This window comes from Nocardia yamanashiensis, from assembly GCF_021183565.1.
In the GTDB taxonomy this organism is placed as follows: Bacteria; Actinomycetota; Actinomycetes; order Mycobacteriales; family Mycobacteriaceae; genus Nocardia; species Nocardia yamanashiensis.
Window position 1 is genome coordinate 1936793 of record NZ_CP089226.1, and the last position, 57203, is coordinate 1993995.

Annotated in this window: 57 protein-coding genes, 1 pseudogene and 1 riboswitch (2 of these 59 running past the window's edge); of the genes and pseudogenes, 24 read left to right on the forward strand and 34 right to left on the reverse strand. The window is 68.2% G+C overall.

Annotated features, from left to right (window positions below; translation table 11 throughout):
• The 4 genes from scpA to LTV02_RS09290 all read left to right on the forward strand — a co-directional run.
• Positions 1-465 carry the 3' portion of a methylmalonyl-CoA mutase gene (gene scpA, locus LTV02_RS09275; RefSeq protein ID WP_233039586.1) on the forward strand. It extends 1794 nt beyond the left edge of the window, so only the last 465 of its 2259 coding nucleotides appear in the window; the start codon falls outside the window, past its left edge; its stop codon occupies positions 463-465.
• A complete protein-coding gene (gene meaB / locus LTV02_RS09280; RefSeq protein WP_233039587.1) occupies positions 462-1556 on the forward strand; it encodes a methylmalonyl Co-A mutase-associated GTPase MeaB in 1095 nt (364 codons plus the stop codon). Before scpA ends, meaB begins: the two co-directional genes overlap by 4 nt.
• A gap of 57 nt (positions 1557-1613) precedes the next feature.
• On the forward strand, positions 1614-2147 hold the full coding sequence (locus LTV02_RS09285) for a GNAT family N-acetyltransferase (RefSeq protein ID WP_233039588.1): 534 nt from the start codon (positions 1614-1616) through the stop codon (positions 2145-2147).
• A 162-nt stretch (positions 2148-2309) separates the two neighbouring features.
• Positions 2310-2807, forward strand: a complete 498-nt coding sequence (locus tag LTV02_RS09290; RefSeq protein WP_233039589.1) for a hypothetical protein — start codon at positions 2310-2312, stop codon at positions 2805-2807.
• A gap of 4 nt (positions 2808-2811) precedes the next feature.
• Here LTV02_RS09290 and LTV02_RS09295 read toward each other — a convergent pair whose 3' ends face one another.
• The 4 genes from LTV02_RS09295 to LTV02_RS09310 form a co-directional block, all read right to left on the reverse strand.
• Positions 2812-3465, reverse strand: a complete 654-nt coding sequence (locus tag LTV02_RS09295) for a response regulator (RefSeq protein WP_233039590.1) — start codon at positions 3463-3465, stop codon at positions 2812-2814.
• 81 nt (positions 3466-3546) lie between these two features.
• Entirely contained in the window at positions 3547-4464 is a 918-nt protein-coding gene (locus tag LTV02_RS09300; protein WP_233039591.1) for an amidohydrolase family protein, read from the reverse strand.
• Positions 4461-5495 carry a nucleoside hydrolase gene (locus tag LTV02_RS09305; protein ID WP_233041537.1) on the reverse strand — a complete coding sequence of 345 codons (1035 nt, stop codon included), beginning with the start codon at positions 5493-5495 and terminating at the stop codon, positions 4461-4463. The genes LTV02_RS09300 and LTV02_RS09305 overlap by 4 nt, the downstream gene beginning before the upstream one ends.
• A gap of 39 nt (positions 5496-5534) precedes the next feature.
• A complete protein-coding gene (locus LTV02_RS09310) occupies positions 5535-6746 on the reverse strand; it encodes an FAD-dependent monooxygenase (protein ID WP_233039592.1) in 1212 nt (403 codons plus the stop codon).
• Between the two features lie 105 nt (positions 6747-6851).
• Between LTV02_RS09310 and LTV02_RS09315 the strand changes: the two genes are divergently transcribed.
• A complete protein-coding gene (locus tag LTV02_RS09315) occupies positions 6852-7424 on the forward strand; it encodes a TetR/AcrR family transcriptional regulator (RefSeq protein WP_233039593.1) in 573 nt (190 codons plus the stop codon).
• A gap of 8 nt (positions 7425-7432) precedes the next feature.
• Here LTV02_RS09315 and LTV02_RS09320 read toward each other — a convergent pair whose 3' ends face one another.
• Together LTV02_RS09320 and LTV02_RS09325 are read right to left on the reverse strand one after the other, a co-directional pair.
• Positions 7433-8992 carry an MFS transporter gene (locus LTV02_RS09320; protein ID WP_408639395.1) on the reverse strand — a complete coding sequence of 520 codons (1560 nt, stop codon included), beginning with the start codon at positions 8990-8992 and terminating at the stop codon, positions 7433-7435.
• Between the two features lie 166 nt (positions 8993-9158).
• Positions 9159-10628 carry a CoA transferase gene (locus LTV02_RS09325; protein ID WP_233041538.1) on the reverse strand — a complete coding sequence of 490 codons (1470 nt, stop codon included), beginning with the start codon at positions 10626-10628 and terminating at the stop codon, positions 9159-9161.
• Between the two features lie 163 nt (positions 10629-10791).
• Here LTV02_RS09325 and LTV02_RS09330 point away from each other — a divergent pair.
• Positions 10792-11415, forward strand: a pseudogene (locus tag LTV02_RS09330) (thioesterase II family protein); the annotation flags it as partial.
• 29 nt (positions 11416-11444) lie between these two features.
• Here LTV02_RS09330 and LTV02_RS09335 read toward each other — a convergent pair.
• Both LTV02_RS09335 and LTV02_RS09340 read right to left on the reverse strand, forming a co-directional pair.
• Positions 11445-11825, reverse strand: coding sequence for a DUF2784 domain-containing protein (locus LTV02_RS09335; RefSeq protein WP_233039595.1), 381 nt, complete (start codon positions 11823-11825; stop codon positions 11445-11447).
• A 10-nt stretch (positions 11826-11835) separates the two neighbouring features.
• Positions 11836-12186, reverse strand: a complete 351-nt coding sequence (locus LTV02_RS09340) for a hypothetical protein (protein WP_233039596.1) — start codon at positions 12184-12186, stop codon at positions 11836-11838.
• A 142-nt stretch (positions 12187-12328) separates the two neighbouring features.
• Here LTV02_RS09340 and LTV02_RS09345 point away from each other — a divergent pair, with 142 nt between their 5' ends.
• Positions 12329-13672, forward strand: coding sequence for a helix-turn-helix domain-containing protein (locus tag LTV02_RS09345; RefSeq protein ID WP_233039597.1), 1344 nt, complete (start codon positions 12329-12331; stop codon positions 13670-13672).
• Complete coding sequence (locus LTV02_RS09350) at positions 13669-14250, forward strand: GNAT family N-acetyltransferase (RefSeq protein WP_233039598.1); 582 nt, start codon at positions 13669-13671, stop codon at positions 14248-14250. The genes LTV02_RS09345 and LTV02_RS09350 overlap by 4 nt, the downstream gene beginning before the upstream one ends.
• On the opposite strand, the gene LTV02_RS09355 is transcribed toward LTV02_RS09350, so the two are convergent.
• The 4 genes from LTV02_RS09355 to LTV02_RS09370 all read right to left on the reverse strand — a co-directional run bounded on the left by LTV02_RS09355 (position 14241) and on the right by LTV02_RS09370 (position 18645).
• Positions 14241-15014: an O-methyltransferase gene (locus LTV02_RS09355; RefSeq protein WP_233039599.1), complete on the reverse strand. Its 774-nt coding sequence runs from the start codon at positions 15012-15014 to the stop codon at positions 14241-14243. The genes LTV02_RS09350 and LTV02_RS09355 overlap by 10 nt on opposite strands.
• Positions 15015-15347: 333 nt before the next feature.
• Positions 15348-16808, reverse strand: a complete 1461-nt coding sequence (locus LTV02_RS09360; protein WP_233039600.1) for an SDR family NAD(P)-dependent oxidoreductase — start codon at positions 16806-16808, stop codon at positions 15348-15350.
• A gap of 92 nt (positions 16809-16900) precedes the next feature.
• Entirely contained in the window at positions 16901-18433 is a 1533-nt protein-coding gene (locus tag LTV02_RS09365; RefSeq protein ID WP_233039601.1) for a hypothetical protein, read from the reverse strand.
• Positions 18430-18645, reverse strand: a complete 216-nt coding sequence (locus LTV02_RS09370) for a hypothetical protein (RefSeq protein WP_233039602.1) — start codon at positions 18643-18645, stop codon at positions 18430-18432. The genes LTV02_RS09365 and LTV02_RS09370 overlap by 4 nt, the downstream gene beginning before the upstream one ends.
• Before the next feature lie 235 nt (positions 18646-18880).
• Between LTV02_RS09370 and LTV02_RS09375 the strand changes: the two genes are divergently transcribed.
• From LTV02_RS09375 to LTV02_RS09385, 3 genes are all read left to right on the forward strand, one after another.
• Positions 18881-19573: a TetR/AcrR family transcriptional regulator gene (locus tag LTV02_RS09375; RefSeq protein ID WP_233039603.1), complete on the forward strand. Its 693-nt coding sequence runs from the start codon at positions 18881-18883 to the stop codon at positions 19571-19573.
• A gap of 88 nt (positions 19574-19661) precedes the next feature.
• Complete coding sequence (locus tag LTV02_RS09380; protein WP_067708199.1) at positions 19662-20807, forward strand: acyl-CoA dehydrogenase family protein; 1146 nt, start codon at positions 19662-19664, stop codon at positions 20805-20807.
• Positions 20791-21459 (forward strand): TetR/AcrR family transcriptional regulator, encoded by a 669-nt coding sequence (locus LTV02_RS09385; protein WP_233039604.1) that lies wholly within the window; start codon positions 20791-20793, stop codon positions 21457-21459. Before LTV02_RS09380 ends, LTV02_RS09385 begins: the two co-directional genes overlap by 17 nt.
• A gap of 34 nt (positions 21460-21493) precedes the next feature.
• Here the strand turns inward: LTV02_RS09385 and LTV02_RS09390 are convergent, their stop codons facing one another.
• A complete protein-coding gene (locus LTV02_RS09390) occupies positions 21494-22414 on the reverse strand; it encodes a LysR family transcriptional regulator (protein WP_233039605.1) in 921 nt (306 codons plus the stop codon).
• Between the two features lie 215 nt (positions 22415-22629).
• Here LTV02_RS09390 and LTV02_RS09395 point away from each other — a divergent pair, with 215 nt between their 5' ends.
• The 3 genes from LTV02_RS09395 (at position 22630) to LTV02_RS09405 (ending at position 24928) form a co-directional block, all read left to right on the forward strand.
• Positions 22630-22803, forward strand: a complete 174-nt coding sequence (locus tag LTV02_RS09395) for a hypothetical protein (protein WP_233039606.1) — start codon at positions 22630-22632, stop codon at positions 22801-22803.
• 38 nt (positions 22804-22841) lie between these two features.
• Complete coding sequence (locus LTV02_RS09400) at positions 22842-23525, forward strand: SDR family oxidoreductase (RefSeq protein ID WP_233039607.1); 684 nt, start codon at positions 22842-22844, stop codon at positions 23523-23525.
• 224 nt (positions 23526-23749) lie between these two features.
• A complete protein-coding gene (locus tag LTV02_RS09405) occupies positions 23750-24928 on the forward strand; it encodes an MFS transporter (RefSeq protein WP_233039608.1) in 1179 nt (392 codons plus the stop codon).
• Here the strand turns inward: LTV02_RS09405 and LTV02_RS09410 are convergent.
• Entirely contained in the window at positions 24888-25934 is a 1047-nt protein-coding gene (locus LTV02_RS09410) for a saccharopine dehydrogenase family protein (RefSeq protein ID WP_233039609.1), read from the reverse strand. The genes LTV02_RS09405 and LTV02_RS09410 overlap by 41 nt on opposite strands.
• A 147-nt stretch (positions 25935-26081) precedes the next feature.
• Between LTV02_RS09410 and LTV02_RS09415 the strand changes: the two genes are divergently transcribed.
• Positions 26082-26966 carry an AraC family transcriptional regulator gene (locus LTV02_RS09415; protein ID WP_233039610.1) on the forward strand — a complete coding sequence of 295 codons (885 nt, stop codon included), beginning with the start codon at positions 26082-26084 and terminating at the stop codon, positions 26964-26966.
• Between the two features lie 23 nt (positions 26967-26989).
• Here the strand turns inward: LTV02_RS09415 and LTV02_RS09420 are convergent, their stop codons facing one another.
• Complete coding sequence (locus tag LTV02_RS09420; protein ID WP_233039611.1) at positions 26990-28579, reverse strand: DUF4139 domain-containing protein; 1590 nt, start codon at positions 28577-28579, stop codon at positions 26990-26992.
• Between the two features lie 75 nt (positions 28580-28654).
• On the opposite strand from LTV02_RS09420, the gene LTV02_RS09425 reads away from it, so the two are divergent.
• A complete protein-coding gene (locus tag LTV02_RS09425; RefSeq protein WP_233039612.1) occupies positions 28655-29506 on the forward strand; it encodes an LLM class F420-dependent oxidoreductase in 852 nt (283 codons plus the stop codon).
• Positions 29507-29551: 45 nt separating this feature from the next.
• Complete coding sequence (locus tag LTV02_RS09430; RefSeq protein ID WP_233039613.1) at positions 29552-30580, forward strand: hypothetical protein; 1029 nt, start codon at positions 29552-29554, stop codon at positions 30578-30580.
• A 24-nt stretch (positions 30581-30604) separates the two neighbouring features.
• On the opposite strand, the gene LTV02_RS09435 is transcribed toward LTV02_RS09430, so the two are convergent.
• The 6 genes from LTV02_RS09435 to LTV02_RS09460 all read right to left on the reverse strand — a co-directional run bounded on the left by LTV02_RS09435 (position 30605) and on the right by LTV02_RS09460 (position 35147).
• Complete coding sequence (locus tag LTV02_RS09435; protein ID WP_233039614.1) at positions 30605-31021, reverse strand: VOC family protein; 417 nt, start codon at positions 31019-31021, stop codon at positions 30605-30607.
• Positions 31022-31131: 110 nt separating this feature from the next.
• Entirely contained in the window at positions 31132-32187 is a 1056-nt protein-coding gene (locus tag LTV02_RS09440) for a DNA polymerase domain-containing protein (protein WP_233039615.1), read from the reverse strand.
• An 8-nt stretch (positions 32188-32195) separates the two neighbouring features.
• Positions 32196-33299, reverse strand: a complete 1104-nt coding sequence (locus LTV02_RS09445) for an ATP-dependent DNA ligase (RefSeq protein ID WP_233039616.1) — start codon at positions 33297-33299, stop codon at positions 32196-32198.
• A 52-nt stretch (positions 33300-33351) separates the two neighbouring features.
• Positions 33352-33744 carry a cold-shock protein gene (locus LTV02_RS09450; RefSeq protein ID WP_067708273.1) on the reverse strand — a complete coding sequence of 131 codons (393 nt, stop codon included), beginning with the start codon at positions 33742-33744 and terminating at the stop codon, positions 33352-33354.
• Between the two features lie 40 nt (positions 33745-33784).
• On the reverse strand, positions 33785-34885 hold the full coding sequence (locus tag LTV02_RS09455) for an SPFH domain-containing protein (protein WP_067708275.1): 1101 nt from the start codon (positions 34883-34885) through the stop codon (positions 33785-33787).
• 43 nt (positions 34886-34928) lie between these two features.
• Positions 34929-35147, reverse strand: coding sequence for a hypothetical protein (locus LTV02_RS09460; RefSeq protein WP_233039617.1), 219 nt, complete (start codon positions 35145-35147; stop codon positions 34929-34931).
• Between the two features lie 243 nt (positions 35148-35390).
• On the opposite strand from LTV02_RS09460, the gene LTV02_RS09465 reads away from it, so the two are divergent.
• On the forward strand, positions 35391-36920 hold the full coding sequence (locus LTV02_RS09465; protein ID WP_233039618.1) for a DHA2 family efflux MFS transporter permease subunit: 1530 nt from the start codon (positions 35391-35393) through the stop codon (positions 36918-36920).
• A 146-nt stretch (positions 36921-37066) separates the two neighbouring features.
• Positions 37067-38416 (forward strand): 2OG-Fe(II) oxygenase, encoded by a 1350-nt coding sequence (locus tag LTV02_RS09470; protein WP_233039619.1) that lies wholly within the window; start codon positions 37067-37069, stop codon positions 38414-38416.
• Between the two features lie 44 nt (positions 38417-38460).
• Here LTV02_RS09470 and LTV02_RS09475 read toward each other — a convergent pair whose 3' ends face one another.
• From LTV02_RS09475 to LTV02_RS09505, 6 genes are all read right to left on the reverse strand, one after another.
• Complete coding sequence (locus LTV02_RS09475; protein WP_233039620.1) at positions 38461-39051, reverse strand: DUF4291 domain-containing protein; 591 nt, start codon at positions 39049-39051, stop codon at positions 38461-38463.
• A 59-nt stretch (positions 39052-39110) separates the two neighbouring features.
• Positions 39111-40778 (reverse strand): type IV secretory system conjugative DNA transfer family protein, encoded by a 1668-nt coding sequence (locus tag LTV02_RS09480; RefSeq protein ID WP_269821618.1) that lies wholly within the window; start codon positions 40776-40778, stop codon positions 39111-39113.
• Positions 40779-41060: 282 nt separating this feature from the next.
• Positions 41061-41630: an AAA family ATPase gene (locus LTV02_RS09490; RefSeq protein ID WP_233039621.1), complete on the reverse strand. Its 570-nt coding sequence runs from the start codon at positions 41628-41630 to the stop codon at positions 41061-41063.
• Between the two features lie 170 nt (positions 41631-41800).
• On the reverse strand, positions 41801-42238 hold the full coding sequence (locus tag LTV02_RS09495) for a DoxX family protein (RefSeq protein ID WP_233039622.1): 438 nt from the start codon (positions 42236-42238) through the stop codon (positions 41801-41803).
• A gap of 105 nt (positions 42239-42343) precedes the next feature.
• Positions 42344-43285: a MerR family DNA-binding transcriptional regulator gene (locus LTV02_RS09500; protein WP_233039623.1), complete on the reverse strand. Its 942-nt coding sequence runs from the start codon at positions 43283-43285 to the stop codon at positions 42344-42346.
• Positions 43286-43319: 34 nt separating this feature from the next.
• The gene (locus LTV02_RS09505; RefSeq protein WP_233039624.1) at positions 43320-44213 is read right to left on the reverse strand and encodes a DUF2268 domain-containing protein; all 894 of its coding nucleotides are present in this window, start codon (positions 44211-44213) and stop codon (positions 43320-43322) included.
• A 114-nt stretch (positions 44214-44327) separates the two neighbouring features.
• Positions 44328-44506: riboswitch (M-box (ykoK) riboswitch) on the forward strand.
• Positions 44507-44708: 202 nt separating this feature from the next.
• On the opposite strand from LTV02_RS09505, the gene LTV02_RS09510 reads away from it, so the two are divergent.
• The 5 genes from LTV02_RS09510 (at position 44709) to LTV02_RS09530 (ending at position 50082) form a co-directional block, all read left to right on the forward strand.
• The gene (locus LTV02_RS09510; protein ID WP_233039625.1) at positions 44709-45416 is read left to right on the forward strand and encodes an MgtC/SapB family protein; all 708 of its coding nucleotides are present in this window, start codon (positions 44709-44711) and stop codon (positions 45414-45416) included.
• A complete protein-coding gene (locus LTV02_RS09515; protein ID WP_233039626.1) occupies positions 45413-47146 on the forward strand; it encodes an ABC transporter permease in 1734 nt (577 codons plus the stop codon). The genes LTV02_RS09510 and LTV02_RS09515 overlap by 4 nt, the downstream gene beginning before the upstream one ends.
• A gap of 17 nt (positions 47147-47163) precedes the next feature.
• Entirely contained in the window at positions 47164-48489 is a 1326-nt protein-coding gene (locus LTV02_RS09520) for an ABC transporter ATP-binding protein (RefSeq protein WP_233039627.1), read from the forward strand.
• 131 nt (positions 48490-48620) lie between these two features.
• Positions 48621-49520: a hypothetical protein gene (locus tag LTV02_RS09525; RefSeq protein ID WP_233039629.1), complete on the forward strand. Its 900-nt coding sequence runs from the start codon at positions 48621-48623 to the stop codon at positions 49518-49520.
• Between the two features lie 19 nt (positions 49521-49539).
• Positions 49540-50082, forward strand: a complete 543-nt coding sequence (locus LTV02_RS09530) for a DUF402 domain-containing protein (protein WP_233039630.1) — start codon at positions 49540-49542, stop codon at positions 50080-50082.
• Here LTV02_RS09530 and LTV02_RS09535 read toward each other — a convergent pair.
• From LTV02_RS09535 to LTV02_RS09565, 7 genes are all read right to left on the reverse strand, one after another.
• The gene (locus tag LTV02_RS09535) at positions 50069-50287 is read right to left on the reverse strand and encodes a DUF6374 family protein (RefSeq protein WP_233039631.1); all 219 of its coding nucleotides are present in this window, start codon (positions 50285-50287) and stop codon (positions 50069-50071) included. The two genes, LTV02_RS09530 and LTV02_RS09535, sit on opposite strands and share 14 nt — an antisense overlap.
• A 130-nt stretch (positions 50288-50417) precedes the next feature.
• Complete coding sequence (locus LTV02_RS09540; protein ID WP_233039632.1) at positions 50418-51347, reverse strand: oxygenase MpaB family protein; 930 nt, start codon at positions 51345-51347, stop codon at positions 50418-50420.
• A 125-nt stretch (positions 51348-51472) separates the two neighbouring features.
• The gene (locus LTV02_RS09545; RefSeq protein WP_067708876.1) at positions 51473-52099 is read right to left on the reverse strand and encodes a TetR/AcrR family transcriptional regulator; all 627 of its coding nucleotides are present in this window, start codon (positions 52097-52099) and stop codon (positions 51473-51475) included.
• Between the two features lie 77 nt (positions 52100-52176).
• Positions 52177-54039 (reverse strand): Na+/H+ antiporter, encoded by a 1863-nt coding sequence (locus LTV02_RS09550; RefSeq protein WP_332909569.1) that lies wholly within the window; start codon positions 54037-54039, stop codon positions 52177-52179.
• A gap of 72 nt (positions 54040-54111) precedes the next feature.
• Positions 54112-55440, reverse strand: a complete 1329-nt coding sequence (locus LTV02_RS09555; RefSeq protein ID WP_233039634.1) for a pyridoxal-phosphate dependent enzyme — start codon at positions 55438-55440, stop codon at positions 54112-54114.
• The gene (locus LTV02_RS09560; protein WP_233039635.1) at positions 55440-56870 is read right to left on the reverse strand and encodes a type III PLP-dependent enzyme domain-containing protein; all 1431 of its coding nucleotides are present in this window, start codon (positions 56868-56870) and stop codon (positions 55440-55442) included. The genes LTV02_RS09555 and LTV02_RS09560 overlap by 1 nt, the downstream gene beginning before the upstream one ends.
• On the reverse strand, positions 56867-57203 hold the 3' portion of the coding sequence (locus LTV02_RS09565) for a heavy-metal-associated domain-containing protein (protein WP_233039636.1). It continues 920 nt past the right edge of the window; 337 of the gene's 1257 nt are visible here — the last part of the coding sequence; the start codon falls outside the window, past its right edge; the stop codon is at positions 56867-56869. Before LTV02_RS09565 ends, LTV02_RS09560 begins: the two co-directional genes overlap by 4 nt.

Sequence of the window (57203 nt, forward strand, 5' to 3'; positions counted from 1 at the left end):
GCCATCGAGCTGGTCGAGGAATTCGGCGAGGCCGAAGGCCGCCGCCCCCGCATCCTGGTCGCCAAGATGGGCCAGGACGGGCACGACCGCGGACAGAAGGTCATCGCGACCGCCTTCGCCGACCTCGGCATGGACGTCGATGTGGGCCCGCTGTTCCAGACCCCCGAAGAGGTGGCCCAGCAGGCGGCGGACAACGACGTGCACATCGTCGGCGTCTCCTCGCTCGCGGCCGGTCACCTCACGCTGGTGCCCGCCCTGCGGCAGGCACTGGCCGATGTCGGGCGCCCCGACATCATGGTCATCGTCGGCGGCGTGATTCCGCCCGGTGACTTCGACGAGCTGTACGAGGCCGGCGCCGCGGCGATCTTCCCGCCCGGCACCGTCATCGCCGACGCCGCCATCGATCTCATCAAGAAGCTGGCCGGATCCCTCGGCCACGAGATCGGCACCGGCACGGACGCATGAGCGAGGCCGCTTGGGGGAGTGGTGAACACGGCGGGGGACCCCGCCTGGGCACCACTTCCGGGACCGGTGCGGCCGGCTCCCGCAGCGTCGCGGCGGGCGCGCGCCGCACCGTCGATGTCGATGCGCTGGCCGAGCAGGTGCGCTCCGGTCAGCGCGCCGGACTGGCGCGGGCCATCACCCTGGTCGAGTCGACGCGGGCCGACCATCGGGAACTGGCGCAGCAGCTGCTGCTGAAGCTGGGGCCCGAGTCCGGTGCGGTGACCTCCAATCGTGTTGGCATCACCGGTGTTCCGGGTGTCGGCAAATCGACGTTCATCGATGCGCTCGGCATGTACCTGATCGGGCAGGGGCATCGGGTCGCGGTGCTGGCGGTGGATCCGTCCTCCACCCGCACCGGCGGTTCCATCCTCGGCGACAAGACCCGCATGGCCCGGTTGTCGGTGGAACGCGACGCGTTCATCCGTCCCTCGCCCACCGCGGGCACGCTGGGCGGTGTGGCCAAGGCGACCCGCGAGACCATCGCGCTGCTGGAAGCCGCCGGTTACGACGTGATCCTGGTGGAGACCGTCGGCGTCGGCCAATCCGAGGTCACCGTCGCGAACATGGTCGACGTGTTCTGCTTCCTCACCCTCGCCCGCACCGGCGATCAGCTCCAGGGCATCAAGAAGGGCGTGCTGGAACTGGCCGACCTGGTCGCGGTCAACAAGGCCGACGGCAAGCACGAACTCGAGGCCAAGGCCGCCGCCCGGGAACTGCAGGGCGCCATGCGGCTCATCCATCCGCGCGAATCCCTGTGGCGGCCACCGGTTCTCACCATGAGCGGGTTGAACGGGCAGGGGCTGGACACCTTCTGGGATACGGTGCTGACCCACCGGCGCATCCTGACCGAAGCGGGCGAATTCCTGGAGAAGCGCCGCCGTCAGCAGGTCGATTGGACCTGGACCATGGTCCACGACAATCTGCTGCGCCGGCTGGCCGACAATCCGAATGTGAAATCCCTGCGTGGCGAGGTGGAGCAGCGGGTCCGCGACGGCTCGCTGACCCCGGCCCTGGCCGCCGAGGAAATCCTGCGCGCCTTCGACACGCACTGACCGGCGCTGCCGGACCGGTCGGCGGGCCGCCGTCGCCGGTCTGGCAGGCTCGTACCCGTGGACACCATCGAGATCCGGCCGGGAGCGCCCGCCGACGCGGAAGCCGTTGCGGTACTGCATATCCAGAGCTGGCGTACGGCCTACGCGGGCATCATGCCGCAGTCGTTTCTCGACAGCCTGCACCCGGACATCCGGCGTGACGTGTGGCGCGAGCGGCTCGTCACCGCCGATCCGGCGACCGCGCTGTTCGTCGCGGAATCCGGTGGCGAACTGCTGGGGTTCACCTATCTGGCGCGCCAATCCGACGGCCGCGTCCTGCTGGACAACCTGCACGTCCGCCCCGATCTCAAACGCGGCGGCATCGGCGGCCGGCTGCTGCGGCGCGCCCTGCACTGGACGGCCACGGAGTTCCCGGGCCACCCCATGTACCTGGAAGTGCTGAAGGACAACCATCCGGCGATCGCCTTCTACGAGCGTCACGGCGGCGTACGCGCCGTCGAACGCATCGGCCACTGGCCCCAAGGTTTCGATCTGGCCGAATTCGAATACGTCTGGCCCGCTACGCCCCCGAACAGCGAGTACCCTGAATAATCCACGTCCCGCAATAGGCCAGCAACCCACTGACCCGGTAGTCCAAGGAGATGGTGGCGATGGGGTGGGAACTGAATTGGATGCTGAACCTGCTCACCTATCTGAGCAGCATCGGCTCACTACCGCCCATGTCCCTGCGCAGATTCTAGGCATACTCGAGGGGTGAGCACCCGAATCGCGCGCCTGAGAGCCCTCATCGACCACCCCGGGACCGGCGCCGCGGAACGCGCTGCCGCCCAGCGCATGCTCGATCGGATGCTGGGTAGCGCGGATTCCGGCCGGAGCAGCGGCGACCGTGTCTACGGCGCCCGGCACGACCGCGTGGGCCGGCACGCCGATCTGGATGCCGTGGCCGAAATGATCCGCGCCGATATCGCTTTGGCCCGCACTTTCACCGATGACGACAGCGGTGAAGCGGTCGAGGAATACAGCGCCCTGCGCGCGGCTCCACCGGAAGTCGTTTTCACGGTGGATGTTCCGTTCGACGGCACCATCACCGTCACCATGAGCGAGCTGCCGCCCGGCTGGGAGCCGGAATCGATCCGGGCGGTCGCCACCGAACTGGCGGAGATCATGAACGCCTACAACCACAATGGCGAGGACACCGGACCGCGCTTCTTCGCCCGCGTGCTCGTCGGCATTTCGACGGTGCGGTGGTGAGCCCTCAGCCGCGCGGGGAAGACGGTGTGCCCGAACGCAATCGGGACGCCAGCACGGCGGCCTGGGTGCGTCGTTCCATTCCGAGCTTGGCGAGCAATCGGGAGACGTAGTTCTTGACGGTCTTCTCCGCCAGGAACATGCGCTCGGCGATCTGCCGGTTGGTCAGGCCCTCGCCGAGCAGGTCCAGGAGTTTGCGTTCCTGATCGGTGAGCATGGCCAGGGGACCGTCGGGTTCGGTGCTGCGTCGCAGGCGTTCCATGAGCGCGGCGGCGGCGCGATTGTCCAGCAGGGAGCGACCGGAGCCGATCTCCTTGATGGCCTTGGCCAGTTCCATGCCCTTGATGTCCTTGACCACGTACCCGCTCGCCCCGGCCAGGATGGCGTCCATCATGGCCTGCTCGTCGGTGAACGAGGTCAGGATCAGGCAGCGTAGGTCGTCGAGCCGGGACAGCAGTTCCCGGCACAGTTCGATTCCGTTGCCGTCGGGCAGGCGCACGTCCAGGACCGCCACGTCGGGGCGCAGCGCCGGAATCCGGGCCAGGGCCTGCGCCACATCGCCGGCCTCGCCGACCACGGTGAGTTCCGGGTCACCCTCGAGCAGATCGATCAGGCCACGACGGACGATCTCGTGATCATCGACGAGGAACACCTTGATCATTTGCCGCCGTCCGATCTGCCGTCCCGAACTGATCCCACCAACATAGCCCGCGGCGCCCGGCCCGGGGATGGACCAAAGTCCCTAATCAGACGACACCGGGGAGGTTTTCCCGGGGTGTGGTGATGGTTGGCCGAGGCCGAATACGCGCGCGGCATTGTCGTGGCAGACCCGCCGCAGCCAGTCGTCGCCGAGGTTCAAGCGCTCGAGCGCGTGCAGGGCGTGACCGTAGGGGTAGGGGATGTTCGGGAAGTCGCTGCCGAACAGGATGCGGTCGCCGAAATCGCGCAGGCGCGGGTACTCCGAAGCCGGGAAGGGATCGGCCGATTCGAAGAAGTCGGTGAAGTTCATGGTGGTGTCGAGCAGGACCGCGTCGTGCTCGGCCGCGATATCGAGGAACTCGGTGTACTCGGGCGCACCCAGATGCGCGATGATCAGCCGCAGGCGCGGAAAACGCCGCAGCAGCGCGCGAATCGGCCCGGGACCGGTGAATTTGCCCGGGGTGGGCCCGGATCCGCAATGGATGACGACCGGTACTCCCGCCTCCTGGATCAGACCCCAGACCTCGTCGAGCAGCGGATCGCCGGGATCGAACTGCCCGACCTGCACGTGCACCTTGAACACCCGAGTCCCGCCGTCCAGCGCCGCGCGCACGTACTCGCCCGCGCCCGGCTCGGGATAGAACGTCGCGGTGTGCAGGCAATCGGGGGTGCGGGCCGCGAAATCCGCCGTCCAGCTGTTGAGCCAGGCCGCCATATCCGGTTTGTGCGGATAGACCATCGAGGTGAAGGCGCGAACCCCGAACCCGCGCAACGTCTTCAGCCGCACCTGCTCCTCGTCGCGATACTCGATCGGCCATGCGCGCCCGATCAGCGGCCCCGCCGAATCGAAGTAGTCCCACACCTTGCGCATGACCGGTTCGGGCATGAAATGCGTATGGATGTCGATGATTCCGGGCAGGCCGAGCCGCGTGCGCAGCCCGGCCACGTAGTCGTCGTTCACGCCTGCTCCTCCGGCGGGTACACCGCGCGCGCGAAATCGCCCACCCGGCTGATCAAGCGGTCGAAGAACTCCTCCGGATCGGTCCCGATCACGATGTCCGCGTTGGGTTCCCGCTCCCACATGCCCGCCCAGTCCGCGACCGTGGTGGCCCGGGTGATGGTCCCCGCAAGCTCTACGTCCACCGTCGCCGGTCTGGTGCGCGCCAAGGCCGTATCCAAGGCCACCGCCGCCGCGAACGGATCATGCATATGCGCCAGATAGCCCTGGTCGTAGAGCTGATGGAAGTCGAAGTAGAACCGCACCGCATCGGTGAAATACCGGATGATCGGATTGCTCGCCGCCGAACGCACTTCCGGCCCATCGCTTTCCGACACCAGCTCCACCGGCGTGCTCCCGGCCCGCTCGGCCAGCAGCGCCACGTGCTTGGGCCGCATCTCGATGGTCTCGGTGATGTCGAGCGCGCACACCAGCGGCCGCCGATCCGCCGGCGCCGCGCTGAACGCGTCGAACACCTCCTTGGCGGCCTCCGGATCCACGTGCACGTTCCACTCGTTGGTGGGCGTGGTGTTGCCGGGATGGTTGAACGCCCCGCCCATGATCACCAGCCGGCGCAGCATCCGGGGCAGTTCGGGTTCGATCCGCAGCGCCAGCGCCAGATTGGTGAGCGGCCCGGTGCACAGCCCGATGATCTCCCCGGGATGGGCCCGGACCAGCTCCACCCACATTTGCGCGGCCGAGCGCGAGGACAGTTCCCGTTGCGAGGGCGGCAGTTCCGCATACCCCACACCTTGGGGTCCGTGCGTGTCCTCGGTGGTTCGCAGGGGAATGGCCAGCGGTTCCGCCGCCCCGAGCGCCACTTCGATCTCCCCGGCCCGGCACACGTCCAGCCAGGCCAGATTGTTCGCGGCCACCCGGTCCGCTGCCACATTGCCCGCGGTGGCGGCGATTCCGACGATCTCGGCCTCGGGGGAGGCGAGCAGATAGAGCAGGGCCAGCGAGTCGTCGATGCCGGTGTCGACGTCCATGATCATCTTCTGCCGCACGTGTCGAGCCTAGCCGCCGCCGGGAACTCAGTAGGTGGGCAGCTCGTAGTCCTCGGTCTGGTCGAGCATCTTCATCATGACCGGGCGCATGATCCGGGTGGTCATGAGCTTGCCCATGGTCGTCGCGGCCTTGAGCCCCAGTTCGGAGTTGGGCAGCATCATCTTGATGCCACCGCCCGGCAGCTCCTTGGCCTTGGCCAGGAATGGGGTCACGACCTGTTCGTAGCGGGTCAGCGCGGCCGCGAGATCGCCCGGGCCGGCAGCGATCTCACCGGCGAGCACATAGGCGCCGACCAGCGCCATGGCGGTGCCCATGCCGGTCATCGGGGAGCCGCAGAACCCGGCATCGCCCAGCAGCACCACGCGCCCGGCCGAGAGGGTCGGCATATCGATGCGCACCAGCTCGTCGAAGTAGAAGTCGGGCGTGGTGAGCATGCCGTCGAGGATCTCCGGCGCGATCCAGCCCGCGGTGGCCAGCATGTCCCGGATGAGCTGCCGTTGCGCGGCCGCGTCCCGGCGCAGTGCCGGATCCTGTTCGGTCCGCAGCGTGATGATGGCCTTGGAGGTCGCCGGATCGGCATCGGCGCGCACCCCGACCGAGGCCTTCGGCACCGGGTGGATGGTCATCCAGCGCGGGTCGGTCCCGGCCGGGGTCGGGATGGTGTAGAAGGACATGTATCCGCCCAGGTAGGTGGCGAACTGCTCCTCCGGCCCGAAAGCCAGCCTGCGCGTACCGGAGTGGACGCCGTCCGCGGCGATCACCAGATCGAAGCGCTCGCTCGTGCCGGAGGCGAAGGTGACATCCACGCCGGTCTCGTCCTGGGCGAGGTCTTCGATCCACTCGCCGTAGCGGTAGTCGAGTTCACCGCCCGCCGCGGCGACCGCGGTCAGCAGCACCTGGTTCAGGTCGCCGCGCGAGATCTCGATATCGGAGACCGGGCCCTTGCCGCCGAACATGTCGGCGCCCATCCGGTAGATCTCCTTGCCCGCGCGGTCGACCAGGATCATGGCCTCCTCGTCGAGCTGGTACTTGCGAATGCCTTCCATCAGGCCCATCTGCTCGGCCACCCGGCGGCTGGGTCCGCGCAGATCCACCGCCTGCCCGCCCGGCCGGGGAGCGTCGGCGCGCTCGACCACGGTGGTCGCGATACCGGCCCGCAGCAGTTGCAGCGCAACGGAATTCCCGGCGATGCCGCCGCCGGCGACGAGGATGCGGAGGTTGGTGGCGGTGGTGCTCATTGCTGACTCCCGAAGTAGTGGAGAACGTCTGTCTAAGACATATGTCTAACAGACTCTCGCACGCCTGTCTAGAACAAATGTCTAAGACGCTGGTAGGGTGGGGTTATGGGAAACCGAGAAGACCTCTTGATGGGAGCGCGCCGGGCGATTCTGGACCGCGGACTGGCCAAGGTCACCGCGCGCGATATCGCCAAGGAAGCCGGCGTCAGCCTCGCCGCCATCGGCTATCACTTCGGCTCCAAGGACAAGCTCGTCATGGAAGCCCTCACCGAGGGCGTCGGCACCGGGATCGGGGACGGCATCGACGCCGCCATCGCCGACGCGGGCGAGGGGCAGAGCCTCTGGGCGGCCCTCGGCGCTACCTGGAACGGGCTCACCGACGTGATCGAGCGCAATCGCGAAGAGCTGCAACTGAGCTTCGAGAACACCGTGCAGATCTCACGCGATCCCGAAGCCCAGCTCTACCTGGCCGAAGCGACCGGCAAGGCGGTCGCCGACATCGCCCAGCAGTTGCGCAGCGTGCACCCCGACCTGTCGGCCGGGCAGGCACGGGCGGTGGCCAAGCTGCTGTTCATGCTGTTCAGCGGGGCGGTCAATCAGCGGCTCGGCGCGCCCGCCGCGGATCACCTCGACGGTGACGAGCTCACCATCGCCATCGAGGCGCTGCGCGGCCGCTGACCCCGGCGCTACCCGGGCGGAATGTGACGCAGCCGCGCCATGGCGATGAACGCTAGCAGCAGCGCCGCTCCCGCCGCGATGGCCGAGGTCAGATGCATGCCGGTGAGGAAGGCCTGTTTGGCCGCCTCGGCCACGGCGGAGCCCAGTTTGCCGGGCAGGGTATCGGCGACTTCCATTGCCGCGCCCAGGGTGTCGCGCGCGGCGTGCGCGTCCGGATCGCGCAGCCCGTAGGGCAGGGTCTCGCCGAGATTGCTGCGGTAGATGGCGATGCTGATGCTGCCGAGGATCGAGATCCCCAGCGCGCCACCGAATTCCGCGCCCGTTTCGGACAGCCCCGAGGCCGCGCCCGCCTGTTCCGGCGGCGCGGTGCCCACGATCAGCTCGGTGGTGATGCCGAAAACCGGTGCGAGACCGAAGGACACCAGCAGCGATGCCGCGATGACCAGGCCCACCCCGCCGTTCACGCTGATCCGGGTGAGCAGCAGCAGCCCCACCGAGGCCATCGCCATGCCCCCGCCGATCATGTACGCGGGCCGCACGATCTTGCCGATGCGCGGGCCCAGCTGGGAGCCGATCATGAACCCCAGGCCCGCGGGGATGGTGCAGATTCCGGCGCGCAACGGCGACATGCCCAGCACCAGCTGGAAATACTGGCCGACGAACAGGAAATAGCCGAACGCAACGAAGATCGCGACCATATTGATGGTCAGCGCGGTGCGGAAGCTGGCCAGCCGGAACAGCCGCAGATCCAGCATGGGTTCGGTCGCGGTGAGCTGGCGGCGCACGAAGACGAAACCGATGAGCAGCCCGGCGGTCAGCGCGGACACCGCGGGCGCGCCCGGCCCGTCCTGCGCGGCCTTCTTCATGCCGAACACCACCAGCAGGACGGCGCTGGTGCACAGCAGCGCGCTGACCAGATCCAGTTGCCCGGCATGCGGATCGCGGAACTCGGGCAGTACCCGCGGCGCAAGCACGATGAGCAGCAACATGACCGGCACGGCGAGCAGGAAAACCGCTCCCCACCAGAAGTGTTCGAGCATGAACCCGCCCGCGAGCGGGCCGATCGAGCCGCCGACCGAATAGGACCCGACCCAGACGCCGACGGCCACCGAGCGCTGTTCGGCATCGCGGAACATGGTGAAGATCAGGGAGAGGGTGGAGGGGGCGAGCGTGGCGCCGGCGATGCCGAGCAGGGCGCGGCAGCCGATGAGCACGGGGGCGGAGGGGGCGAACGCGGCGATCACCGACACCACGGCGAAGGCGGCCGCGCCCACCATGAGTAGTCGTCTTCGCCCGATGCGGTCGCCGATGGTGCCCATGGTGAGCAGCAATCCGGCGACCAGGAATCCGTAAACGTCGATGATCCAGAGCAATTGGGAACTGGTGGGGCGGAGTTCGGCGCTGATCTGTGGGACGGCCAGGTGCAGGACGGTGAGATCCATCGAATACACCAGGCATGCCAGTGCGAGCACCGCCAATCCGGTCCACTCCCGGCGACCCACTGTGACCGTGCCGGAATCCGCCGCGGTTAGCAGGGGAGCAGGTGTGTCCACGATGACGACCTCCATACGCATGCCGGCAAGTGTGTCGGTATTAACGATGTCGGTTTCAGCATCTCATCTATTAACGGCACAAAAGCCCACTGTACGAGGGGAATTCAGATTTATCCGAGGTGTTCTTGCGGGTGTGCGTGCAGGTGATCGTGAAGCTTCCCGCACATTTGGTACCGACCGGTCAGGCTGTCCAAGCTGCCGGATTCGCACCGTATTTCGGCGCCGGAAACGGATAATCCGGATAGGCTGGCAAGGCCGGGCCCGCGGTGGTGATCCCGTCGTGAGTTACCGCGTAGCGAGCGTCCGGCAGGGCCGCCGGCGGATGCTCCGGAGTCCGGCCCGGCGCGGCGAGCAGCCAGGAGGCGGTGCGCGCCAAAGCGACTCGCACATCCCGCCCGATGCCGTCGTGTCCACGAGCCACGAGTGCGTCGAGCACCCCGGCCGCCAGCAAATACCCACTGGCGTGATCGAGGGCCTGCGCCGGCAGCGCGCCGACCGAGGCCTCGCTCCGCGAATCGCCTTGCGCGCCTTCGATGAGCGAGATCCCCGACGCGGCCTGCACGATGCTGTCGAACCCGCGCCGATCACCCCACGGACCGTGTTCGCCCCAGGCGCATACACGTCCGTATACAATTCCGGGATCAATTTGCCCGGCGTCTACTCCGGCTCGTAACAAAGCGCCCGGTCGGTAACCTGAGATGAGCACATCCGCATTCTCGAGCAGATCTCGAAATAACGGCCATTCGGTCCGAATATCAAGTAAGGTCGTCCTTTTCCCCTGGCAAGTATCCCGATATTGCCATTCGATCTCCGGCAGCCCCGGCGGATCGATTCGCACCACCTCCGCCCCCAGCAGCGCCAGCGCCCGCGTCGCCACCGGCCCCGCGATCACCCGCGTCATATCCACCACCCGCACCCCGCGCAGCGGTTGCAATGAGGTTGGGGCGAACCAGGTTTCGAGCGTGGCCTGGCTGCGCCGGTTCGCCCCTGGCCCGGGCGAGCTGCCACCGGCGGTGATGTCACCGCCGCCGAGGTTCTGCGCGCCGTGTGAACTCATTTCGTCACCGGAGCCCGCCGGCCGGCGTGGATTCGTGGTGTCGGCAGCTGATCGTGAGACATCGGGGAACGAGCCGCCGCCGGTGCGCCGATCTTCGCGAGGCTCGATTGCGACCAGCGGTCCCGCGGCGGCCGCGCGGCCCTGTGGGCTCGCCGCCCATTCGTGTTCGGTGCGTACCCGGACCGCGATCGCGCCGTGTTCGTGAGCGCGGTCCTCGATGTCGGACGCGGACAGGGCCGCAACGTGTTTCGTGAACTCCTCGCGTGAGGTGCCGGAGGGGAGGCCGAGGGCGGCGAGCAGGCGGGTGCGATGGTGCGGGTAGTTGGCGTGGGTGCGGATCCAGCCGTCGGCGGTGGTGAAGAAGCCGGACAGGGGAGCGAAGACATCGGGTGCGGCGCCGTTCTCCCGGAAGAGCCGTTCGCTGGCGAAGGCCGCGGCGATGCGGCCCGGATCGGGCACTGCGTCCAGAGGTTCGAGTCCGGCCGCCATCCGAAACCGGTCGGTTGCCCTGCTGTATGCGGTCACCGACCCGCCGGCGAGCGCCCACACCGGTAGCGTCGCAGCCAGATTCGCGCCTGGATCCACAGCGGGCATACTCGAACCGTTGACCCCGATCCCGGACTCGTAGGCGTGGACCAGATCCGTGTATTCAGCCACGAGCCCGACATTAGTGCTCAGAGGAGGCTTATCCGTGGTGGCAAATCTCACCGGCACCGACTGGCTGCGCGAACTGCGTCCCGACCCCGCCCCGCACACCGTGCTGGTCGGATTCCCGCCCGGCGGCGGATCGGCCACCGCCTACCGCGCCCTGGCCCGGCGCTTCGGTTCCGGCACAGCGGTTTTCGCGGTGCAGTATCCGGGCCGGCAGGATCGGCTGGGGGAGTCGCTGCTGACCGAACTGACCGAACTCGCCGAGCGGGCCGCCCAGGACATGCTGAGCTGGCCGACGACGCCGCGCTTGGCCATCTTCGGGCACAGCATGGGCGCCACCGTCGCCTACGAGGCCGCGCGCCGGGTGGAAGCCGCCGGCCGCGCCGTCGATCACCTGATCGTGTCCGGCCGCCCCGCACCCGATTTCGCCGAAACCGGACAATTACACCAAGGTCCGGATGCGGACCTGATCAGTCAACTGGAACTGCTCTCCAACGAACCGGCCTCGGTCGCCATCCTCCGCGAGGAACCCAGCCTCGCCGAACTGGTACTGCCCGCACTGCGCGCCGACTATCAAGCCGTCGAAACCTACCGCTACCTGCCGGGCGAACCCCTGGCCTGCCCGATCACCGCACTGGTCAGCTCCGAAGACCCCACGGTCACGCCCGACCAGGTCGCCGGTTGGCGCGCCTTCACCAGCGCCGACTTCGCCACCGAAACCTTCCCCGGCGGCCACTTCTACCTCGACCTGCCCGAAACTCAGCCCGCCGTGGCCGATTTCATCGCCCGCCGCCTGGCCAGCACCGCGAATCCGATCCAGGACGCCAGCACCACCAGCGCGACCCCGACCCGCACCAACTCCAGCGCACTGCGCGGATAGAGCACCCCGGTGATGTAGTGATCGATGAACCCGCTGGGCGGCAATCCGGCCTGCCCGGCGCGGTGCCGCGCCCAATTCTCCAGATCGGTCAGCGGGCAATCGAACCCGAACAACACCGTACTGAAACCCCAGGCGAAGGCGGCCAGATGCAGCCAGATCGTCCGCCGCCAACGCCAGGCCAGGAATCCGCCCACCACCACGTACGCCACGAACAGGAAGTGCACGATCGCGGTGGCGTCGGCGAGCAGCCGGTACAGCATGCCCTCCAGCCTACGAGGACAGCCGCCGCCCGTCCCCGAGGTCGGGCAGATCCCCGGTGGCGTACCGGGCGTAGGTGGTCTCCGGCTCCACCGTGATCACATCGGTTCTCGCCACCAGCTCACCGGGCACCAGTTCGCCATCGAAATGCCCGGGGCTGGGGACGATCACCGCCTCCACCCCCAACCGGTCCACCACCACGCCCAGCCGGTACACCGGGTCCGCGGTATGCGGCCCGAACACGATCGTCTTGCGTAACTCGTATCCCAGCCGCGCAGCCAGGCTGCGGATCTGCGCCTCGTCCCACTGCTGCCGCTCGCCGGACACATCCCGCCGCAGATAGCCGATCGCGCCTGGCCTCACCTTTCACCCCTTGCCCCGTTGTTTGCTCGTTCCGGCATGCCATGAGCGTGGCCGAAATCGTCTCCCCGTCCCAGCCACGGAACCACAACGGAGGTAATACGCTTCCGATACGCACGGTTGCACCCCCAGGGCGGAAGTGGCGATGATCGTCAGCAGATGGACCGGTAAGGAAGTCCGAGCATTGCGCACGGCCGCCCTACGGCTGACGCAAGAGGAGTTCGCCGATGTCGCCGGGTATGTCCCGGCCACCATCCGGAAATGGGAACGGGCGACCACCCACCGCCCGATCGTCGGCAAGTCGGCACAAGTGTTGGACACCATCCTCACCCGGCTCGAAACCCCGCAATTGGAACGTTTCACGTCGGCGCTCACCCCGCCGGACGGACGGCAGCCCCACGAGCAGCCGGCCACCAGTGACGGGCACGCCGCGCTCGACGACGGATCACGCACCGCGTTCGGTCTCTATTCCTGGGAGGTCGGTGACGCCGTGAAGAGGCGAGAATTCGGAAAACTGGCGGCGGTCGGCGCGACGGCGGCCTTTCTCGGTACCGGCGGCGAGCACGTCGGCATGAGCGATGTGCGGCGGCTGGTGCAGGGCGTGGCCGCCCTCGAACAGGAGGATCAGCGCATCGGCGGCGGCGCGCTGGTGGACTTCGCGGTGGAACAGCTCGCGAAAGCCAAACACCGCCTGGACATCTGCGCCTACGACACCCCCACGGGGAACGCCTTCACCAGCGCGGTCGGCGAACTGGCGGTCCAAACCGGTTGGCTGGCCTACGATTCCGCGCGACATCCACTGGCCCGGCGTTGCTACGCGGATGCTCTCGCCCTGGGCACCGAGGCCGACGACCGCGATCTCATCGCGCACGCCTGCCTGAGCGCCGCGACCCAGCTGATCTCCCTGTCCCGCATCGGATCCGGCAGCCCCTATCACGCGCTCAAACTGATCGACCGGTCCCGGGACCTGATGCGCGGCCGCCCGCCCGGCCGCATCCACGCCCTGGTCGCGGTGCGCGACGCCCAGGCATACGCCATGCTCGCCGACCGGCCCGCCTTCGAACGCGCCATCGCCACCGCCTGGCGCGAACTCGACTACGCCACCACCTACGAGGCACTCGCCGATTGCCCGCAATGGCTGCGCTTCGTCACCCGCCTGGAGATCGTCGGCCACGAAGCCCGCGGCTGGGCCGACTTGGGCGAATTCGACCGCTCCGTAGCGCTTTTCGAAGGCGCGACCGGCGGTGACGGCAGCGCCCGCAACGACGCCAATCTGCGCGCCTGGTCGGCCGCCACCCGGGCCCGCATGGGCGATCTGCACGGCGCGCTCGGCGAAGCGCTGCCGGTGGTGGTGGACTTGGCCGAGGTCTCCTCCGCCCGCACGCTGCGGGTGCTGGAACCGGTCCGGGTGGCCACCACCCACCTGGCGGTCGCCGACGACTTCGGCCGCCAGTTCGATCTACTGTCTCGGAAAGCCATCACCGCATGACCCTCCCGCTCCCCGGTCTCGAATTCCAGCACTTCACCCCCTCGCAGGCGCGCCGGCACCGAGACCTCGTGGAAGACGTGTTCCGCCGCTCCTACGTCGAGGCCATCGAATCCGGTGACCCGTTCGAATCCCCGGACGCGTTCATGGAACGCTTCGACGCCTACACCGCCCCGTCCCGATCGTCCGGTTTCGTGCTGGTGCTGGCGCATGTCGACGGTAAACCGGCGGGCCAGACCTGGGGCTGGCCCCTGGTTCCCGGCTCCGCGTGGTGGCAGCACCTGGTGCTGGACGAGGGGGACCTCGCCGAATTCACCGCCGAGACCGGGCGGCGCACCTTCGCGCTGTCGGAGATCATGGTCTGCGCCGAGTACGCCGGGCGCGGGCTGGCGCGCCGGCTGCACGACGAAATACTCGGCAGCCGAACCGAATCGCGCGCCACGCTGCTGGTCGATCCGGCCAACGAGCGCGCCTACGGCCGCTATCTGAGCTGGGGCTGGCGCCGGGTGGGCACCCTGCGTCCGTCCTGGGACGACGCCCCGGAATTCGACGTGCTGCTGCGGGAGCCGGCTCAGCCCTGATACACCGATTCGAGCACCAGATCCCGTAGCAGGGACTGATATTCGACGTGCGTGCGATGCTCGGTGGTCTGCCAGGTTCGGCCCTGCTCCTGCTGCATGTAGCGGCGATAGCCGGGAGCGCCCGGAACGCCGACATTGTCGGCCAGCACCACACTGCCCGGATGGAACCAGCCCGTGCCGATCAAGGTCCGCAGATCGGGGAGATAGGCATCTTTGTCATGGTCGATGAAGACGAAATCCAAAGTGCCGGGCCCGAACCCGTGATCGGCGAGCCGCGCCAGAGTCTTGCCGTCGTCACCGATGCTGCCGTCCACCACGCTCACCCGGTCGGCCAGACCCGCGTGCGCGATGACGGCGCGAGCGATCTCGGCATTGGCCGGATTGAACTCGACCGAGACCAGCAGATCGTCGGGGGAGAGGGCGCGGCCGGTGCGGACCGCGCTGTAGCCGCAGTACGCGCCGAGTTCGAGCAGCAGGCGGGGCTTGGCGCGCTCGAGCGCGGCATCGAGGATGAGGCCCTTCTCGTCGCCGATGTTCACCAGCAGGCGGTGGTCGCGGGCGTAGGCGTCGAAGGCGGCGAGCACGCTGTCGGGGTCGCCGGCGGTCGAGTGCGCCAGTACGTAGTTGCGGGCCGCGGCCTCCCGGCCGTCGCCCACCTGGCCCGTGCGCACGAAAGTCGGTGCGCCGAGCACGAATCGAATCCAGGACCATCGCAGGAACGGGACCCGGTCGCGCAGGACCGAGCCAATGCCTTTGCCGCGCATAGTGATCGATTATCGCCGACCCGGCGGGGTGGGGGAGGGGATTAGCGGATAGAGGCATCGCCACATGCGGATATGCGCAGTTTGTGATGTATGTCCGGGTGTGGCGAGGGGTGCAATGCACCGCCGTCTCAGGCATGAACCGATGTAGTTCCGCCAGGTCGTAGGGGGTGACGTCTATAAGAAGGCCCTTAGCGCTGGGTCGTTATCTAACATATCAATACGGAAATATGCGCATCTATGCATGAAAAAGCACCTCAACAGTCGTCACCACACCGAAAAGTCACGTTCAAAGAACCAGCAAAAGAGGGGAGGGGGCCGCCGCCCCCTCCGGACTCACCAGTTGGACGGTTCGTAGTCCTTGAGGAACACCCCGTGCAGATCGTCGCCGTCTTCACCGCGCACGATCGGGTCGTACACCCGCGCCGCGCCGTCGACCAGGTCGAGGGGAGCGTGGAAGCCTTCCTCGGCGAGGCGGATCTTGGTGTAGTGCGGCCGCTCGTCGGTGATCCATCCGGTGTCGACGGCGGTCATGAGAATCCGGTCGGTCTCGAACATTTCGCGGGCGCTGGTGCGGGTGAGCATGTTCAGCGCGGCCTTGGCCATATTGGTGTGCGGATGGCCCGGCCCCTTGTAGCCGCGGGCGAAGACGCCTTCCATCGCGGACACATTGACCACGTACTTGCGCTTGGCCGCGGCCGAGGCCATGGAGGCGCGCAGGCGCGAGATGAGGATGAACGGCGCGACCGAGTTGCACAGCTGCACTTCGAGCAGTTCGGTGGCATCGACTTCGCCGACGCCCTGCACCCAGCTGTTGGTGTGCGCGAGGTCGGGCACGAGTCCGCCCGCGTCGATGGCGACGCCGGCCGAAATGCGTTCGGGCGTGGCCGATCCGGCGACCAGCGCCAGGTCGGTGATGTCCTCGGCGGTGAGCGACGGGGTCAGCGACGCGGTGAGCGCGGTGGGGTGGGCCTGCATGGTCTTGCCGAAGGTGACGACGTCGGGCAGGGCGCCGGCGGGCAGCGGTCCGTTCTCGGCTTCGACGAGGGCGCTGTAGGCGCCGGCGCTGCGGCGCACGGTCTGGGCGGCATTGTTGATCAGGATGTCCAGGGGCCCTTGTGCGGCAACGTCATCGGCGAGAGCGACGACCTGGGCGGGATCGCGCAGATCGATGCCGACGATGCGAAGCCGGTGCAGCCAGTCGGCGCTGTCGGGCTGGGCGGCGAAGCGGCGGATGGCGTCGTTGGGGAAGCGGGTGGTGATGGTGAGGTGGGCGCCGTCGCGCAGGAGTCGCAGCGCGATGTACATGCCGATCTTGGCGCGGCCGCCGGTGAGCAGGGCGCGGCGGCCGGTGAGGTCGGTGCGGGCGTCGCGTTTGGCGTGGCTGCGGGCGGCGCAGTCGGGGCAGAGCTGGTGGTAGAAGGCGTCGACGCGGGTGTAGCGCTGTTTGCAGATGTAGCAGGGGCGCGGTCGGATGAGGGTGCCGGCGCTGCCGTCGGCGGTGCTGGAGCTGATGGGGATGCCCGCGGTCTCGTCGTCGATGCGGTTGGGCGATCCGGTGGCGGTGGCCGCGACGACTGCGCGGTCGGCGGCGGCGACGGCTTCCCGTGATTCGATCCGCTTGTTGCGCTTGAGCTTCTTGAACATGTGCCCGACGGCGCGTTGCACGGTGACGGAGTCCGGATGTTTGGCGTCGAGTTGTCCCGCTTGTTCGAGGACGCGCAGACAGGTGGCCAGCTCGTCAGGATCGATGGCCGGTGCGTCGGTCAGGTTTACCGGGGTGGTGTGCTCGGCCATCGGGAGGTGCGCTGGTCCTTCGTGTGCGGGGTGGGGGACGGACCATTCTCTCATCGTGAGCCTGGGCGACGGCCCGCACCCCGCTGCGCGGGTCAGTCGGTGCCGGCGCCGACGGGTTCGAGTTGTGCGGCGGCGGCGTCGCGGCCGAGTTCGCGGGCGCGTTCGGCGAGCAGGGCCAGGAGGTTGGCGGGGATTTCGTCGCGGACCTGGATGAGGGCCTGCCACACCGGGTCCGGGGTGTCGGTGGTGAGGGCGGTGAGGAATTCCTCGAGTTCGTCCATGCCGTCGATGATGTCCAGGACGCGGGCGCGGCCGCTGGGTTCCTGGGCGAGCGCGATGTCGACGAGGGTGTGGATGTCGTCGCTGCGGGAGGCGGCGAGGACGGCGGCCAGGAGTTGGTCGCGGGTGAGGTCGCCGATGGCTGCGGCGAGGGTGGGTTTGGCGCTGTCGGGGAGTGCGTCCACCAGGGGGAGCGCCTGGGACCAGAGTTCGTGGTCGGCGGTGGCGGTGATGACGGCGCGCAGCACTTCGGTTTCCTGCATGACGGGCAGTGCGGCCATGCGGCGGCGGTTGTCGTCGGTGAGGGCGAGTGCGATGGGGATGAGGGCGTCCCAGAGTCCGGCGGTGTCGGCGTCGCGGATGAGGTCGCCGAGGCGGTGGTCGTCTTGTTCGCCGACGCGGCGGGCGATGAATTCGAGTGCGGGCGCGGGCAAGTGGCCGGCGAGGGGTAGTAGGTCGACCCATTGTCCGCCGTCGAGGGCGGTGTCCATGACGGCGGCGAGGATGTGGTCGGTGTGGACGGCGGGGCGTTCGGCGAACAGGCGCAGGCTGTCGTGGCTCATGGCGCTGGTGATGGGCAGCAGGGTGGCCCAGGCGTCGAGTTCGGCGACGGCGGCGATGAGGGCGTCGAGGACGTCGCCGCCGAGTCCGGCGGTGATGTCGCCGATCCAGGCGCGGTTGTGGGGTGCGATGGAGTCGAGCAGGTCGATGCCTTCGGCCCACATGTTCTGGGTGTGGGCGGCGCGGATGACGCCGGGGACGCGGTCGGCGACGATGTGCAGGACGTTGTCGATGGCGGATTTGTCTTCGAGCAGGAATCCGATGCGGAGCAGGTCGACGTCGCTCATGATCGGCGCGGCGGCGCGTAGTGCGGGTTCGGGGACGACGTGCACGAATCGGCCCATGGTGATGTGGTCGCCGCGGGCGAGTAGGTCGCGGGCGACGTCGGCGACCATTTTGGGTGGGACGGCGGCGATGATGTCGGCGGTGCGGCGGGGGTCGAGCAGGACCGAGCATTCGGCGAGGAAGCCGGTGGGCAGTGCTTTGGCGATGTCGATGGCGCGTTGTGGTTCGACGGCGCTGGCGACGGCGGCGCACAGGACGGGTCCGAAGGCGCGTTCGGCCATTTTGGCGCTGATGCCGACGGGGACGAGTTTGCTGGCGGCGGCGATGCCTTTGAGCCGCTTGGCGTCTCGGTCGAAGAGCAGGTCGGTGGCGCGTTCGCGGAATTGGCGGATGGCGGCGGGTGGCAGGTCGACGAGGAAGTCGAGTTCGGTGGGGTCGGTGATGCCGAGCAGGCGCGCGAGTTTGGTGGTTTCGGCGACGGCGACGAGGTGTTCGCTCATAGTCCCAGTGCTTTCTTGACGGCGGGGCGCATGAGGCGCGGGACGATGTCGAGGGAGTTGCCGATGGCGGTGTCGAGGGTGTGGCCGCGTTGCTGGAGCGCGGTGGTGAGGAGGCGTTCGAGTTCGGTGTGGTCGGCGTCGGTGAGCTGCTCGAATGCCTGCGGTAGTGGCGCGCGGAGGGTGGTGGCGAGTTGTGTTGCTGGGTCTGTCATCGGCGTCTTTCCGGTTGGGAAGTCGGCTGGTTGTCGTGCCGGTGTGACCCCTGCGCACACCGGTGCGTACCGCCGGTACGTTTGTCGATACTGGCAGTACGGTATAGGTGAAGGCAATGCTGTCTCGCTGACCTCGGATGTGGTTTCGATCACTTGACTACCCGGTAAACAACGGGGCAAACCGGGCGGAACCGGGGGCTGTATGCCGTACCGGCGGTACATGTACACTCGGCGGGTGGCTCGTACCAGCGCCGGATCCCGGCCGGTTTCCCGTGACGACATCGTGGACGCGGCGATCCGGGTGATCGATCGGGACGGTCCGCGCCCGAGCATGGACGACATCGCCCGCGAGGCGAGCATTACCAAGCCGCGGTTGTACCGGCAGTTCGCGGACAAAGGTGATCTGTTCACCGAGATCGCCGATCGTATGTCGCGGCAGGCGTTTTCGGCGGCGGGCAGCGATATGACGCTCATGCTGCAGCCGCCGCGTGCGGCCCTGCACAAGGTGTTCACCCTGTATGCGCAGGGAATCCTGGAGCATCCCAATGTTTTCCGGTATCTGGGTCAGGCGCCGGTGTTGCAGCAGTCGGGTTCGGGTGTGCTGCAACTGGATCTGGGGCGGGCGGCGGCGCGGCGGTTGACGAAGATGGCGCATCAGGTCGCCGAGGCGGTGCCTCTGGATACCGCGGGTTTGGACTATCTGTCGCGGGCGCTGATCGGTGCGGTGGTGGCGATCACGGATCTGTGGCTGACCGATTCCGATACGCCAACGCCGGAGCGGACTTCCGAGTTCGTGGACCGGGCGACCGAGCTGGTGTGGGGTCTGATCGATGGGTATCTGCGCCGTCAGGGCATCGAGGCGGATCCGGACACGCCGATCTTCACGACGCTCGCCGAGGTCAATCAGTCCCGGGCGGCGGGCAATTGACACTCTGTTGACACTTCGCCAATAGCGCTGCATCCTTGGTCTCGACACGGCGATGTGTCGCACGCTGCAACGAGCGAAGGAACTTTCGATGGCACGCCCCGCCTGGAGCGACGACGAGGTCGAAGCGGTACGTGGTCTGGCGACCACTTTCTTCGAGAAGGAGGTGGTGCCGCACGAGGAGCGCTTCGTCGAGCAGGGCCACCCCGATCGCGCCCTCTACAACCGAGCCGGTGAACTCGGCCTGCTGTGCGCGGCCATTCCGGCCGAATACGGTGGCGGCGGCGGCACTTTCGCGCACGAGGCCGCGATCATCGAGGCCCAGACCCACGCCGGGGACGGTGCGCTGGGCATGTCGGTGCACTCCTCGATCATCGCGCCCTACATTCATCAGTTCGGTTCCGAGGAACTCAAGCAGCGGGTGCTGCCCAAGGCCGCCTCGGGCGAGATCGTGCTCTCGATCGGGATGACCGAACCCGGTACCGGCTCGGATCTGCAGTCCATCAAGACCCGCGCGGTGCGTGAGGGCGACGAGTACGTCATCACCGGTTCGAAGATCTTCATCTCCAACGGCTGGCTGTGCGACGGCATCATCATCGCCGCCAAGACCGACACCTCCCAGGGCGCGGCCGGCATCTCGCTGATCTACGCCGACGTCTCCGACGCCACGCCCGGCTTCAAGCGCGGCCGCATCCTGTCCAAGATCGGCGGCAAGGGCCAGGACACCGCCGAGCTGTTCTTCGACGGCCTGCGCGTGCCGGTGTCGAACCTGCTGGGCGAGGCAGAAGGCCAGGGCTTCTATCAGATGATGGCGATGCTGGCCCAGGAGCGCCTGGTCACCGGCATTCTCGCGGTGTCGATGACCGAGCGCGCGGTGGAGCTGACCATCGATTACACCAAGGGCCGTGAGGCTTTCGGCAAACCGCTGTTCGCCATGCAGAACACCCGGTTCGAGCTGGCCGAGTGCGCCACCATCGCCAAGGTGAGCCGGGTGTTCCTCGACGATTGCATTTCCAAGCACCTGCGCGGCGAGCTGGATATCCCCACCGCCGCCATGTCGAAGTACTGGTTGACCGATCAACTCGGTAATGTGGTGGATCGCTGCCTGCAGTTCTTCGGCGGCTACGGATACATGACCGAGTATCCGATTGCCCAGCTGTACACCGGCGCCCGGGTTCTGCGGATCCTCGCGGGCGCCAACGAGGTGATGAAGGACCTCATTGCCCGCTCACTCTGACGTCGCACCGCCGGCCCCGTCCGGCAGCGACCACGACACCGACGCGCCGTCGCGGCGGCGCCGGCTCGAACCCGACGAACGTCGGGCGCAGATCCTGTCCTGCGCCATCGACATGTTCGGCGAACGGCCGTACGCGGCGGTCTCCACCGCGGAACTGGCCGCGCGCGCCGGCGTGGCCCGGGGCTTGATCAACCACTATTTCGGCAACAAACGCGACCTGTACCTGGCCGTCGTCCGCCGCATGGTGACCCTGCCCCGCCCCGAGAAGATGGCCGTGCCTTCGGGCAGCACCCGCGAACGCGTGGAGGCCAGCGTCTCCTGGCTGCTGGACACCATCGGCGAACACGGCAGCACCTGGGTGAAGGTCACCGGTCACGAAGGCGTCGGCGACGATCCGGAGGTGCAGCGCATCCTCGACGAAGCCGACTACGCCGCCGCCGACCGCATGGTCCAGATGATGGGCCTGTCCGACTCCCTGCACAGCGCCGAACTCCGGGCCCTGGTCCGCTGCTACGGCGGCCTGGTCAAAGCCGCCGGCCGCGAATGGATAGTCCGCGGCAGCCTCACCCGCGAACACGTCCACGCCCTGCTGGCCGATTCCCTGGAAACCCTGGTCGCCCAAACCTTCCCGAAGGTCGACGGCGCGCACTGACCCCCGCGGCCGAGCCCACCGCGAGCCTGCGATATCAGGCGGCGGTGGGCTCGGCGCGCGTGTAGCCGGTGATGGTGCGGACTTCGGCGATCATGCGGGCGATCAGGGCGTGAGGTGCGGTGTCGGTCCAGACGAGGGCCAGGTGTGAGGGTGGGGCGTCGGGGACGGGGCGCCAGATGACGGTGGAGACCGGGATCCAGCGGGAGAGAGGTTCGGGGGCGAGCCAGATGCCTTTGCCGCGGGCGACCATGAGGAGGGCGTCCTCGAGTTTGGTGACTTCGGGGCCGCGCGGGGCGGGGGCGCCGTCGGGGCGGGGGTCGGCGAGCCAGTGGGAGAGGTTCTCCTCGGAGAGGAAGATGTCGGGGCGGATCACCGGGTCGGTGGCCAGGTCGGACAGGGAGATCGAATCCTGGTGGGCCAGGGGGTGTTTGGGGGAGAGGGCGACGGCTCGGGAGTCGGTGCGGATGGTGGCGTGGTGCAGGGCCGGGTCGCCGAGCGGGGTCCACATGAAAGCGGCGTCGCACTCGCCCGACAGCAGCAGGGCGCGTTCTTCCGGTGGGGTGTGGACGGTGACGAGTTCGACCTCGAGGCCGGGGACGGCGGCTTCCATGGCATCGGCGACTTCGGTGGCGAACAGGGCGGTCGCGTAGGGGCAGCAGGCGATGCGCAGCCGGCCCAGGCGGCCGGTTTCGGTGGCGCGCACCCGCTGCGCGAGTTCGGTGGCGTCGGTGACCAATTCGCGGCCGCCGCGCTCGAGTTCGACACCGGCGGGGGTGAGCAGCACGCCGCGGGAGGTGCGCACCAGCAGGGTGACGCCGATCGCGCGCTCGAGCTGCTGGATCTGCGCCGACAGCGTCTGCTGGGACAGGTGCAGGCGGGCCGAGGCGCGGGTGATGTTGAGCTCGTCGGCCACCACCAGGAACGACTGCAGCTGACGAATATCGAGAGCTATCACGCGATCACCGTACGGCAGGGGTGAAAGCGGCGCCGTGCGAGCCGGATTGGACGGTATCGGTGCTGGTGGAGCGGGTTTCGCTGGGCCACAGGGAAATTCGGTGGCCGCTACAGGCAGCTCCTGTTTCCGTTCCGGTCGCGGGCACAGCAAGCTGAAGGCAACAGCGAGCGACCCCGCCCGCTGCTCCTCGGAACACCCGCGAAGGACAGCTCGACATGATGCTCACACCGCCGTACGACACCGCCGCCGGGCACACCGGCGATCAGGCCGCGAGCAGCGGCGCGGCGGGTACCGCAACCGCTACCGCCGAACGGCATTCCGGGCGTCGCCCGTCGTGGCGCTCGCGCAACTGTTTCGCCGCGGAGTCCGCTGAATCGCGACGCACCTGATGGACCGTCCTCGCGATCTCGCCGGGAAGGTGGCCTTGGTGATCGGTGGCAGTAGCGAACTGGGTGCCGCGTGCGCGGAATCGCTCGCGGCGCGCGGCGCGGTCACCGTGTTCACCTACTCCCGCGGCGAGCACGCCGCCGCCCGCACCCTGGGCCGGCTCGACCGGTACGCGGTGCCGGTGGAAGCCATCCGCTCCGATGCCACCCGCTCCGATGATGTGGCCCGGCTGTTCTCGGGCGTGGCAACCCGGCACGGAGGCGTCGACATCGTCGTGCACACCGTGGGCCTGCGGCGGTCGAAGTCGCTGGCGGATTCCACCGACGCGGATTTCGACCGGCTGATCGACAGCAATACCCGCAGCGTGTACCACACCCTGCGGGCCGCCGCCCGCCAGCTGGCAGACCACGGCCGGTACGTGGTGATCGGCAGTGCGCTCGCGCCTGCCGGGCGCGGACTGTACGCGGCGGCCAAGGCGGCCGTCGAAATGCTGGTGGTCGCCGGTGCACACGAACTCGCGGCGCGCGACATCACCGTCAACGCGGTCGCGCCGGGTCCGATAGGCGATGACGCGGCCGGTGATCCAGTGCCGCCGTCCCCGCGTGGGCGGCTCGGCCAGCCCGAGGACGTGGCCCGGGTCGTGGACTGGCTGACTTCGGCCGGCGCGGACTGGGTTTCGGGCCAAATCATCCGCGCCGACGGCTGCACCCGCCAGATCCACTGAACCGGCAGGCACACCGCACCGACTCGCCACAGACGCGATTCCCGACGCCATCCGCCGCGCAGCCCGACAGCGCCGACCGACCGACAACAGCCGCCGCTGACTCGCTGCGCCCCGGACGGGCCTGCTTCCTGCAACCTCCCTCCCATTCCGCATCCCTATCGTCAGGAGCCTCAGACATGACTTCGGTCACCGAATCATCGACTGCCCCAGAAGAATCCGACCGCGTGTCCTGGCATCGCTGGCTGGGCGTGGGCGCGGTCGCCGTCGGCACCTTCGCCATGGTCACCTCCGAACAGCTGCCGGTCGGCCTGCTCACCTCCGTCAGCGGTGAACTCGGCGTCTCCGAAGGCACCGCCGGCCTCATGGTGACCGCGCCCGGCCTCATCGCCTCCGCCACCGCGCCCCTGCTGCCGGTCGCCATCGGTCGCCTGGATCGCCGCCTGGTACTGCTGGGCCTGATCACCCTCATGATCGCCGCGAACGTGCTGTCGGCCACCGCACCGAGTTTCGCGGTCCTGCTCGCCTCCCGCGTCCTGATCGGCATCGCCATCGGCGGCTTCTGGGCGCTGGCCGCGGGCATCGCGGTCCGGATGGTGCCCGACCGCTACGTCCCGCAGGCCACCGCCATCGCCTTCGGCGGCGCGACCGCCGCCAACGTCCTGGGCGTCCCCGCCGGCACCCTCATCGGCGAACTCACCGACTGGCGGGTGGCGTTCGCCCTGCTCGGCGGCCTCGGACTGCTGGTGGTGGCCGCGCTGCTGCTGCTCCTGCCGCCGCTGCCGGCCGGTGCGCCCGTCCACTTGCGCACCCTGGCACAGCAATTGCGCAACCCGATCGTGCGCACCGGCGTGCTCATGACCTTCCTGCTGGTCAGCGGACATTTCGCGGCCTTCACCTTCATCAGCCCGCTGCTGGTCGAGCACGCCGGCATCGACAAGGCGATGGTCGGGCCCGCCCTGCTCGCCTTCGGAATCGCCGGTATCGTCGGCAATTTCGTGACCGGCGTGGCCACCGGCCGCAATATCCACGCCACCCTGGTCGCCATCAGCGTCACCCTCGCCACCGTCCTGGTGCTGGTCGCGGTGCTGGGCGGCACCCCGATCACCGCGATCGCGCTGCTGGTGGTGTGGGGGCTGGCGTTCGGCGGCATCCCGGTCGGCGTGCAGACCTGGATCCTGCGCGCCGCACCGCAATCCACCGAGGCCGCCACCGCGTTGAACACCGCCATGTTCAACCTCGCCATCGCCCTGGGGGCGTTGTTCGGTGGAATCGTCACCGATTCGGTCGCCTTGACCGCGGTGCTGTGGTTCGGGGCCGCGCTCAGTGTGCTGGCCTCGGTGGCGGTGTGGCTCACCCCGTCGGTCACTCCCGTGCCGCAGGAAGCTGCTCTACCTTCCAACTGACCTGCGCGCCGGTCAGGAAATCCAGGAAGTCGGCCGGGTCGAAAGCCTGTGCCGGACTCAGGGTTCCGGCCGGTGCGCCCTCGGCGGCCAGCCGGCGGGCGGCCTCGGTCGCGATGACCGCGGTCAGCCCGTACCCGTCGGGACCGGTGACCCAGCCGCGCGCATACCGGCCACCGGCGCTGCGCGCGTGCGCGAGCATCAGCCATTCACCGGTGGCGCGTTCGGCCTCGCTCAGCACCGCCGGCACCGAATCGACCACGTCGGCGGTCAAACCGGTGAACAGCGCAGCGGCCTCGGCACGGATCGCACTGCGCACCCGGCGAGCGGCAACATGCCGGGGAATGGTGGCGATCCCCGGCAGCGGAAACACGCTCACCGGCACCGGATCCGGCTCACCCGGCACCCGCAGCGGAGCCGGAGCGAACTCGCTCACCGGCCGCCAATCCCCATCGATGAACTCGACCGGTTCGGTCGACACGATCGCCGCCATCGACCGCGCGGTACCCCGGGACGCGGCAGCCGGGCGACGCATATCGGCGATCAGCAACTCCTGCACCGGTTCCCCGAGCTGGGCGGCGGTGAGCGCGGCGATCAGATCCCCGGGACCACCGTCATCGGCCATCCCCGGCACCACGCTCACCCCCGCCCGCCGCGCCGCCGCGTCCCAACCGGTCAGGATCTCGTGCAGATAGCCCTGCTCACCGGTGGTGTCCACATAGTGCACACCGGCGGCGATCGCGGCCCGCACCACCGGCTCACCCCACAGCGTGAACGGCCCCGCCGCATTCACCACCGCCTCGGCCCCGGCGAAAGCCGCCGTGAGCGCGCCGGAATCAGCCAGTTCGGCGACCCGGATCTCCGCATCGGGCACCCCGGCGCCGAGGGCGGCCGCACGCAAACGGGTTTCGTCGCGGCCGACCAGGATCGGGGTGATCCCGCGCCGCCCGAGTTCGGCGACCACCAGACCACCGGTGAATCCGGTCGCACCGTGCACGGCAATTCTCATGACAGACAACTCCCTCGGTCGAAACGCTGAGCCGGAATCGGCCCGCCATCCACGCTAGGAATCTGCCCTCGGACGATCCATGCTCGTTGCTCCGGAATCGATGTCCGATCGTCCGGGCATCGGCGATCCGCCGGTACGGTGACAGGGGTGGACGTTCTCAGTGATGCCGTGGCCGCCATGCGCATCGGCATCCCGCACTCCAACCGCACCGAGAACCACGGCCCCTGGCTGCAACGCTTCCCGGCCGCCGACGGCGCCGGATTCCATGTGGTGCTGCAAGGTTCGTGCTGGCTCACCCCCGCCCACGGCCCACCCATCCGCCTGCAAGTCGGCGACGTGGCCTTCCTCCCGCGCGAACACGGGCACGCCATCGGCAGCCGCCCCGACCGCGACCACACCGAAACACCCCTCGCCGCAACCGAAACCACCGTGCTGCTGTGCGGCGCCTACCGTCTGGACCAGGCGCGCGCCCACCCGCTGCTCACCGAACTGCCCGACATCATCCATATCCCCGCCCGCGTCGGCCGCCACCCTGCCCTGCGCGGCGCGATCGACCTGCTCGGCTACGAAATCGACAGCGGTGAGGAATCCGGGGCCGTCGCACCCCTGCTGGAAATACTGCTGCTTTATTTGCTGCGCGCCTGGTTCGACGCCCACCCCGTCGATTCGGGATGGGCTGCCGCACTACACGATCCGGCACTGAGTGCGGTCTTGCGCGCCGTGCACCGCGACCCGGGCCGCGCCTGGACGGTGCAATCGCTCGCCGCCCAGGCCGGGATGTCCCGATCGGTGTTCGCGCAACGCTTCACCGCCACCCTGCGCGTCGCCCCGCAAACCTATCTGACCTGGTGGCGCATGACCCTGGCCGCCCGCATGCTGCGCGATACGGACGCGCTCTTGCGCACCATCGCCGAAAAACACGGGTACACCTCCGAATACGCGTTCGCCAAAGCCTTCAAACGCGAATTCGGCGTCTCACCCGGCCGCTACCGCTCCACCGCCCGCGACGACACCATCGCCGACGCGGGCTGAACCTCACACCACCGGCGCGGCGACTACTCCCGCCAGCCCGCCAATTCCACACCCTTGGCCGTATCCACCCGGAACCCCACCGTGATCTCCGCCGCGGCATTCGGTTCCAAAGCCAGCTCCCAGGTCAGCTCACCGAGTTCGGTGCGCTCCTTGGGATCCGGCCGGCAGATGACATCCTTCACCGCGATCCCGTCGTCACGTGACACCGGGATCTGATCCAAGACAGTGACTTTCGTGGCACGCGGTGAATGATTGGCCACCTTGATCCGATACTGCGCCTCGCGCCGCTTACTGCTGCCGATCATCGCCTTGCCCGCGGTACGGCGCACCAGCTCCCGCTCCACCCGGATCCGGTCGTCCACCCCGAGATTCAACTCCACCTCCTCACCCGGCGCCCAGACCTCGAGGCTCGTGGTGCCGACGAACTCGTCCTCGTGGAACACCGACGCCTTGCCCGGCCGCAACGCATGCTCGGAGGTATTGGTGGCGGTCGCGCGCAGGAACGCCTCCGTGCTCGCCACCGGAGCCGTCACATGATCCAGCGCCGCACCCAGATCGATCACCGTCACCGTGGTGCGATGCGCGGACCCGTCGGCCGGGACCGCGACCGTACGCGCGGGCCGATAGGTGGTGGCCGCGACCCCGTGCTCGACCGCGGCCTGCGGCGGGGGAGCGAACGCGGCCGCCTTCGACCTGCGCATCATCATCGGCGCGGCGGCTGCGGCCGGCATCATCGCGTCCACCTGCTCCATCGCCCCGCCGTACCCACCGGCGGCCACCGGCACCGGCGGCAACGGGGGCGGGCGCCGATCCAGATACCACGGCGAGAGCTCCGGCAATTGCGCCGAGATCGCCGGACGCGCGGTCGAGAGCGCCAATTCGCACTCCGGCCAATCCTCCCCGGTGTTCTGGGTGATCTCGGCATGCCAGGTCAATGTCAGCTGCTCACCGCGCAACCGGATGTCGTAGCTCGAACTCCAGCGCGCATCGTCGATCACATACGACAGCTCGACCTCGAGCGGCCCGGCGGCCCGCACCTCCAGATCGACCACCACCACCTGCCGGTCCGGGACGCTCTGGCGGCGCACCGCCGCCAATTCCCGCTCCACCGCATGCAATTCCTGCTCGCACGCCCGGCGCTGATCGGCCAGCTCCCGCTTACCGGCGAGCGCGTCCGACAGCTGCCGGGCCAGCGCGTCATTGACCGACGCGATCCGCTGCGGCTCGATCTTGCTGTGTGACAGGGCTTTCGCCAGCGTCTGCCCGGACTTGCGGCCGATCTCGGTCAGCAACTCGATGCGCCCGTCCGCGACGGTGTCGGCATCGGCCACCTCCGCCAGCCCGAGGCGGGCCTGCGCGGCCCGCTTCTCCAGCTCGTGCACCACCGCGTCCGGGGACTGCGCATGCCGGGCGGTGGTCACATCCACCCCCACCACGCTCGCCGCGCCGCGCCCGTTGACCCGCACCGAATCCCGCAGCAGACCCAGCGGTAGCCCGCCGAGCTCCACCCGCCGCGCCCCGGCCTCGAGTTCCACGGTGGTCCGGCGCGTGATTCTGGCCTGACCGGGATAGACGGTCACGGCGACGATCGGTGCTTGCACGGTGTCGGTCACCCGCGCGACGCTACCCGCCCGCCCCCACCGGCCGCACCGGGAATTGCCTGAGAGTCCGGCGTGTTGGCGACACGTATGACCGCAGACGATCTTGGTAAATACGGTGTCTGGCAACCCCACTCGACGGTGACGCCCGCCGCGGCCCGCGAAATCGAAGAACTCGGCTACGGCGCGCTGTGGCTGGGCGGCTCCCCGGCCGCTGACTGGGACGGCTACGACGCGCTGCTCGAAGCCACCGACACGCTCACCGTCGCCACCAGCATCGTCAACATCTGGTCTTCCACGGCCAAGGACGCCGCGGAAACCTACCACCGGCTCGAGGCCCGATTCCCGGGCCGGTTCCTGCTCGGGGTCGGCGCGGGCCATCGCGAGAACGACGGCGACTACACCAAACCCTATGACGCCTTGGTCGCCTACCTCGACGACCTCGACGCCGCCGGGGTCCCGCGACACGGGCGCGCACTGGCCGCGCTCGGGCCGCGCGTGGCGAAACTGGCCCGCGACCGCACCGCCGCCGCCCTGCCGTATCTGACCGTGCCCGAGCACACCGCCGCGCTGCGCGCCCAGCTCGGCCCCGACGCCCGCATCATCCCCGAACACAAGGTCGTCCTCGACGCCGACCCGGACCGCGCCCGCACCACCGGCGCCCCCGTCTTCGGCTTCTACCTGGGCCTGTCCAACTACACCGGCAATCTGCGCCGCTTCGGATTCGACGACGCCGACCTCACCGCCCCCGGCAGCGACCGGCTCTACGACGCCGTCATCGCCCACGGTGACGCTGACGCCGTCACCGCGAAGGTCACCGCGCACCTGGACGCGGGCGCCGACCACATCGCCGTGCAGATCCTCGGCGCCGCCGACCCCCTCCCGGCCCTGCGCGCCCTCGCACCGCTGCTGGCCCAGCGCACCGCAACACCCCGCCGGTAACCGATTCCCGGCGTGGCGCCGCCCGCCATCACCTACATTCGACAGGTGGGCGGCGTCCAGGGCTCCGGATCATCGTTCGATTCCCAAGGCACAGCGGGGGATTCGCCGCCGCCGGGGCGACCGGTCTCGGCCGGACTGCTGTGCCTGGCCGCGCTGCTGCTGCTCGCCGCCTCGCTCATGCCGTTCCTGACCTGGAAATACGCCGGAATGCGCACCGGCAGACGGGTCGAGCTGCAAATCCAGCGCGACGCCTGGCGCTACCGCTACGGCGGGGTCACCGCCGACCGGGCCGAATACCACACCGCCGCACAATATCTCTGGATTCCGCTGCTGCTGTGCGGATGTGCCGCCACCGCCGTCGCTGCCCTGCTGTACCTGCGCACCCGCCGGCGCGGACCGCAACCGCGCTCGGGCGCCGGATACCTCGCCGCGGGAACGACATTCGGAGTCGCGGTCGCGACGTTCGCCGCCGTCCTGCCGCCCAGCAACCGGCAACAGGACGGCGACTACACCTTCTCCTCCGGACTGTGGGCACTGGTCCTGGCCGCCATCGTCGCCGCGGCCGTCGTGCTCAAAGCCGTTGCGGCACCGGCGGACTCGTTCCCGTCTGCCACCCGCCGCGCCGACACCCGCACCGGCATCGCTCTGGTGCTGACCGCCGTCGCGGCCGTCCCGGGCGCACTGCTGGACCTCCTGCGCGACGAGGCGGGCGGATACTCCTTCTCCGCCTGGCGGATCGGCATCGACGGGGTGACCCTGTGGCGCTGGGACTTTCTGCCCCTCCTGGCCGGCGCGCTTCTCGCCCTGCTCACCGGCCTCGCACTCTGCGCCGGCCGAGCCGCGCGCGCACCGGCCATCCGGGGCGTCGCGGCCGTCGCCGCCGGCACAACTTTCGCCATGACGCTCACCGCGCTCACCGTCGCCGCGTCCTACCGCCTCGACGGCGCGGACGTGTTCTTCGACTTCGGTCCCTTCCACGGCGGCGACTATGCGGCCGGCTGCCGACTACTCGCCTGCGGAGCCCTCGCAGCAGCCGCCGCGATGGTCAGCGCCGCACTGAGTTTCCGGCGCTGACAGCTCAGCGCAGGCGTGACTCGCTCACGCGTGGGCGACGAGCTCCAACGCGATATTGTCCGGATCCCGGAACTCCAGAATCGCCATCACCCCCAGATCCTTGATCGGCTCGTGCGCGATCCCCAGCTCGTCGAGCAGCGCCGCCGCTGCCTCGAGCGCCGCCCGATCCGGCACCGTGAACGCCAGATGATCCAGCCCGCACCGATCTTCATGGAACCCGTCCTCGGCGACCGGCCGCAAACCTACCAACTGCGTGTCGCTCACCCGGTAGAGCACCCCACCGAAGAGGAACCACAGCGCCTGCCGGGTCGCCTCGTCCGCGTTCTCGGGGCACTCCACATAGATCGGCCAGCCGAACACGGCCTCGTAGAACTTACGCGAGGCCTCGATATCGGAAACCGTCAGCCGCACATGGTCGATGGAGCTAGTTGCGATAGGCATGAGCCGATGCTGCCACGCGCAGGCCATTATGGAAAGAACTTGTTTCGTAATAGGGGAATTCGATGCGGCCGCCGGCCCTGGTGACCGCATCGGCTGCGCCGCAACGACTCCTACTCCTCGCCGTCCTTCTTACGGGCCTTGCTCGGCTGTACGCGCGGCGGCTCGTTGGGCATCTTCGGGTAGACCGGCGGCCACGGGGCATCCATGAGCCCGGCGGCCATGTCCTTGTCCGACATCTCCAGCAGCGGGGCGATCGATTGCGGGGTGCGGTCGGCCCACGGGTCACCGAATTCGGCGACGCGGGCGGGCACGGTGGCGATGGTCAGCTCCTCCGGGACGATATCGGCCAGATCGTCCCAGGCGATCGGCGTGGAGACCTGCGCACCCACCTTCGGGCGCACGCACCACGCCCCGAAAACCGTTTTGTGCGGGGCGTTCTGGTTGAAATCGACGAACACCCGGGAGCCTCGCTCCTCTTTCCACCACGCCGCGGTGATGGTGTCGGGATGGCGGCGTTCGAGCTCCCGGGCCAGGGCCACCGCGGCCGCCCGCACCTGATAGCCGTCCCATTCCGGCTGCAACAGCGCGTACAGGTGCAGACCGCGCGAGCCGGAAGTCTTCACGCGCACATCGATGCCCAGCTCCTGGCACAACTCGCGCACCCGGAACGCGGCCGCGCGCAGATCCTCGAACGAGATGCCGGGGGAGGGGTCGAGATCGATGCGCAGCTCGTCGGTCACCCCGGTCGGCGGCAGCACCGCCCCCGCCGCGTCGTACACCGGCGGCGCGGTGCTGACCTTGTCGGCGTCGGCGTGCGTGGGCCAGACGTGAAAACCCAAGCAGCCCAGGTTGACCGCCCACAGGATGTGCGCCATATCGGCGGCCACCAGGGCGTCGCTGACCGTGCCGTTGGGGGTGGAGACCTCGGTGGTCCGCAACCAGTCCGGCACCGACTTGGGCACCCGCTTCTGGAACCACGATTTACCGCTCGCCCCATCGGGATAGCGTTCCAGCAGCAGCGGGCGATCACGCACCGTGCGCATCAACGGCTCACCCACGGCCAGGTAGTAGTCGACCAGATCGCGTTTGGTCTCACCACGTTTGGTGAAATAGATCTTGTCCGGATTGGAGATGGTGACGGTGCGCCCGTCCACCTCCACACTCATCGATTCGGTCACCGCCCGGCCGCTTTCGCGCTCTTGGCCTCGGCGAAGATATCGGCCAGCTCGGCCGGCGCCACCTCGTCGAGCTGGGCATAGGTACACGACTGCGGGGTGCGGTCGGTGCGGAAGCGCACCAGCCGCCCGCCGTGACGCAACCGGCCCGCCATCACATGCTCGTAGCGCACCTCGGCGACCAGTTCCGGCCGCAGCGGCTCCCACGACAGGTCCTTGCCGCCGGTCCAGCGCGACACCCCGCCGGGCATCTTGCCGTCGGCCTTGGCCTGGGCGGCCGCATCGGCCCAGCTCTTCCACGGATGATCGTCGAGGGCGTGCTCGCGCAACGGTTTCAATTCGTCCACCAACTCTTGACGGCGTTTGGCGGTGAAACTGCTCGCCACCCCGACGTGATGCAGGTTACCGTCGTCGTCGAAGAGCCCCAGCAGCAGCGAACCCACGCCCTGGCCGTCCTTGTGCCAGCGGAATCCGGCCACCACGCAGTCGGCCGTGCGCTCATGCTTGATCTTGAGCATCACCCGTTTGTCCTGCAGATACGGCAGATCCGCGGCCTTGGCCATCACCCCGTCGAAGCCCGCGCCCTCGAACCGGGTGAACCAGTCCTGCGCCACATCCGGATCGGTGGTGATCGGGGTGATGTGCGCCCGCGAGTCGTCCTCGGTGTCCAGGACGGTTTCCAGCAGTTTGCGGCGCTCGGTGAACGGCTGCTCGGTCAGATCCGCATCACCGAGCGCGAGCAGGTCGAAACCGACGAAGCTGGCCGGAGTTTCCGCGGCCAGCTTCTTCACCCGTGACGCCGCCGGATGCAGGCGCTGCTGCAGTGTGTCGAAATCCAGGCCGTTCGCGGTGACCACCACGATCTCACCGTCGATCACGCACTTGTCGGGGAGCACCTGACCCAGCAGTTCCACCAGTTCGGGGAAATACCGGGTCAGGGGCCGATCATTGCGGGATCCGAGCTCGATCTCGTCCCCGTCGCGGAAGACGATGCAGCGGAAGCCGTCCCATTTGGGTTCGAACAGCAACCCGGGATCGCGGGGCAGCTCCGAGACCGATTTCGCCAGCATCGGTTTGACCGGCGGCATGACGGGCAGCTCCACTCCGACCTCCTCGGTTCGAGTCCTTACCCGAGACGATCGTAATCCGAACCGGTCAGTTTTCGATCCACCCGTGCTGATCCGCGAACGCCGTCAACCGATCCCGAATGGTCAGGATCTCCCCGGCCGTGAGCGCCGGCGAGGCGTCCAGCAGCAGTTCGGTGATCAGCCGCTTGTGCTCGGTCGCGCTGAGCTGACCGCCCGCACCGCGCTCCTTCTTGTGCCGGACCGGCGGCGCGGCCTGCCCGGCGACCAGCGCCAGGTTGACCGCCTTGGGCCCCCGATCGCCCTCGGTCACATCGAATTCGAACACCCGCCCCTGCCGCAGTTCGTCCTCGTCCAACCCGATGTCGTTGACATGGACGAACACGTCCGGCCCACCGTCTTCCGGACGGATGAAACCGAAACCCCGAGAACTATCGAACGACACCAATTTCCCGATGGACACCTAAACACCCGCTCCTCGTCGCGTCCCTCTCGCGGTCACTCTAGTCCGCAACATGATCATTGTTGGAGGAAAGTGCCTTTTGCAACGAATTGAACACCGTCAGGCCCTGTCCCACCATGCCGTTCACCAGCTCGCTCACCCCGTCCGGGCCGTTGAGCACCGTCAGATTCGCATTCGACAACCCCGCCGAGGCCTGCTTCACGATCTCCGGCAACTGCTCGATCAGCAACTGGTCCAACGCGATCCGGTTGTTGCTGGCCGCCGCCTCGGCCTGGATCCGGGTGCGATCGGCCTCGGCCTCGGCCAGAATGCGCACCCGCTCGGCCTCGGCCAGCGCCGGCTTCACCACCTCGGCCTGCAACTGCTGCTCACGCAACTCCGCCTCCTTGCGGGCCTGCTCGGCGCGCGCGGTCAGCACCTCCTGCAACGCGGTGGCCTGCGCCAGCGGACCCGCCTGCGCCGCTTCGGCATTGGCCTTGTCGATATCGCGCTGATACTGCGCCCGCAGGATCGCCGTCTCGCGCTGATACTCCGCCTGCTTGCGCTGCGACTCCTGCTCGGCCTGGGCGGCCACCTGCGCCGCGGCGGCCTGAGCGACCTGCGCGTCACGCTGCACGGCGGCATTGTGCGGTGCGGCCAGCGCGGCGATGTAGCCCAGATTGCCGTCGTCGATGGACTGGATCTGGAACGAATCGACCGTCAGCCCGATCGAACCCATCTCGATCTTGGAGGCGATCAGCACCTCGTCGGCCAGCTTCTGACGTTCGCGGATGATCTCCTCCACCGTCATCGAGCCCACGATCGAGCGCAGATGACCGGAGAAGATGCGCCCGGTCAGCACGCTCATCTCCCGCTCCTGCTCGGACAGGAACCGTTGTGCCGCATTGACGATCGACTGCGTGTCGTTGGCGACCTTGAACGCGATCACCGCCCGCACATCCAGCTGGATGGCCTGCTTGGTGACGCAGCGTTCCCCGATCTCGGACTCGAACATCGCCAGCGACAGATAGCTCACCTTGCGGAAGAACGGCATCACCCAGGTGCCCCGCCCGATCACCACCCGGAACGGCGCGTTGTCCTTGGTGGTGCCGCCGGAGACGAGCATCGCCTCGTCCGGATCGGGCACGTGATAACCCAGCACTGCAACTCCCCTCGATTCATCGGGAGAAACCCTCTCCCGCTTGTCAATCGCCGGGCAGGGGAATCCACGCAACAACATCGACGACACGCCCCGGATGCACGCCCACCACCAGCACCGGGCTGCCCGCGGGCAGTGCCTCCTCGGATTGCGCGATATAGAGCTCGGTTCCCCCGCGGATGGCGACCAATACCTCCCCGAGCGTTCCCGCGCCGCGGATCGGCGAGGTGAGCGTACCCGTCAAACCCACTACCGGGTCGATCATCGCGTGAACTCCTGCTGCAGGTGGAAGTCCCAGCGTACGAGCAGGATCGGTGGGAGGGTGAGCGGGTTCGCGCGGCCGTGTTCGCCCAAGGGTTGCTACCGCTCGGTACGATCGGTGGAGTTCGCGTTCGGTCCAACAGCTTCGGCTGGCCGCCGCCCTCTTCGCGAAGGGAGCCCGTATGTGCGCGCGTGTCGCTGACAAAAGGTGCTGGTTACCCGCCCCTCGACCTGGCAGGCTGAAGCGGTGACAACCCCTCCGGATACCCAGGCGGCCGGTGCCGCCGACGACAAACTAGACGCGCGGGTCCTCAAGATCGCGGGCGTGGTCGTGATCGGCGCGATCATGTCCATCCTCGACGTCACCGTCGTGACCGTCGCGATCCCGAAATTCCAGCAGGAATTCGACACCACCTACGCCATCGCCGCCTGGTCCATGACCGGCTACACCCTGGCGCTGGCCACCGTCATCCCGCTCACCGGCTGGGCCGCCGACCGCTTCGGCACCAAACGCCTCTACATGGCGGCGCTGGTGTTCTTCGTGCTCGGCTCGGTGCTGTGCTCGACCGCCTGGAGCATCGAAACCCTGATCGCGTTCCGCGTCATCCAGGGCCTCGGCGGCGGCATGCTGATGCCGCTGGGCATGACGATCATGACCCACGCGGCCGGACCGCAGCGCATCGGCCGCGTCATGGCGGTGCTGGGCGTGCCCATGCTGCTCGGCCCGATCGGCGGCCCCATCCTCGGCGGCTGGCTCATCGACAGCTTCTCCTGGCACTGGATCTTCCTGATCAACCTGCCGATCGGCATCGTGGCGCTGATCCTGGCGTTCGTGATCTTCCCCGCCGACAAGCCCGAACCGTCGGAATCGTTCGACTTCGTCGGCATGCTGCTCGCCTCGCCGGGCCTGGCGCTGTTCCTGTTCGGCGTGTCCTCCATTCCGGAGGCGGGCACCGTGCTCGCGCGCAAGGTGCTGATCCCGGCCATCATCGGCGCGATCCTGTTGGTGGCGTTCGTCTTCCACGCCCTGCGCACCAAGCATCCGCTCATCGACCTGCGATTGTTCAAGAACAAGTCGCTGCGCTACGCCGTGCTCACCATGACCCTGTTCGCCATGGCGTTCTTCGGCTCGGGTCTGCTGCTGCCGTCCTACCTGCAGCAGGTGCGCGGTGAATCCACCCTCGCCGCCGGTCTGCTCATCGCACCCCAGGGTTTGGGCGCCATGCTCACCATGCCCATCGCCGGCCGCCTGGTCGACAAGATCGGGCCCGGCAAGATCGTGCTCACCGGTATCGCCGTGATGTCCCTGGGCATGGCCGTGCTGACCCGCGTCGGCGCCGACACCCCGTACGTGCTGATCTGCGGCGCGCTGTTCGTCACCGGTCTCGGCATGGGCTGCACCATGATGCCCACCATGACCGCCGCCATCCAGACCCTCACCCACGGTCAGGTCGCGCGTGGTTCGACCCTGATGAACATCGTCAACCAGACCGCCGGATCCATCGGCACCGCAACCATTTCCGTGGTGCTGACCAGCCTGCTCAACGATCACGAGCTGGCAGGGGCGGCCATCGCCTCCAACTACGATCCGTCCATCGCCCAGAAGATCCCGCCGCCGCTGCTCGCCGAAGGTTTCGACCAGGCCGCCGCGGCCTTCGGTCACACCTTCATCGTCGCCCTGGTGCTGCTGGTGGCCACCCTCATCCCGGCCTCCTTCCTGCCCCGCACCAAACCGGCCAATCCGGAAGGGGCGGAGAAAGCCGTACTGGCGCACTAGCGTCCCCACCGCGCCTCGCGACATCGCCCGCCTCGGCACCCGAGGCGGGCGATGCCGTTTCCGGCGTCCGAGCCGCGCGGACGGCGCGGATGTCGGTGGGTGCTGAGAGGATGCTCGCGACAGGTTGCCTAGCAGGGGGAAAGTACGTGACGGACAAGACTTTACGGGCGATCGGCGAGCTGCTGGGAACGGTGGCGGGCGCTTTCGCCGCCCGCCGCACCGGACCGGCGGACGATCTGGCGATCGCCGTGGACGGGGTCGGTCCGATCCGGCTGCCGGTGACTTCGGCGCAGGCCCAACGGTTGTGCGAGGTCGCACGGCCGGCGCGCTACGGCCGGCGCGAGCAGACACTGCTGGACGCGACCGTGCGCGATACCTGGCAGATCCCGCGCGATCGGGTGCGGATCGAGGAACAGCGGTGGGATCGGGCGTTGGCGCCGGTGCTGGAATCGCTGCGGGCCGAGCTGGGGTTGCCGCCGGCGTGCGAACTGTCGGCGCGGCTGCATTCGATGCTGGTGTACGCGCCGGGACAATTCTTTGCCCGCCATCAGGATTCGGAGAAGGCCGACGACATGATCGGCACGCTGGTGGTGACCCTTCCGTCGGTGTTCGCCGGCGGGGAACTCGTCATCGAGCAGCACGGGATGAAGGTCACCGACCGCGGATCGGCGCAGGAACTGTCCTTCGTCGCCTTCTACGGCGACTGCGCACACGAAGTGCTGCCGGTCACCGACGGATACCGGATCGCACTGACCTACAACCTGATCGCGCGCGGGCGCACCCGGCCGGACACCGCCGCATTGGTCCGCGAGCCCGCGGTGGCGTCGCTGGCCGAACAGCTGCGCGCGCACTTCACCACGCCGGTGGAATCATCGATGTGGCCGGCCCACCACGGAACCGCGAAACGTCCTCCGCGTCAGCTCGTCTACCCGCTCGATCACCAGTACTCCCAGCAGGGATTCGGCTGGGATCAGCTCAAAGGCGGCGATGCCGCCCGGACCGGGATACTGCTCGCCGCAGCCGATCTCGCGGGCTACGACACCTCGCTGGCACTCACCGAGATCGAGGACATCTACGACGAGGACTACACCACCTCCATGCTCATCTATCGCGAGCGCTGGGAGCGGGTGGAGAACGGCTGGAAATGCGTCGAAAGCGCCGAGGCGGACTTCGACGACGACGGCGAGATGCTCGACCCGATCATCACCGACCCTGCGGGCGTGCCGGTGCGATCCGCGCTGCCCTTGACCCCCGGCTCGGACGAACTCGGTGACCTGCGCTGGTCCACCATGACGATGACGTGGCTGATCGACCGCGCCGGGACCGCCGGCATGCCCGCCACCCGCACCGTCAGCACCGAGGAACTGTGCCCGGGCACATCGAACGCCACCCTCGACCCCTTCGCCTCCCAGCTCGAGGGCTACATGGGCAATGAAGGCAACACCGCCAACTTCTGGTACCGGCGCGCGGCAATCGTCATCCGGCCGCACCCGTAGCCCAGATGCCGATCAGAGCCGAGGGGGGACCGCCGCGCTGCAAATCAGCGTGCCCCAATGCTTTCCGCCAACTCCGCACCGAGCGGATACACCTTCTCGGCCGGAAGCAGGTTCTTGGCCCGATCCACCCGCCCGTCCCGCAGCTGCCCGGAAATCTTGTGCACCAGCGGAGTGAGATCCCGAATCTCCACCGTCCACTCGTTCACGTACTCCTCGATGATGTTGCGCGACAACCCGACCTGAATGCTGCGGTGATCGAGCTTCGCCCCACGGATCGAATACTCCGGATCCCACTGCACATGCACCAGCGCATGCTTGAACGCCGCACGCCACTGCACCGCATCGGCGTACACCCGCCGCTCCGGACTGGTCAGCACGCCCTGCCCGAGCGCCGCCTCCCACCCGGCCCGGGTGATCCGCACCGCGAGAATCCGCTCCTGCCCCGGCTTGCGCGCCCAATTGCTGCGCTGCATGAGCCACCGGAACGACGGCTTGATCCATGTCATCCGATTGATCGAGAACGGTTCGACGAACCGCTGCGCCGCCACCGCCGGTCCTGCGATCGCCTCCCCGAATGCCTGATACACCACGATGGTGTCGCGGTCGAAGTCCGCGCGAATTTCGTACTGATTCATAACGTCCGCAGACTATGACCGCGAAAGTTCGCGCACCACCGGATTTTCGCGCGCGGCCGTCAGAGCGGTCGGACGTCGTCGCTGCCGGACGGTTGCGGGCTCGGTGGTGGGGACGCGTCGCTGCCGGTGACGGGGTTCGGGCTGAGGCGGGGGTTGATCAGGTCGGCCATGGTGGTGGCGCCGCGGCCGGGTGCATGCGTGGTGAGGGAGCGGCGGACCTCCTCGGCATAGGGTGAGTCCCACCAGGGTTCGGTGCGGATCAGGGTCGGGGGTACGCCGGCGGGGAAGAGGACGGCTCGGCCGCGGGGGAGGGCACGCAGGTCTGCGGCGGTGAGTTCTTCGGTGCCCATGGTGTCGGCGCGATCGCGCAGGAAGGCGGCGTCGTCGATACCGGGGCCGAGAACTTTGAGGGTCGCGGCCGACCACAGCTCGTTCATGCCGCGCGGGCCCCAGCAGCGGATGCCCTGGGCCCAGGATTGCAGCAGGACCACGGTGGTGATGCCGTGAGCGCCGAAGCGGCCGCAGCGTTGCGGGAAGTCGTTCCAGCGCAGGGTATCTGCGGCATCGTCCAAGACCGCGACCACCGGGGTGTGCAGGCGGGAGCCGGGGGAGGCGAGAGCGCGCGACATCGCCACTTCGAGAACGGCTTCGGTGAGAGCGCCGACGAGCGGGGCGGCCGAGCCGTGGCCTTGGGTGGCGACGCAATAGAGGGTGCCGAGGCGGTCGAGGAAATCGGATTCGTCCAAGCGGATGCGGTTGCCGCCAGGGGTGATCCACGGGTGCATATCGGTGTATTGCAGGCAGCGCACCATCACCTTGGCGGTGCCGAAAATGCCGCTGCGCGTGCGTTCGTCGGTGTTGTAGATCGCGGCGATACCGGCCGCGGCGAAATTGCGACCATGCACCCGCAACAGCTCGACCGGTTCACTGTCCATCGGATTGGCGATCCAATCCCAGACCTGCACGATCGGACGGGAATCGAGGGAAGCAGCCAAGAACAGCCCCGCCAGCAACTCCTCGCCCTCGATGTCGAAATAATCGCGCGCCTCATTGCGCAGCTCACCATGAGCGAAATGCCCGGCAAGGTGCGCGGCACGTTTACGATCACCGGCCACCCACGCCAAAGGATCCCAATACCACGTGGGTTCGTCACCGAGCCGGCCTTCAGGATCGAACACCCGCACCGCACTGCCCTTGGCCTCACGAACCGCACGAGTGGCATCGACAAGCCGACGGTCAGCGGTAGTAGCGATGACCGGCCCCGGGGCATGCAACACCGCAGGAACAGCCCGAGCCGACGACTTCCCTTGCCGCGGACCCCAAATATCGAGATACAAATCCTCGAACGACCCGACCAACCGCCGCCCGTCGCCAACCGCCACCCCGAGCGGCAACCCCACCGGATCATCACGCCCCACCCGCACCCCCGCCACCCGAGCCCGCTCCCGCACCCCCTCCTCGGTCAAAAACCGCGACACCCCACCGGTCCCCAACGCATCAGCCTTCTCATCAATAGGCAACCGCCCCCGCCCCCGCCACCAATGCACCACCACCCACACCACAACCACCACCACCAAAGCCCCACCCACCACCCCGACCCGAACCGGATCGCGAGTCCAATCAGCTTGCCCGGCAGCAATTTCAGTGATCATGCCCATCGGATGCACCGCTACATCCTCGCGCACGCCCACCCACCCCGGCAGCGGAACAGGGGCGGACAACCCCATGCCACCACCTCCGTCCGGCGATCACCCAGTCCCGCAAGACATTCGATGCCGACCAGTCCGGCATCACCCCAACCGACCCCGCACACCGAACGCCGGAATCTGCCGGTGCCGCGCGTCATGCTGGCGCGCGTGGGGTACGAAGCGGTGCGAAGGCATTCGCGCAGGGGAAAGCTCGGCGGAAGCTATGTGCGCGGACACGGCCGCTTCACCGACCGCCACTTACAGCCGTGCGCCCCGTTCCAGGCTTCATGCTGAAGAATGCGGCACGAACCCGGCGCGCATTCAGATGAGCCAGTCGTTCGCGCCCGCGCGCTTGCCAGATGCCATCCACCCGGTGGCGCGCACTACCTCCCGTGCGATGTCCACGACACCGCGTTCGTCGGTCGCCACCCGCACTGTGCCCGCGGGTGCCTGCTGTTCCAACAGCCGTGCCTTACGGGCACTGCCGTCCAATTCTTGCGCCAGACCCGAGCCCAGCTCCCGGCGTCTGAGCCGCTCACCGGCTGTGGTGTCGTTGGCCGTGAGCAGGACTCGTACGATCCGCACATCCGCTCCCATCGCGCGCTCGAACATAGCGGTCGCCTCGGGCAGCACGCTCACCGTATTCATGTAGATCAGCCGGCGATAGCCGCGCTGCGCGAAGTTGGCCCACACCGCGGTCAGATTGCACGCGGTGATCTCCGCACGGAGCGGATCCCCCGCCGGAGCCGGATGCACCTGCCCTAGGTAATCACCATCGATGATCGCGTGCGACACCGCCGCATCCCGCAGCAACGCCGAGACTTCCCACCCCACAGTCGTCTTGCCGACCCCGGCCCGACCTCCGATGAGCAGCACCTCGGCACGATCCACAATCAAGAAGCATGCCAGCTGTAACTCGCTGCGCGCGAACGGGTTTTGATCGATCCACAGCAGAATTTCGCCGGATCGATCGCCGCCAACCCGACAGGCGATCGATCCGGCGCGCCGCGACCGGCGATCGGTGGGCAGGCCACCGATCGCCGGTCGGGAGTATGGAATTGTCAGCGCGAGAAGGTGTTTCGCAGGTCGGTGAGGCCGGCGCGGCGCTCGTAGGCAATCCAGGCGAAGATGGCGGCCAGGGCCAGGGGGAAGATCGCCGTGCCGGGCTGGTTGGCGATGAAGGCCTGGGTGGCGGCGGCGAGGACGGTGAGGACCGACAGGCCGGCGGCGGCCAGGGCAGTCAGGCGGGGGACCATCAGGCCGATGCCGCCGGCGACCTCGCAGATGCCGATGAAGATGAGCAGGCCGAAGGAGATGGTGAGGTTCTCGGGGGCGTTGTCCATCAGGGTGTGCGGAATGACGAGCTTCGGCCCACCGGAGGCGATGATGAAGAACAGGCCGAGCACGATCTGCAGCGTCCACAGGACACGATTGCGGATCTTGCCGGGGCGGTAGGTGAAGTCGGTGGCGTAAGCGGCGGAGGCGTTGGCGGTGGTCATTGTCGGTCCTTCAGGTCGGTCGCGCCGGGTTGGTAGCGCGTTCAACAGGTAGGACGGAGCGCCGTGCCGGGATTCATCGGTGCGGAACCAAGATTTTCGGCGGACTTACGAGAGGGGATGGGCGCGCAGCCAATCCAGCACCTCGGCGGCGTGACGATCGGGCGGGAAGATCGGATAGAAGACCCGCTCGATGCCGCCGTCACGCACGATCATCGTCAATCGCAGATACAGGTGCAGGCCGTCGGCGGTGAAGGTCGGCAGGCGCAGCGCAGTCGCCAGACTCAGGTCCGGATCCGACAACATCGCGAAGGGCAGGCGCAGACGTTCGGTCACTTCACGCTGATAGTCGGGGTGCTGGCTGGATAGTCCGAACACCCGGTCCGCGCCCGCCGCGAGCAGCTCGGAGTGGTGATCGCGGAAACCGCATGCTTGCGCTGTGCAGCCGCGAGCGCCCGGGATGTCGTGCCAGCCCGCCGGGAGATCGGTATCGGGTCGGCCGGTCAGCGGGTACAGGTACAGCACGGTGCGACCCGGGCCGAGCGCGGACAGTTCGATCGCAGCGCCATCGGTCGCGGTCAAAGTGAGCGAGGGAAGCCGCTGACCGGTCAAATGTGTTGCGGCACCGTCGTTCACCGGCACCCGTGGATCGGGCGATAGCGTGCACAGTGCGGGTCCGGCCGGGGCAGCGGGCGTGCCCCGGTACGCGGCCTCGCGCAACCGGCGGGTCAGGACGTCGCGGCGGGCGCTGAGCATTTCGATCTGGGTGGTCAGATCCTCGATGGCCCTGCGGTATTCGGCGAGGGAGGCAGGGCAGTCGTCGCTGTTGGTGCTGCCGTCGGCGAGGCAGTCGAGGAAGGGGCGGGTGTCCTCGACCGGGATGCCGAGGCGGTTGAGGCCGCGGATTTCCTGGACTGCGCGGACCGCGTGATCGTCGTAGTCGCGGTAGCCGTTGGCGCGGCGGGCCGGAGATACCAGGCCGAGGGACTCGTATCTGCGGATCGCTTTGGGGCTGGCGCCGGTGAGGGCCGCGAGTTCGCCGATCTTCATGGGTCGACGGTAAACCTTGCCCTCAGGGGCAGGGTCAAGGTCGGGGCAGGTGCGGGAGGGCGGTGGCGATGATTTCGGCGCTGTCGGCGCGCAATGCCTGTGCGGCGGTGCGGCCGGTCACCGCGAGATAGGTGTCTACCAGTCGGTTTCCTACCGCGTAGCCCGCGCCGGTCGGCAGACCCACCGGCTGGATGCCGTAGCGGCGGGCGGTGTCGTCGCCGTGGACCCACGCGGTGAAATTCGCCATGCCGGTCACGGCCAGTCCCGAAATCACCTTCGCGAACACGGCATCGTCATGCAGATGCGGCACACCGATTCGGGTGTAACCGATTTCGTCGCCGTAGAGCTGCCGGGCGAACGCGTCGGCCATCCCTTCCGACACCACATGCTCACCGACGGTGACGGTCGCCGGATCCCACACCACCCCGCCGGGACCGTAGCGCAGATTATGGGCCAGCTCGTGCACGGCGGTCGCCTCGAGCCGCGCCAGATTCTCCGGGAACGGCCACAGCGTGATCACGAGGAAACCCGAAATACCGCCGTTCCCGGTCACTCCGAGCACCGGTCCAATGAAATGCGCGTCACCGGGGTCACCCAGCACGAACAGCACGGTGATATCGGGAACCTCCAGCCCGGGCGTCGCGGCCAGCTGCACGGCGAGCGCGTCGTCCAGAGCACGCCGCAGCCGCTGCCAAGCCCCGCCCGCGTCCAGAACATCCAGCGCCTCCAGACACCGCCGTTCGTCACGGTCGATCGGGAACCCCGAACCCATCGCGTGCATGGCCACCAGATCCACCTCACCCGGGAAATAGCGGTACATCCCGCTCATCGGTTCCAGCATCGCCTGCAACAGCGCGGCGCGATCGGCCTTGGGCGCGAGCAGGATTCGCCGCATCGTCACATCGGTATCGAGCACGGTGATCGTCATGTCATCCGACGCTAAACCTTTCCGCAGCGGCAAGGTCAAACCGATTGCCCGGCAGTAACCCACCCCACATCGGGGTTGCGGTATCCGCCCCGGAGGTGTTTACTCGTCGACGCAAGGTGCCGTCGTTAGCTGAGGCTCCTTCACGGATACAGGCCGGCGATCCCGAACGTCGAGAGACGCCCCGGATCAGGACAGGTCTCCCCGGATTAAGGGGACACCCCGACCGGCTACCCACCCCGACATGGGTGAGTTCACGCCGTGGAGTGCTGAAGGTCTTACGAGGAGTGGTACTCGACCTGGCGATTCCCCGCCGATCCCGCTCCCTTGGCGTTCATTGCGCACGCGTGGAGCGGAGGTGGTTGTGATGCCCGACGGATCAGACAAAGTTCCGTTAGCCAATCGTTCACTCGGCGACACTCCCGCAATCCGCTGCACGCTGCCACCATCCCGGTAGCGTGCGATTTCGAGTGCGCCGACCTCTATCGGGAGGGCGTCATGACCACCTTGGAAATGCTGCTCCGGCTCGGCGCCGGCGTCGGACTCGGCGCGGTGATCGGGTTCGAGCGGCAGTATCGGGCTCGCATGGCCGGACTGCGCACCAACGCGCTGGTCGCGGCCGGAGCCACCCTGTTCGTACTACTGTCGGCACACGGCTTCAGCGGCACCGACGCTGACCCGACACGTGTTGCGGCACAGATCGTTTCGGGCATCGGATTCCTGGGCGCGGGTGTCATCCTGCGCGACGGGTTCAATATCCGCGGCCTCAACACCGCCGCCACGCTGTGGTGCGCGGCCGCCGTCGGCTCCCTCGCCGGCGCGGGCATGTTCACCACCGCGGCCGCCGGGGCGTTGGTCGTGGTCGTGGTCAACACCGCGCTGCGCACCGCAGCCCGCGCCGTCGACCGTCCCATCGACGACGGCACCGCGATCGAAGCGCTGTACGCGTTCACCGCCGACACCGACGACGCGCACGAAGCGCACGTGCGCGCCCTGCTCGTACAGTCGCTGACCCGCACCGACTTCCGGCTCGTATCCATCTCGAGCCACGACACCGACAACGGCCGCGTACAGGTGCGCGCCGAACTGACCGGCCTGCGCCGCGACGACCGCCAGATGGAGGCAGCGGTCAGCCGGTTGAGCCTGGAACCCTCGGTGACCAGCGTGGGCTGGCGCACCGTGCCGCAGCCGGAGGTGCAGGCATGACCACCACGACCTTTCCGTCCCGGGGCGTGCTCGAGCGCCCCCGCTCCCGCTGGGCCGATGTGGCGGTGTTCCTCGGCGCGGCCGTCCTGATCTGGCTGGTGGTGCGGGTATCGGCGGGCATGAACGTGCCCTTCCACGACACCGACGCCACCGCAACCATTTCCACCGATCCCGCCGAACTGCCCTACTATGCGGCGCGCTCGCTGCTGCGCATGTTCCTCGCGCTCGGGGCCTCGATCCTGTTCACCTTCGTCTTCGCCACCGCCGCGGCCCGGCTGCCGCGCGCGGAGAAGGTGATGCTGCCCGCGCTCGACATCCTGCAATCGGTGCCGGTGCTCGGCTTCCTGTCGGTCACCGTCGCCGGGTTCATCGCCCTGTTCCCGGGCTCCTCGCTCGGGCTCGAGGCGGCGTCCATCTTCGCCATCTTCACCTCGCAGGCCTGGAACATGGCGTTCGCGTTCCATCACAGCCTGGTGTCGCAGCCGCGCGAACTCGACGAAGCCGCCCGGAACCTGAGATTGTCACGCTGGCAACGATTCTGGCGGATGGATGTGCCCAGCGGCATGTTCCCGCTGGTGTGGAACGCCATGATGAGCTTCGGCGGCGGCTGGTTCTTCCTGACCGCGTCGGAGGCGATCAGCGTCAACAATCGCGAATACATGCTGCCCGGCATCGGGTCGTATGTGGCGGTGGCGGCCGGGGACGGGGCGTCCGGCAAGGTCGGGCTGGCCATTCTCGCCATGATCGTGATGGTGATCGGGTTGAACATCCTGTTCTGGCGGCCGATCACGGTGTGGGCCGAACGGTTCCGGGTCGAGGACACCGAAGCCGCCGACAGCCCGCGCAGCCTGGTGCTGGATCTGTTGCGGCGCAGTCACATTCCCGGCCTGCTCGGGCGGGTGTTCGGGCCGCTGGTGTATCCGGTCGATCGGTTCATGAGCGTGTTCGGGCTCGCCGAGCATCCGCTGTACGTGCCGCGGGCGCGGCGGCGGGCCGGGGATGTGGCGTTCACGGTGATCGTCGGGGCGGCGCTGGTGGTGGGCTGCTACTACATGCTGCACTACATCGATTCCACCGTCGGGTTCGGGGAGATCGGGCACGCGGCCGGGCTCGGGGGCATCACGATGCTGCGGGTGATCGTCGTGCTGATCTTCGCGACCCTGGTGTGGGTGCCGGTCGGCGTGTGGATCGGGTTGAACCCCAAGGTATCTCGGCTCGCACAGCCCGTGGTGCAGGTGCTGGCCAGCTTTCCGGCCAACTTCCTGTTCCCGCTCGTGGGCGCGATCCTGGTGGCCACCAACTCCAGCCTGCAATGGGCCGGCATCATCCTGATGGCGCTCGGCGCGCAGTGGTACATCCTGTTCAACGTGATCGCCGGCGCCTCCGCGGTGCCCAACGATCTGCGTGAAGCCGCCGCCAACCTGCGCCTGCCGCGAAACCTGTGGTGGCGCAAGCTGATCCTGCCCGCCGTGTTCCCCAGCTATGTCACCGGCGCCATCACCGCGGCCGGCGGCGCCTGGAACGCCTCCATCGTCGCCGAGATCGTCACCTTCGGCTCCACCACGCTGACGGCCACCGGCCTGGGCGCCTATATCGCCGATGCCACCGGCGGCGGGGACAGCCCGCGCATCCTGGTCGGCGTGCTCGTCATGAGCGCCTATGTCGTCGGCCTCAACCGTCTCTTCTGGCGCCGCCTGTACGCCCTCGCGCAGCGCCGCTACTCGCTCTGAGAACAGGGAGAATTCACATGACCTCCACCTTCACCCCCGGCGAAGTCCTCATCGACATCGACGACGTCGGCATGTCCTTCACCGGTGCGGCCGGGGAGCGCCTGCAGGTGCTCGATCACGTCGATCTGCAATTGCGCGACGGCGAGATCGTGGCGCTGCTGGGGCGGTCCGGGTCCGGCAAGTCCACGCTGCTGCGCGCCATCGCCGGGCTGCTCGCACCCACCACCGGGCAGGTGCGGTATCGGGGACGCAAGCTCACCGGGGCCAATCCCGGTGCGGCGCTGGTGTTCCAGTCCTTCGCGCTGATGCCGTGGCTGACCGTGCAGGACAATGTCGAGCTGGGCCTGGCCGCGCGCGGCATCGCTCCCGAGGCGCGCCGGCGCCGGGCGCTGGAAGCCATCGACCGGATCGGGCTCGACGGCTTCGAATCCGCCTACCCCAAGGAGCTTTCCGGCGGAATGCGCCAGCGCGTCGGGTTCGCCCGCGCCCTCGTCCTCGAGCCCGACCTGCTGCTCATGGACGAACCGTTCTCCGCCCTGGACGTCCTGACCGCCGAGAACCTGCGCACCGAACTGGTGAACCTGTGGTCCACCAAGGACTTTCCCACCAAATGCGTCTGCATCGTCACCCACAACATCGAGGAAGCCGTCCAGCTCGCCGACCGCGTGGTGGTCCTGGGCGCCAACCCCGGCCACATCATCGCCGAAGTGGTGATCGACCAGCCCCGCCCCCGCAACCGCCGCGCCCCCGGCTTCCAGGTCCTGGTAGACCAGATCTACGGCCTGCTCACCGGCCGCGACTCCGAAACCGCCGCCGTCACACCCGATTCCGGCACCCCCTTCACCATCCCCCTGCCCGCGGCCTCGGTGGGCGGCATCGCCGGCCTCCTGGAACTAGTCTGGGGCAGCGACGGCCGCGCCGACCTCCCCGTGATCGCCGACGAACTCAACTTCGAACTCGACGACCTGCTACCCCTCGTCGATGCCGCCGCCCTCCTGGGCTTCCTCACCGTCGACTCCGGCGACGTCATCCTCACCAATGTCGGCGCCCGCTTCGTCCATGCCGACATCCAAGCCTCCAAACAACTCTTCGCCGCCCAAGCCCGCCGCCGCGCCCCCCTGGTCCGCACCATCTGCAGCGCCCTCATCGGCAGCCCCGACGAATCCGCCCGCGCCGACTTCGTCCTGGACCTGCTCGAGCGCGGCTTCTCCGACGAAGACGCCAGAAAACAACTCGACATCGCCATCGACTGGGGCCGCTACGGCGAACTCTACGACTACGACACCGACTCCGGCCGCATCACCGCCGACCCCACCGCCGACCTCCGCCCCGACCCCGCCTGAGTGTCGTTGTCAGCTGCGCGGTGGCCGATCCGAGGTCGCCGCGCAGCACATAACACGCCCGAGAACGGAGAATTCGGGCAGGTCCGGATGGCTCGGGAACGCATGTTCGAATCGATAGCTACGTTTTTCTCGTGCCGTCCATCCGTCACGAGATTCCATTGCAGCTCCTGCGTAACCGGCCCCAAGTCGCGCCCCAGATCGCCCGAACGGTCGGTTTGTCCATCCCCGACCTCCCTTGCTGGCGGCCCGGTCCCGAGACGGTAACTCTGCTCTCCCCAGGTGAACTACACCTCGACCTCGTACTGGTCGGCACGAACGTGGACAAGCCCGAGTATGCGATCATCCACGAGGTCCAGAACTCCTGCGGCCCACCAGAACTCGACCGCATCGCATTGAGCTGGCCCGCCTACGTCACCCACGTCCGCCAACGACTCGGTTGCCCGGTCGTCCTGCTGGCGTTCTGCCCCGAAGAGGCCACCGCCCGCAAGATCGCGTCCCCCGTCGAGACCGGCCACCCCGAGTTCGTATTCCACCCGCGCACCTACTGGCCCGGAATGCTGCCGGCCATCACGACCGTCGCGGAGGCAGACCGCTGGCCTGAACTTGCCCTCCTGTCAGCCCCCGGACACCTGAGCGACCCCGAACGCCACAACGTCCTGACCATGGTCCTCGAAGCAATGCAGCACCTCGAGCCTGACCTGCGCGTCCACTACCATGACTACATCAGCAAATGCATACCCGCCCGGTATCGGAAGGAGTGGGAGGAGCTCGTGGCTATGGCAATCGAGAACTACCACTGGGAAAGCGATTTCGCGCACGAACACCAGGCCATCGGCAGGGCCGAAGGCCGAGCTGAGACATTGGCGGCAACCGTCCTGCGGATTCTCGATCGGCGGGGGCTGACGGTCGACGACACTGTCCGTGCGCGAGTCACTGCTTGTTCGGACGTCGATCAACTCAACGGCTGGTTGGATGCGGCTCTCGTCGTGGACTCCGCTGATCTGATCTTCGATCTCGATCGGCGGCCGTAGGCTGGAGGGTCGGCGGACGGTGGGCACCTTCGAGGTCGGTTCCATCGTGGAACGCCGCGAAATATTGCACGGACAGGTGTGGATGACGATGCCTGTTCGAGTGGTCGCCGACGATGAGATGCTGGCCGTCTGGATTGAGGATGGCGCACCGTTCACGTTTCCGCCACATCCGTTCGGTCCACATCCGTGGTCGGGGCAGGAACGGTGGGCCGGCAGTAGTGTGCTGCAGCTGTACCGGGCAGGGGATCGGTATTCGGTGTGGGGGTTCTTCGCCGCGGGGCGGGTGGATCGGTGGTATGTGAACTTCGAAAGGCCGTACCGCCGTGGGGATTCCTGGTTCGACACCGATGACCACGGTCTCGACATTGTCATCGTGGGGGATGAGTGGCGGTGGAAAGACCGGGACGATGTTGCGGAACAGGTTGCCGAAGGTCGGATTACCGAGGCCGATGCCGCGGCGGTGTGGCGGGAGGCGGAAGGGGTTGCCGCGGCCTTGGATCGCGGGGAGCGGTGGTGGATGGAGCGATGGGGGAAATGGCGGCCGGGGGTCAGTGGGGGGTAGGGGTACTGGGCCAGTGGGGGTGCCAGGGGTTTTCGGGGCGTTCGGTCTCTTCGAGGAAGATGCGGAGGCCTTCGGAGATTTTGCCGGCGGTGGTTTCGAGTTGTTCGGGGGTGAGGGGGGTGTTGAAGGCGGCGGCGTGCAGGAGTTGGTTGCGGGCGTGGTCGAGGTTCATGGTTGCCCAGTCGCGGCGGGAGAGTTCAGGCATGCGGGGAGACTACCTCGAGTAGAACGTATGTTCGAGTGTTCGAGGGTGGGAATTTTCTCGGCGGTGGGGTGTGAGTTGTGCGGTGCGCCTTGCGGTTCCGGTGGGGTGGGTGGGGCGAGGCGGGGTGGGGTCAGGCTGCGTGGGTGGTGGGGGAGGCGGTGGCGAAGGAGGTCAGGAGGAGGTTGCGGTAGAGGTCGCGGAGGCGTTCGTAGCGATAGCGGTTGTAGGCCAGGGGTTCCAGGGTCAGGCGGCGGGGGAGATAGCGCCAGGCGGCGCTGAGGGTGGTGGTGTAGAGGGTGAATTCGAGTTGGTGCAGGGGATTCCAGTGCACGCCGAGGAGTTGCCGCATGCGGGGGTGGGCTGCGCCGGAGGAGCAGATGGTCACGGGCCGCGCGGCGACGGCTGTCGCCAGTCGCCAGAGTGGGGTCAGGGCGGGGCGGGCGGCGGGTGGTACGAACAGGGTGGGGAGGGGGAGGGATTCGAAGCTGTGGCGGGCGAATTGGAGGAATTCGTTGTCGGCCAGCTGGGTGGTGGCTACGCGGTCGTAGTAGGCGCGCATGTCGGCGAGGGTTTCGGGGAGTTTGCCCCGGGCGCCGGGCAATTCGAGGTAGCCCAACTCGGCGCGCAGGGTTTGGTAGACGAGTTCCTCGTCGGCGGGGGTGAGCGTGCGCCCGCACAGGTGGATGTAGGCCTGGTGCACGGCATTGAGGCCGCTCACGGCGACCCAGGTCCACAATTCGGGGGTCAGGGCGCTGTAGCGGGTCCCGGCGAACTCGCCGACACCGGTGCCGCGCACATCGCGGTGCAGACGCTTGAGCTCCTCGCGGAAGGCTTGCGCGTCAACGGGATCGGTGAAACTCATCAGCACGGTGAACGCGGCGCTGCGCAGGCCGCGGTCGGTGAAATTGTCGGCGAACCGGCCGGTGCGATCGACGGCGGCGGCGATCTCGCGATACGCGACCTGATCGAGGGCCAGCCGGCCGAAGACGGCGGCGAGGGGCGAGCCGGTGAACCAGCGGACGTCGTCGGCCAGTGAAACCTGGTGCGGCACTGCACTCATGGTGACCATCCGAGATGGGAAGAAGAGAGGAATTTACTCTCACTGTATGCCCGGTCCCGGGTGCCGCCGACCCGTGGAAATCGAAATGTTGGCCGATCGTCACCGCGGCGATCACCGCGAGGAACTCAACCCCGATACATCGACCGATACGCCGCGATGGTCTGCACCAGATGATCCACGATCTGATCCCGCGACGCCCGCAACGTCCCGTTCAACCACGCCGAGAACATGCCCGCGTTCCCGCTCGCCATGGTCACCGCCGCCACCCGCCGCTGCACCGGATCCTCGATATGCGCGAACAGATGATCCTGGATCAACCGCGTGAACGCCGGCATCACCGCGATGGTCGTCTGCCCCAGTCCGGTCGAGGAGTACGGCTCCACCAGGAACAATCGCGACTTGCGCGGATCCTCGAGCACCTTGTCCACCAGCGCCTCCGACAACGCCCGATCCCGATCCGGATCGTCGCCCACCGCGAACGCCGTCATCGGTTCCAGGAACTCGTCGGCGATCTGCCGGTACAGCACGTCCAGGAGTTCGTCTCGGCTGCTGAACGATTCGTAGAAATACCGATCGGTCAAGGTCGCCCGCCGGCACACCGCCCGCATGGTGACCGCCCCCGCCCCGGATTCGCCGATCAGATCCAGCGCCGCGTCGAGCAGTGCCGCCCGCCGCGCCTCCCGGCGTTCGGTGAGCGTGGTTCCACCCCAGATGCGGGGCTCGGCGTCGTTGGAGGGCTGACCAGTGTGCACCGGGTCAAGGGTAGTGCCCAGCGCGGGCGGCTCGCGCACACCAGGCCCGCTGAGAGGTCGCCGCGCCGCTCGCCCGGCTACCCCAGCAGCTCGTCCAGATAGCACCACCGCCACGATTCGCCCGGCTCCACACTGCGCATCACCGGATGCCCGGTGGCGTGGAAATGCTTGGTCGCGTGATTGCCCACCGAGGAATCGCAGCAGGCCACATGCCCGCAGTCCAGGCACATCCGCAGATGCACCCACACCAGCCCTTCCTCCAGGCATTCCCCGCAGGCATCGGGCAGATCAGGCACCCGGGTGTGCGGTGCCGTGCGCAGATGCTCGCACCCGCCGGACACCACCGGGGCGAGCAGATACTGGTCGTCGTCGGAGTCGGCTTCGGCGATCCGGTCGATAGTGGATTCCTCGAGGTCGATGGTGGCCATCACCGCTTGGAGCACCTCGGTCTCGACGGTCCCCGAATCCCGCACCCGCAACAGCGTTTCGCGTTCGGCCGCCAGCATGGCCAGCCGCAGCCGCCGGTATTCGCCGCCCGGGGTCACCCGCTGGGATTCCGAGCGCCCCAGCAATTCCCACGCCGACCGCGCCCGGTACATCACCCGCATGCGCAGCTCTTCGACCACTTCCGGCGGCGTCTCCTCGACGATATTGGCCTCGAGCGCCGCCAGACCCGCCGCGGTGGCCTGCTGCAGCAGGTTCGCCTCCTGTAGCAGATCCTCGGCATGGCTGGGCCCGCGAAGTTTCAGCGCCCGCACCACCCACGGCAGCGAAATGCCCTGCAACAGCAGGGTTCCGGCCACCACCACGACCGCGAGCAGCGTCAAGGTCGCCACTTCGGGGGTATCGAGGGGCAGCAGCAGCGCCGCCGCGAGGGTCACCACGCCGCGCATGCCCGCCCAGGACACCACCGCGGGCCCGGTCCAGTTCGGCTTCGGCTTGCCCTGCCGCCGCCCCTCCACGTACCAGGCGAAATAGGTGGCCGGGAACATCCAGACCGGCCGCACCACGATGACCGTCACCAGCACCGCCGCACACGTGACGATCAGCGTGGAGTGCGGCAGATCGCTGTGCCAGGCGTCCTCGACGATATGCCGCACCTGCAAACCGATGAGCAGGAACACCGCGCTCTCCAGAATGAACGCGATGGTGCGCCAATTGGTGTGCTCGGCGATCCGCGAGGCTGCGCTCTGCCAGTGCGGCGCCCCGTGCCCGAGGATCAGCCCGCAGGTCACCACCGCGATCACCCCGGAGGCGTGCACCGATTCGGCCGGCAGATACACCGCCCACGGCGCCAGCAGCGACACGCTGGTGTCGAGCACCGGATCGGTGATGCGCTTGCGCAGGAACACCAGCACCGTGGCCGCGATCGCGCCGATCAGCGCCCCGCCGCCGGCCGCCCCGAGGAAGTCGAGCCCGGCCTCCCACATGGTGAACGTCCCCGCCATGGCCGCGACCGCGGTGCGCAGGGTGACCAGCGCGGTCGCGTCGTTGAACAGCGATTCGCCCTCGAGCAGCGTGGTCAGCCGCCGCGGCATCCCCACCCGGCGCGCGACGGCGGTGGCCGCGACCGCATCGGGCGGCGCCACCACCGCGCCGATGGCCACCGCCGCCGAGAACGGCACGGGCAGCAGCCAATACACCACCGCGCCCACCGCGAACGCCGTGAACAGCACCAACCCCACCGACATGAGCGTGATGGACACCTTCTTGGGCCGGAAGTCGACCAGCGAGGTGCGAATCGCAGTGGTGTAGAGCAGGGGCGGCAGCAGTCCCAGCAGCACCAGTTCGGGGTCGATGTCGAACTCGGGCACGAACGGCAGATAGGAGGCGATCACCCCCGCGATGGTGAGTACGAACGGTTCCGCGACGCCGATCCGCCGGGCCAGGGCCGCCAGCGCTACCGCGGCCGCCACCAATGCGATTAGTCCGAACGCCACCTCCACAAGGTCACATCGTGCCAGTTCGATCGCGCCCGTCGCGCACCGACCGGCCGGTGTGCAAGTCTGCGTTCACAACCGCGGCGCGGATTCCATCGCCTTGCCGCTGTCCCGCCACGCCCCGATGCCCCCGGTCAGGCTCGCCGCGTCATACCCCGCCCGCCGCGCCAGCGCCGCGAACCGCAGCGACACCTCACCCACCGGGCACACGAAAACCAGTGGCCGCGAACGCGAGAACGGTACCCCCTGGGCGAACATGTCCTCGAGCTGATCGTCGCGGATGTTCACCGCCCCCGGCACGTGCGCGATCCGGTACGCCATCGCACCCCGGGTATCGACGATGGTCGGTCGCGCACCGCGATCGAGCTCCTCGAGCGCATCCGGCGACAACTGCGGCGTGGCCTCGAGCTCGGCGGCCGAGGGCGGCTGCGCCCGAACCGCTTTCCCGAACAGCTCCGGCCGCCGCTTGCGGATATAGGACAGGTACGGTTCGAGCCGATCGCAGACGATGAACACCGCCGTCACCGGCCGCCCCGGATTCGAATCCGCCACGCCCGCCAGCTCTTCCAGCGCCGCCGCATAGGTCGCCCCGCTGGTCGGCCCCGCCAGCACCCCGTACCGCGCCGCCAATTCCAGGGTCGCGTCCACCGCCCGCCCTGCCTCCACGCTCACGATCCGGTCGTAGAACTCCGGCTGGAACAACCCCACATCCCACATCTCGGTCTCGGACCGGATTCCCGGAATGAAGTCCCCGCGCTCGGACACCACCGCGAGGGTCTTGAGCTCCGGATTGTGCTTGCGCAGGAACGTCGCCGCCCCGCGCGTGGACCCGGTGGTGCCCAGCCCGCCGATCAGATAGTCGACCCGCGTGATCCCGTCGCGCGCCAGATCCTCGTGGATCTCGCGCCCCGTCCCCTGATAGTGCGCCTCGATGTTCTTCTCGCTCGTGTACTGCGACGGGTGATACCACTGCCCCGGTGCCTTGGCCATCGTCGATTCGATCACCGAGTACACGTCGTTGGGCGCGGTCGGGTCCGGGCATTCCGACAGCCCGGGCAGCTCCTCGATATCGGTGTCGAACAGCTGCAACAGCTCTCGCACCTCACCCACCCGGATCCGGTTGGTCACCGCCCGCAACCGCACCCCGCGCATCCCCGCCAGAATCCGCAACGCCTTGGCGGTATTGCCGCTCGAGGCCTCGATCAGCGATTGCTCGCGCGCGACGATCTCGTCCAGATCGTCGCGAATCATGCCCCACGCCACCCGATCCTTGACCGACCCGAACGGGTTGAAGAATTCGAGCTTGGCGTACAACTCCACATTCGGCAGTGCGTGCACCGCCGGATCCAGCCGCAGCAACGGCGTATTGCCGATCAGTTCGGTGATGTGGTCGTAGCGCATTACCGCCCCCGCTCGGGCTGGTAGTCCCCGTCCCGGCACACCCGGAACCCGTCACGTTCGCGCGTCACCGCCAGCTTGGGCGGCAGTCGATGCATGGATGCGGTCGCTGCCGACAAATCCATATGGTAGGCAGCGGTATTGGGGAACACGATCAGATCCCCGGGTTCGGGCCGCGCCGGCAACCACACCTTGTGATTGGTGATCAGATCCCGTTCCAGGCACAGCCGCCCCGCCAGAAACACCCCCGTCGCACCGGTTTCGGTGCGCGGGCGCGCCGGTATCAGCAGCGGATCGACCATGACTTCCTGATCGGCCGGGGTGACGGTGTCGCGGCTGAGATCCAGATTGGCCAGCAGCGAGCCGTCGGCGGTCTCCTTGAGGAACTCCACCCGCGCCACCGTGATTCCCGCATGATCGACCAGCGCCTTGCCCGGCTCCAGCCACACCTCGAGAAGGTTCTCGGCGGCCACCTGCCCGAACTCGCGCCCGCCCTGTGATTCCAGTCCGGCCGCGAGGAGTTCGGCCAGCATGCGGTCGGCAGGAACGGTATTGGCGTACTTGTGGAACACCGGTGTGCCGTGCACGGCGCCGCCGTCGAGGTGGAAGCCGAAGGTATTGCCGCCCCACGCCATCGCTTCACCGCGACCCAGCAGCGCCTCGCGCAAGGCGATCACATAGTGGTCGAAGGCGTCGGCGTCGGCGGTGAACACCTGCCGGAACCCGCCGCCGATATTGAGCACCGACGGCGCGAGCCCGTGCTCGTAGGCGCGTTCGGTCGCCGCCAGACATGCCTCCACCGCCCGCACCCGCTCGGCCGGTTCCCCCGAATCCAGGTGAAAAGCGAACCCCCGGAACCCGATCCGCGCCCGGTCCGCTACCAGCACTTCCAGGACCTCGTCCAGCTGCCGCACCGGCACCCCGAACCGGCTCACCGGCGTCCCCGGAAACCCGCTCAACCGCACCAGCACCGGCGTCACCACCCCGAACTCCGCCGCCAGCTCGCCCACTCTCCGTAATTCCCACACATTGTCGACGCTGATGGTCACCCCCGTCCCGACCAGCTCCCGCAGAAACCCCTCACCCTTGGGCCCGGTCACCTCGATCCGCTCCGGTGCGAACCCCGCCCCGCCCGCACTGGCCAGTTCCTCCGGCGAGGCCACATCGATCCCGACCCCGGCCGCCTCGGCCGTGCGCACGAACGCCCGCGACTGATTCACCTTGTGCGCGTAGCAGATCCGATACCGCCCCACACCCGCTTCGAGCACCGTCCGCAACCGCTCCAGATTCTCGGCGAACACCTGCGGAAACACCAGATGCGCCGGCGACGACCCGCCCTTGAGCGCATCCTCGACCGCGCCGGGCGCATCCAGGAACGCGCGCACCAGCGGATGGATCTTCGCCGGCAGCCCCGGCGGCGCCGCAGCGGTCATACGGCCGTTTCGGAGGCGGCCGCCGCGGGCACCTGCGTGGTCGGGTTGTATCCGCTGTCGCGCAGTGATTCGAACGCCCGGAACCGATTGCGCGGCGACCGGAATTCGGCCACCACCCGTTTGCTGAGCAGATCGATATCGTGCACGCCGATCCCCATCGACTCCAGCACCCCGGTGATGGTGCGCACGCAATGCTGACAGGTCATGTCCGGCACCCAGAACACCTGATCCTCGGCGCTGGTTTCCTCGGTCTCGGAACCGGTTTCGGCGGGCACCTCCCCGACGGCCAACCGCCCCACCAGCGCGGTGAACGTCTCGGTGAACCGGTCCACC

Bases quoted from the DNA above. Each gene is read 5' to 3' on its own strand.
- LTV02_RS09350 (WP_233039598.1), top strand. From the start codon at position 13,669: ATGACCCTCCCGCTCCCCGGTCTCGAATTCCAGCACTTCACCCCCTCG.
- LTV02_RS09295 (WP_233039590.1), bottom strand. From the start codon at position 3,465: ATGATCAAGGTGTTCCTCGTCGATGATCACGAGATCGTCCGTCGTGGC.
- LTV02_RS09460 (WP_233039617.1), bottom strand. From the start codon at position 35,147: ATGATCGACCCGGTAGTGGGTTTGACGGGTACGCTCACCTCGCCGATC.
- meaB (WP_233039587.1), top strand. From the start codon at position 462: ATGAGCGAGGCCGCTTGGGGGAGTGGTGAACACGGCGGGGGACCCCGC.
- LTV02_RS09510 (WP_233039625.1), top strand. From the start codon at position 44,709: ATGACCACCTTGGAAATGCTGCTCCGGCTCGGCGCCGGCGTCGGACTC.
- LTV02_RS09355 (WP_233039599.1), bottom strand. From the start codon at position 15,014: ATGCGCGGCAAAGGCATTGGCTCGGTCCTGCGCGACCGGGTCCCGTTC.
- LTV02_RS09505 (WP_233039624.1), bottom strand. From the start codon at position 44,213: ATGACGATCACCGTGCTCGATACCGATGTGACGATGCGGCGAATCCTG.
- LTV02_RS09500 (WP_233039623.1), bottom strand. From the start codon at position 43,285: ATGAAGATCGGCGAACTCGCGGCCCTCACCGGCGCCAGCCCCAAAGCG.
- LTV02_RS09365 (WP_233039601.1), bottom strand. From the start codon at position 18,433: ATGAGCGAACACCTCGTCGCCGTCGCCGAAACCACCAAACTCGCGCGC.
- LTV02_RS09345 (WP_233039597.1), top strand. From the start codon at position 12,329: ATGATCGTCAGCAGATGGACCGGTAAGGAAGTCCGAGCATTGCGCACG.
- LTV02_RS09425 (WP_233039612.1), top strand. From the start codon at position 28,655: ATGACCGCAGACGATCTTGGTAAATACGGTGTCTGGCAACCCCACTCG.
- LTV02_RS09305 (WP_233041537.1), bottom strand. From the start codon at position 5,495: ATGATCATGGACGTCGACACCGGCATCGACGACTCGCTGGCCCTGCTC.
- LTV02_RS09320 (WP_408639395.1), bottom strand. From the start codon at position 8,992: ATGGAGGTCGTCATCGTGGACACACCTGCTCCCCTGCTAACCGCGGCG.
- LTV02_RS09560 (WP_233039635.1), bottom strand. From the start codon at position 56,870: ATGACCGCTGCGGCGCCGCCGGGGCTGCCGGCGAAGATCCATCCGCTG.
- LTV02_RS09410 (WP_233039609.1), bottom strand. From the start codon at position 25,934: ATGAGAATTGCCGTGCACGGTGCGACCGGATTCACCGGTGGTCTGGTG.
- LTV02_RS09380 (WP_067708199.1), top strand. From the start codon at position 19,662: ATGGCACGCCCCGCCTGGAGCGACGACGAGGTCGAAGCGGTACGTGGT.
- LTV02_RS09480 (WP_269821618.1), bottom strand. From the start codon at position 40,778: ATGGGGTTGTCCGCCCCTGTTCCGCTGCCGGGGTGGGTGGGCGTGCGC.
- LTV02_RS09535 (WP_233039631.1), bottom strand. From the start codon at position 50,287: ATGCCTGAACTCTCCCGCCGCGACTGGGCAACCATGAACCTCGACCAC.
- LTV02_RS09495 (WP_233039622.1), bottom strand. From the start codon at position 42,238: ATGACCACCGCCAACGCCTCCGCCGCTTACGCCACCGACTTCACCTAC.
- LTV02_RS09520 (WP_233039627.1), top strand. From the start codon at position 47,164: ATGACCTCCACCTTCACCCCCGGCGAAGTCCTCATCGACATCGACGAC.
- LTV02_RS09335 (WP_233039595.1), bottom strand. From the start codon at position 11,825: ATGCTGTACCGGCTGCTCGCCGACGCCACCGCGATCGTGCACTTCCTG.
- LTV02_RS09435 (WP_233039614.1), bottom strand. From the start codon at position 31,021: ATGCCTATCGCAACTAGCTCCATCGACCATGTGCGGCTGACGGTTTCC.
- LTV02_RS09310 (WP_233039592.1), bottom strand. From the start codon at position 6,746: ATGAGCACCACCGCCACCAACCTCCGCATCCTCGTCGCCGGCGGCGGC.
- LTV02_RS09555 (WP_233039634.1), bottom strand. From the start codon at position 55,440: ATGCGCTACGACCACATCACCGAACTGATCGGCAATACGCCGTTGCTG.
- LTV02_RS09540 (WP_233039632.1), bottom strand. From the start codon at position 51,347: ATGAGTGCAGTGCCGCACCAGGTTTCACTGGCCGACGACGTCCGCTGG.
- LTV02_RS09515 (WP_233039626.1), top strand. From the start codon at position 45,413: ATGACCACCACGACCTTTCCGTCCCGGGGCGTGCTCGAGCGCCCCCGC.
- LTV02_RS09370 (WP_233039602.1), bottom strand. From the start codon at position 18,645: ATGACAGACCCAGCAACACAACTCGCCACCACCCTCCGCGCGCCACTA.
- LTV02_RS09360 (WP_233039600.1), bottom strand. From the start codon at position 16,808: ATGGCCGAGCACACCACCCCGGTAAACCTGACCGACGCACCGGCCATC.
- LTV02_RS09315 (WP_233039593.1), top strand. From the start codon at position 6,852: ATGGGAAACCGAGAAGACCTCTTGATGGGAGCGCGCCGGGCGATTCTG.
- LTV02_RS09475 (WP_233039620.1), bottom strand. From the start codon at position 39,051: ATGAATCAGTACGAAATTCGCGCGGACTTCGACCGCGACACCATCGTG.
- LTV02_RS09325 (WP_233041538.1), bottom strand. From the start codon at position 10,628: ATGCCCGCTGTGGATCCAGGCGCGAATCTGGCTGCGACGCTACCGGTG.
- LTV02_RS09440 (WP_233039615.1), bottom strand. From the start codon at position 32,187: ATGAGTGTGGAGGTGGACGGGCGCACCGTCACCATCTCCAATCCGGAC.
- LTV02_RS09395 (WP_233039606.1), top strand. From the start codon at position 22,630: ATGATGCTCACACCGCCGTACGACACCGCCGCCGGGCACACCGGCGAT.